51 protein-coding genes and 1 riboswitch (1 of these 52 only partly in view) are annotated in these 57,279 nt (G+C 57.3%); of the genes, 26 read left to right on the forward strand and 25 right to left on the reverse strand.

Annotated elements, in window-relative coordinates; all coding sequences use genetic code 11:
- Positions 1-79: 79 nt before the first annotated feature.
- Positions 80-1,531: a DNA-3-methyladenine glycosylase 2 gene (locus IBT47_RS24105; RefSeq protein ID WP_200563625.1), complete on the reverse strand. Its 1,452-nt coding sequence runs from the start codon at positions 1,529-1,531 to the stop codon at positions 80-82.
- Between the two features lie 167 nt (positions 1,532-1,698).
- On the opposite strand from IBT47_RS24105, the gene IBT47_RS24110 reads away from it, so the two are divergent.
- From IBT47_RS24110 to pnuC, 3 genes are all read left to right on the forward strand, one after another.
- Complete coding sequence (locus IBT47_RS24110) at positions 1,699-2,205, forward strand: methylated-DNA--[protein]-cysteine S-methyltransferase (RefSeq protein ID WP_105591100.1); 507 nt, start codon at positions 1,699-1,701, stop codon at positions 2,203-2,205.
- A gap of 159 nt (positions 2,206-2,364) precedes the next feature.
- A complete protein-coding gene (gene nadA / locus IBT47_RS24115) occupies positions 2,365-3,426 on the forward strand; it encodes a quinolinate synthase NadA (protein WP_105591101.1) in 1,062 nt (353 codons plus the stop codon).
- A 28-nt stretch (positions 3,427-3,454) separates the two neighbouring features.
- Positions 3,455-4,156, forward strand: coding sequence for a nicotinamide riboside transporter PnuC (pnuC, locus tag IBT47_RS24120; RefSeq protein WP_200563558.1), 702 nt, complete (start codon positions 3,455-3,457; stop codon positions 4,154-4,156).
- 61 nt (positions 4,157-4,217) lie between these two features.
- Here pnuC and zitB read toward each other — a convergent pair whose 3' ends face one another.
- Together zitB and IBT47_RS24130 are read right to left on the reverse strand one after the other, a co-directional pair.
- Positions 4,218-5,150: a CDF family zinc transporter ZitB gene (gene zitB, locus IBT47_RS24125; protein ID WP_200563560.1), complete on the reverse strand. Its 933-nt coding sequence runs from the start codon at positions 5,148-5,150 to the stop codon at positions 4,218-4,220.
- A 185-nt stretch (positions 5,151-5,335) separates the two neighbouring features.
- Positions 5,336-5,659, reverse strand: a complete 324-nt coding sequence (locus tag IBT47_RS24130; RefSeq protein WP_200563627.1) for a protein YbgS — start codon at positions 5,657-5,659, stop codon at positions 5,336-5,338.
- Positions 5,660-5,947: 288 nt separating this feature from the next.
- Here IBT47_RS24130 and aroG point away from each other — a divergent pair, with 288 nt between their 5' ends.
- On the forward strand, positions 5,948-7,000 hold the full coding sequence (gene aroG / locus IBT47_RS24135) for a 3-deoxy-7-phosphoheptulonate synthase AroG (protein ID WP_200563562.1): 1,053 nt from the start codon (positions 5,948-5,950) through the stop codon (positions 6,998-7,000).
- Positions 7,001-8,158: 1,158 nt separating this feature from the next.
- Here aroG and gpmA read toward each other — a convergent pair.
- The 6 genes from gpmA to modE form a co-directional block, all read right to left on the reverse strand.
- Positions 8,159-8,911 (reverse strand): 2,3-diphosphoglycerate-dependent phosphoglycerate mutase, encoded by a 753-nt coding sequence (gpmA, locus tag IBT47_RS24140; RefSeq protein ID WP_012441996.1) that lies wholly within the window; start codon positions 8,909-8,911, stop codon positions 8,159-8,161.
- Between the two features lie 156 nt (positions 8,912-9,067).
- Positions 9,068-10,096: a galactose-1-epimerase gene (gene galM, locus IBT47_RS24145; RefSeq protein ID WP_200563564.1), complete on the reverse strand. Its 1,029-nt coding sequence runs from the start codon at positions 10,094-10,096 to the stop codon at positions 9,068-9,070.
- Entirely contained in the window at positions 10,090-11,238 is a 1,149-nt protein-coding gene (gene galK, locus IBT47_RS24150; RefSeq protein WP_200563566.1) for a galactokinase, read from the reverse strand. The genes galM and galK overlap by 7 nt, the downstream gene beginning before the upstream one ends.
- A 2-nt stretch (positions 11,239-11,240) precedes the next feature.
- Positions 11,241-12,287, reverse strand: coding sequence for a galactose-1-phosphate uridylyltransferase (galT, locus tag IBT47_RS24155; protein WP_105591110.1), 1,047 nt, complete (start codon positions 12,285-12,287; stop codon positions 11,241-11,243).
- Between the two features lie 402 nt (positions 12,288-12,689).
- Complete coding sequence (gene modF, locus IBT47_RS24160; RefSeq protein WP_200563568.1) at positions 12,690-14,156, reverse strand: molybdate ABC transporter ATP-binding protein ModF; 1,467 nt, start codon at positions 14,154-14,156, stop codon at positions 12,690-12,692.
- Between the two features lie 74 nt (positions 14,157-14,230).
- A complete protein-coding gene (modE, locus tag IBT47_RS24165; protein ID WP_200563570.1) occupies positions 14,231-15,010 on the reverse strand; it encodes a molybdenum-dependent transcriptional regulator in 780 nt (259 codons plus the stop codon).
- Between the two features lie 154 nt (positions 15,011-15,164).
- On the opposite strand from modE, the gene IBT47_RS24170 reads away from it, so the two are divergent.
- From IBT47_RS24170 to modC, 4 genes are all read left to right on the forward strand, one after another.
- Positions 15,165-15,317 (forward strand): AcrZ family multidrug efflux pump-associated protein, encoded by a 153-nt coding sequence (locus tag IBT47_RS24170; RefSeq protein WP_105591113.1) that lies wholly within the window; start codon positions 15,165-15,167, stop codon positions 15,315-15,317.
- 169 nt (positions 15,318-15,486) lie between these two features.
- Entirely contained in the window at positions 15,487-16,260 is a 774-nt protein-coding gene (modA, locus tag IBT47_RS24175; protein ID WP_105591114.1) for a molybdate ABC transporter substrate-binding protein, read from the forward strand.
- Positions 16,260-16,949 carry a molybdate ABC transporter permease subunit gene (gene modB, locus IBT47_RS24180; RefSeq protein WP_105591173.1) on the forward strand — a complete coding sequence of 230 codons (690 nt, stop codon included), beginning with the start codon at positions 16,260-16,262 and terminating at the stop codon, positions 16,947-16,949. The genes modA and modB overlap by 1 nt, the downstream gene beginning before the upstream one ends.
- Positions 16,949-18,007 (forward strand): molybdenum ABC transporter ATP-binding protein ModC, encoded by a 1,059-nt coding sequence (gene modC, locus IBT47_RS24185; protein ID WP_200563572.1) that lies wholly within the window; start codon positions 16,949-16,951, stop codon positions 18,005-18,007. The genes modB and modC overlap by 1 nt, the downstream gene beginning before the upstream one ends.
- Here the strand turns inward: modC and IBT47_RS24190 are convergent, their stop codons facing one another.
- Positions 18,008-18,826, reverse strand: a complete 819-nt coding sequence (locus IBT47_RS24190) for a pyridoxal phosphatase (protein WP_105591116.1) — start codon at positions 18,824-18,826, stop codon at positions 18,008-18,010. It abuts the gene before it with no gap.
- A 113-nt stretch (positions 18,827-18,939) separates the two neighbouring features.
- Between IBT47_RS24190 and pgl the strand changes: the two genes are divergently transcribed.
- Positions 18,940-19,926, forward strand: a complete 987-nt coding sequence (gene pgl / locus IBT47_RS24195; RefSeq protein WP_200563574.1) for a 6-phosphogluconolactonase — start codon at positions 18,940-18,942, stop codon at positions 19,924-19,926.
- Between the two features lie 149 nt (positions 19,927-20,075).
- Here the strand turns inward: pgl and IBT47_RS24200 are convergent, their stop codons facing one another.
- From IBT47_RS24200 to bioA, 3 genes are all read right to left on the reverse strand, one after another.
- A complete protein-coding gene (locus IBT47_RS24200) occupies positions 20,076-20,552 on the reverse strand; it encodes a kinase inhibitor (protein ID WP_105591118.1) in 477 nt (158 codons plus the stop codon).
- Positions 20,553-20,825: 273 nt separating this feature from the next.
- On the reverse strand, positions 20,826-21,872 hold the full coding sequence (locus IBT47_RS24210) for an NADP-dependent oxidoreductase (protein ID WP_200563578.1): 1,047 nt from the start codon (positions 21,870-21,872) through the stop codon (positions 20,826-20,828).
- Positions 21,873-21,970: 98 nt separating this feature from the next.
- Positions 21,971-23,263 (reverse strand): adenosylmethionine--8-amino-7-oxononanoate transaminase, encoded by a 1,293-nt coding sequence (gene bioA, locus IBT47_RS24215; RefSeq protein ID WP_200563580.1) that lies wholly within the window; start codon positions 23,261-23,263, stop codon positions 21,971-21,973.
- Between the two features lie 88 nt (positions 23,264-23,351).
- On the opposite strand from bioA, the gene bioB reads away from it, so the two are divergent.
- The 4 genes from bioB to bioD are packed head-to-tail and all read left to right on the forward strand — an operon-like array spanning position 23,352 to position 26,940.
- Positions 23,352-24,383: a biotin synthase BioB gene (bioB, locus tag IBT47_RS24220; protein ID WP_200563582.1), complete on the forward strand. Its 1,032-nt coding sequence runs from the start codon at positions 23,352-23,354 to the stop codon at positions 24,381-24,383.
- A complete protein-coding gene (gene bioF / locus IBT47_RS24225) occupies positions 24,383-25,534 on the forward strand; it encodes an 8-amino-7-oxononanoate synthase (protein ID WP_200563584.1) in 1,152 nt (383 codons plus the stop codon). Before bioB ends, bioF begins: the two co-directional genes overlap by 1 nt.
- On the forward strand, positions 25,518-26,276 hold the full coding sequence (bioC, locus tag IBT47_RS24230; RefSeq protein WP_200563586.1) for a malonyl-ACP O-methyltransferase BioC: 759 nt from the start codon (positions 25,518-25,520) through the stop codon (positions 26,274-26,276). Before bioF ends, bioC begins: the two co-directional genes overlap by 17 nt.
- Complete coding sequence (gene bioD / locus IBT47_RS24235; RefSeq protein WP_200563588.1) at positions 26,269-26,940, forward strand: dethiobiotin synthase; 672 nt, start codon at positions 26,269-26,271, stop codon at positions 26,938-26,940. Before bioC ends, bioD begins: the two co-directional genes overlap by 8 nt.
- Before the next feature lie 63 nt (positions 26,941-27,003).
- On the opposite strand, the gene IBT47_RS24240 is transcribed toward bioD, so the two are convergent.
- Complete coding sequence (locus IBT47_RS24240; RefSeq protein ID WP_105591125.1) at positions 27,004-27,720, reverse strand: ABC transporter ATP-binding protein; 717 nt, start codon at positions 27,718-27,720, stop codon at positions 27,004-27,006.
- An 838-nt stretch (positions 27,721-28,558) separates the two neighbouring features.
- On the opposite strand from IBT47_RS24240, the gene uvrB reads away from it, so the two are divergent.
- Entirely contained in the window at positions 28,559-30,583 is a 2,025-nt protein-coding gene (gene uvrB / locus IBT47_RS24245) for an excinuclease ABC subunit UvrB (protein ID WP_105591126.1), read from the forward strand.
- Between the two features lie 175 nt (positions 30,584-30,758).
- On the opposite strand, the gene yvcK is transcribed toward uvrB, so the two are convergent.
- Positions 30,759-31,667: a uridine diphosphate-N-acetylglucosamine-binding protein YvcK gene (yvcK, locus tag IBT47_RS24250; protein WP_200563589.1), complete on the reverse strand. Its 909-nt coding sequence runs from the start codon at positions 31,665-31,667 to the stop codon at positions 30,759-30,761.
- Between the two features lie 164 nt (positions 31,668-31,831).
- A riboswitch (molybdenum cofactor riboswitch) is annotated at positions 31,832-31,967 on the forward strand.
- On the opposite strand from yvcK, the gene moaA reads away from it, so the two are divergent.
- The 7 genes from moaA to IBT47_RS24285 all read left to right on the forward strand — a co-directional run bounded on the left by moaA (position 31,959) and on the right by IBT47_RS24285 (position 36,673).
- Positions 31,959-32,945 carry a GTP 3',8-cyclase MoaA gene (gene moaA, locus IBT47_RS24255; RefSeq protein WP_200563591.1) on the forward strand — a complete coding sequence of 329 codons (987 nt, stop codon included), beginning with the start codon at positions 31,959-31,961 and terminating at the stop codon, positions 32,943-32,945. Its footprint overlaps the riboswitch before it by 9 nt.
- 15 nt (positions 32,946-32,960) lie before the next feature.
- Positions 32,961-33,476 (forward strand): molybdenum cofactor biosynthesis protein B, encoded by a 516-nt coding sequence (moaB, locus tag IBT47_RS24260; RefSeq protein ID WP_200563593.1) that lies wholly within the window; start codon positions 32,961-32,963, stop codon positions 33,474-33,476.
- Between the two features lies 1 nt (position 33,477).
- On the forward strand, positions 33,478-33,963 hold the full coding sequence (gene moaC, locus IBT47_RS24265; RefSeq protein ID WP_200563595.1) for a cyclic pyranopterin monophosphate synthase MoaC: 486 nt from the start codon (positions 33,478-33,480) through the stop codon (positions 33,961-33,963).
- On the forward strand, positions 33,956-34,201 hold the full coding sequence (moaD, locus tag IBT47_RS24270) for a molybdopterin synthase sulfur carrier subunit (RefSeq protein WP_105591131.1): 246 nt from the start codon (positions 33,956-33,958) through the stop codon (positions 34,199-34,201). The genes moaC and moaD overlap by 8 nt, the downstream gene beginning before the upstream one ends.
- 1 nt (position 34,202) lies before the next feature.
- Positions 34,203-34,670 carry a molybdopterin synthase catalytic subunit MoaE gene (moaE, locus tag IBT47_RS24275; protein ID WP_200563597.1) on the forward strand — a complete coding sequence of 156 codons (468 nt, stop codon included), beginning with the start codon at positions 34,203-34,205 and terminating at the stop codon, positions 34,668-34,670.
- Positions 34,671-34,748: 78 nt separating this feature from the next.
- Complete coding sequence (locus tag IBT47_RS24280) at positions 34,749-35,840, forward strand: DUF1615 domain-containing protein (RefSeq protein ID WP_200563599.1); 1,092 nt, start codon at positions 34,749-34,751, stop codon at positions 35,838-35,840.
- A gap of 122 nt (positions 35,841-35,962) precedes the next feature.
- The gene (locus IBT47_RS24285) at positions 35,963-36,673 is read left to right on the forward strand and encodes a Bax inhibitor-1/YccA family protein (RefSeq protein WP_200563601.1); all 711 of its coding nucleotides are present in this window, start codon (positions 35,963-35,965) and stop codon (positions 36,671-36,673) included.
- Positions 36,674-36,716: 43 nt separating this feature from the next.
- On the opposite strand, the gene IBT47_RS24290 is transcribed toward IBT47_RS24285, so the two are convergent.
- Genes IBT47_RS24290 through IBT47_RS24300 form a run of 3 tightly spaced genes read right to left on the reverse strand, consistent with a single transcriptional unit; the run spans position 36,717 to position 39,672 of the window.
- The gene (locus IBT47_RS24290) at positions 36,717-37,670 is read right to left on the reverse strand and encodes a lysylphosphatidylglycerol synthase domain-containing protein (RefSeq protein WP_200563603.1); all 954 of its coding nucleotides are present in this window, start codon (positions 37,668-37,670) and stop codon (positions 36,717-36,719) included.
- Positions 37,670-38,914 carry a cardiolipin synthase ClsB gene (gene clsB, locus IBT47_RS24295; RefSeq protein ID WP_200563605.1) on the reverse strand — a complete coding sequence of 415 codons (1,245 nt, stop codon included), beginning with the start codon at positions 38,912-38,914 and terminating at the stop codon, positions 37,670-37,672. Before clsB ends, IBT47_RS24290 begins: the two co-directional genes overlap by 1 nt.
- On the reverse strand, positions 38,911-39,672 hold the full coding sequence (locus tag IBT47_RS24300) for an endonuclease/exonuclease/phosphatase family protein (protein ID WP_200563607.1): 762 nt from the start codon (positions 39,670-39,672) through the stop codon (positions 38,911-38,913). The genes clsB and IBT47_RS24300 overlap by 4 nt, the downstream gene beginning before the upstream one ends.
- A gap of 182 nt (positions 39,673-39,854) precedes the next feature.
- Here IBT47_RS24300 and IBT47_RS24305 point away from each other — a divergent pair, with 182 nt between their 5' ends.
- The 4 genes from IBT47_RS24305 (at position 39,855) to IBT47_RS24320 (ending at position 44,477) form a co-directional block, all read left to right on the forward strand.
- On the forward strand, positions 39,855-40,244 hold the full coding sequence (locus tag IBT47_RS24305) for a YbhQ family protein (protein ID WP_105591138.1): 390 nt from the start codon (positions 39,855-39,857) through the stop codon (positions 40,242-40,244).
- A 257-nt stretch (positions 40,245-40,501) separates the two neighbouring features.
- The gene (rhlE, locus tag IBT47_RS24310) at positions 40,502-41,986 is read left to right on the forward strand and encodes an ATP-dependent RNA helicase RhlE (protein ID WP_105591139.1); all 1,485 of its coding nucleotides are present in this window, start codon (positions 40,502-40,504) and stop codon (positions 41,984-41,986) included.
- Between the two features lie 51 nt (positions 41,987-42,037).
- On the forward strand, positions 42,038-42,979 hold the full coding sequence (gene dusC, locus IBT47_RS24315) for a tRNA dihydrouridine(16) synthase DusC (RefSeq protein WP_105591140.1): 942 nt from the start codon (positions 42,038-42,040) through the stop codon (positions 42,977-42,979).
- Positions 42,980-43,274: 295 nt separating this feature from the next.
- Entirely contained in the window at positions 43,275-44,477 is a 1,203-nt protein-coding gene (locus IBT47_RS24320) for an MFS transporter (protein ID WP_200563609.1), read from the forward strand.
- Here the strand turns inward: IBT47_RS24320 and ppk2 are convergent.
- On the reverse strand, positions 44,471-45,388 hold the full coding sequence (gene ppk2 / locus IBT47_RS24325) for a polyphosphate kinase 2 (RefSeq protein ID WP_200563611.1): 918 nt from the start codon (positions 45,386-45,388) through the stop codon (positions 44,471-44,473). The genes IBT47_RS24320 and ppk2 overlap by 7 nt on opposite strands.
- 198 nt (positions 45,389-45,586) lie before the next feature.
- Here ppk2 and IBT47_RS24330 point away from each other — a divergent pair, with 198 nt between their 5' ends.
- Positions 45,587-46,618: a transporter gene (locus tag IBT47_RS24330; protein WP_200563613.1), complete on the forward strand. Its 1,032-nt coding sequence runs from the start codon at positions 45,587-45,589 to the stop codon at positions 46,616-46,618.
- A 443-nt stretch (positions 46,619-47,061) separates the two neighbouring features.
- Here the strand turns inward: IBT47_RS24330 and IBT47_RS24335 are convergent, their stop codons facing one another.
- The 6 genes from IBT47_RS24335 to IBT47_RS24360 form a co-directional block, all read right to left on the reverse strand.
- Positions 47,062-48,264 carry a L,D-transpeptidase family protein gene (locus IBT47_RS24335; RefSeq protein ID WP_200563615.1) on the reverse strand — a complete coding sequence of 401 codons (1,203 nt, stop codon included), beginning with the start codon at positions 48,262-48,264 and terminating at the stop codon, positions 47,062-47,064.
- Between the two features lie 508 nt (positions 48,265-48,772).
- Positions 48,773-51,943 carry a glycosyltransferase gene (locus IBT47_RS24340; RefSeq protein WP_200563617.1) on the reverse strand — a complete coding sequence of 1,057 codons (3,171 nt, stop codon included), beginning with the start codon at positions 51,941-51,943 and terminating at the stop codon, positions 48,773-48,775.
- 20 nt (positions 51,944-51,963) lie between these two features.
- Complete coding sequence (locus IBT47_RS24345; RefSeq protein WP_200563619.1) at positions 51,964-53,220, reverse strand: HlyD family type I secretion periplasmic adaptor subunit; 1,257 nt, start codon at positions 53,218-53,220, stop codon at positions 51,964-51,966.
- On the reverse strand, positions 53,201-55,399 hold the full coding sequence (locus tag IBT47_RS24350; protein ID WP_200563621.1) for a type I secretion system permease/ATPase: 2,199 nt from the start codon (positions 55,397-55,399) through the stop codon (positions 53,201-53,203). The genes IBT47_RS24345 and IBT47_RS24350 overlap by 20 nt, the downstream gene beginning before the upstream one ends.
- Positions 55,396-56,829 (reverse strand): TolC family outer membrane protein, encoded by a 1,434-nt coding sequence (locus IBT47_RS24355; RefSeq protein WP_105591148.1) that lies wholly within the window; start codon positions 56,827-56,829, stop codon positions 55,396-55,398. The genes IBT47_RS24350 and IBT47_RS24355 overlap by 4 nt, the downstream gene beginning before the upstream one ends.
- 218 nt (positions 56,830-57,047) lie before the next feature.
- Positions 57,048-57,279, reverse strand: part of the annotated coding region (locus IBT47_RS24360; RefSeq protein ID WP_200563623.1) for an Ig-like domain-containing protein (this coding region is incomplete at its 5' end). Its footprint extends 2,753 nt past the window's final position; 232 of its 2,985 annotated nt are in view.

The following is a 57,279-nucleotide window of genomic DNA, read 5'->3' on the forward strand; positions in this document are numbered from 1 at the left end:
TGCACGACCCACCAGTGTTAAGAAGGCGCCCTAAAGGCGCCTTTTTGCTATCTGCGATTTGGACAGGGTTCGAATCAGATTAGCCCAAACTCTTCCAGATATGCATTACCGCGTAGCTCCGCCACGGGCGCCACGCCTGAGAGCGTTTCTCCGCCTCTTTTGCATCGATCCTCCCCAGGTTATTACGTACAACGATATCGCCCGCAGGAAAGGCATCAGGCCAGCGTAGGGCGCGCATAGACAGATACTGTGCAGTCCAATCACCAATTCCCGGCAGCGCCAGCAGCTGAGTCACGGTTTTGTCAGGCTGGCTTACCGCATCCAGCTTCAGCGTGCCCTGCGAGCAGGCAGCAGCCAGCGCAAGAATGCAGCGGGTGCGGGCACTGACGATTCCGAGGCTGGCGATATCATCAATGCTGCACTCCGCAACCCGTTCAGCCAACGGCGACAGATGCGTCAGCTGCGGCAGTGGGCAGTCAAAGGGATCACCAAAAGCCATCGCAAAACGTCCACCCAGCGTCGCTGCTGCCTTAACGGTGATCTGTTGCCCAAGGATCGCTCGTACTGCCATCTCGAAGCCGTCGAAAGCACCGGGCACACGCAGGCCCGGATAAGCCTGTAGAGAAGGCTGCAGCAGCGGGTCCTGCCCCAGATGCGCGGCAATTAAATCCGGTCGTGCACTCAGGTCAAACAGATTCCTCAGGCGGCGCAGCAGGGCAGGCAGCACGGGGGTGAGTGAATGGCTGAACTCCACCTGTAGCATATTTTTCGCCGTTTTCTGCCGAACCTGAATCCAGCCACAGTGCGGCCCCAACCTGACCGTCCGGCTGTAGCTATCCGTATCGACATATTCCACCCCCTGCAAAGCGCGAATGCGCAGGAAATCCAGCATCGCCTGCCAGTCGTACGGCGGACGATAACCGAGCTGAAGTACCGACGTATCGCTGTTATTCATGTCAGATTCTTTTTCCGTGCCCTCTTTTCTCAGGCGGCTGGGTGGCATGCGGTACTGACTGCTGAAGGCGTCATTAAAGCGCCGCAGGCTGGAGAAACCGCTGGCAAAGGCAATTTCCGTCACCGGAAGCCGCGTTTCGCTAAGCAGCTGCTTTGCCAGCAGCAGGCGGCGCGTTTGGCGCAGTTCCTGTGGCGAAACGCCGAGCTCTTTCTGCACGATGCGCCGCAGTTGCCGCAGGCTGAGATCGAAACGGGCGGCGATCTCCTCAAGGCTCTCAACCTGCTCGATCAGTCCCTCATCAATCTGCTGCATCAGCCGTTCGGCCACCCGCTGGCCGTGATCGACCGGAGCGTTGCCGGGTGCCAGTTCAGGCCGGCAGCGAAGACAGGGGCGAAAGCCCGATTTCTCAGCGGCTTCAGCATTGGCAAAAAAAAGGCAGTTGGCCGCTTGAGGCGCTTTCACCGGGCAGATTGGGCGGCAGTAAATCCCCGTTGACGTAACGCCAACGAAAAATACTCCGTCAAAACGCGCATCGCGAGAAGTGAGGGCAAGGTAAGCTGACTCCCGGTCGATCATCATTGGCTCCTGTTATACAGCGGTCGAATCAGGTTAGCGTCTGAGCAAACACCTGGCTGGCCATATTCGGACATCACACTATTTTATGCCGGTGTCCGAAAACGGCTAGTACCGCCATACAAAAAGCGGATAATCAACCGGAAACCGAGACATGGAGGAAGCAACACATGAGTTATGACTTCAAAATGATGCAGTCGCCGGTCGGCGAGCTGAAACTGGTCGCCTCTGAACGCGGGCTGGTTGCCGTGCTGTGGGAAAATGATGATCCTAAACGCGTACGTTTCCTGCCGCAGGTTGAACAACCTGATAACCCCATTCTGCTCGAGGCGGAACGCCAGCTGTGGGAGTACTTCTCCGGCAAACGGCGGGAGTTTGCCCTGACCCTGGAGTTTGTTGGTACGGAATTTCAGAAACAGGTCTGGGCCGCGCTGGTCACCATTCCCTATGGTGAAACCCGCAGCTATGGTGATATCGCACGCCAGATCGGTAATCCGACGGCGGTACGCGCGGTGGGGGCTGCCAACGGACGTAATCCGCTTTCCATTATTGCGCCCTGCCATCGGGTCATTGGCACCAACGGTAAACTGACCGGTTTTGCCGGCGGTCTGCAAACTAAAGCTTTCCTGTTGCGCATTGAGGGCGGTGGCCAGCTATGGCCGGAAGAGGCACTTTAACGATCGACATCACATCCTGGTGTGAAAATTAAAAACTCAGCGACATTGCTCTATATTTCAGCTATCGTGTTTAGCATATAAAACAAACCAGCCGAAGAGTTGGCGCCGGACCGGGTTCCAGGGCCGTTTCGGTTAAGTTGAAAAAACGAGAGTTGCATTATGAGCCTGATGTTTAATCCCGAAGACGCCATCTATCCGTTCCCGCCGAAACCGGCAAAACTGTCCATCGACGAGAAACAGTTTTACCGCGAAAAGATTAAACGCCTGCTAAAAGAGCGGGATGCGGTGATGGTCGCCCATTACTACACCGATCCGGAAATCCAGTCACTGGCGGAAGAGACCGGCGGGTGTATTTCCGACTCGCTGGAAATGGCCCGATTCGGTAGTCAGCATCCGGCATCAACGCTGCTGGTCGCCGGCGTGCGTTTTATGGGCGAAACCGCCAAGATCCTCAGCCCGGAAAAAACCATTCTGATGCCGACGTTGCAGGCCGAGTGCTCGCTGGATCTCGGCTGCCCGATCGACGAGTTCAGCCGTTTCTGCGATGCGCACCCGGACCGGACGGTCGTGGTTTACGCCAATACTTCCGCTGCCGTTAAGGCCCGTGCTGACTGGGTCGTCACCTCCAGCATTGCCGTTGAACTGATCGAGCATCTCGACAGCCTGGGGGAAAAAATTATCTGGGCACCGGATCGCCATCTGGGCCAGTACGTGACGCGCAAAAGCGGGGCCGATGTGCTGTGCTGGCAGGGGGCCTGCATCGTCCACGACGAATTTAAAACCCAGGCGCTACAGCAAATGAAGGCGCTCTATCCGGAAGCCGCCGTGCTGGTGCATCCTGAGTCACCGCAGGCGATCGTCGATCTGGCCGATGCGGTGGGATCGACCAGCCAGCTGATCCAGGCAGCGCAGACCATGCCGCATAAGAAAATGATCGTCGCCACCGATCGTGGCATTTTTTACAAAATGCAGCAGGCCTGCCCGGATAAAGAACTGCTGGAAGCGCCCACCGCCGGTGAAGGTGCCACCTGCCGCAGCTGTGCGCACTGCCCGTGGATGGCAATGAACGGACTGAAAGCGATTGCCGATGGTCTTGAGCAGGGCGGCAGTGCCCACGAGATACACGTTGATGAAGCGCTGCGCCAGGGCGCATTGATCCCGCTGAACCGTATGCTAACCTTTGCAGCACAACTCAAACTTAAGGTTAAGGGTAACGCCTGACCGACGCTCTTCAGGATAAGGTCTTAATATGGATTTCTTCAGTACCTCAAATATTCTGGTTCATATTCCTCTCGGCAGCGGTGGTTACGATCTTTCATGGATCGAAGCCATCGGTACGCTGGCTGGCCTGCTTTGCATCTGGCTGGCAAGTCTGGAAAAGATCGTCAACTATGCGTTTGGCCTGCTAAACGTCACGCTGTTCGCCGCGATCTTTTTCCAGATCCAGCTCTACGCCAGCCTGTTACTACAGCTATTTTTCTTCGTGGCTAATATATACGGCTGGTACGCCTGGAGTCGCCAGACCAGCGATCATCAACAGGCGTTGAAGATTCGCTGGATGCCGCTGCCAAAAGCGCTTCTTTGTGGCGCTGTTTGCATACTGGCGATTGCGCTGATGACGGTATACATCGACCCGGTGTTCGCCTTTCTGACGCGTACTTCGGTGGCACTGATGCAGGGGATGGGATTAAACGTGGTGATGCCTGAGCTACAGCCGGATGCTTTCCCGTTCTGGGATTCCTGCATGATGGTTCTGTCGATTGCCGCCATGATCCTGATGACGCGCAAATACGTCGAGAACTGGCTACTGTGGGTGGTGATCAACATCATCAGCGTGATGATTTTTGCCCGGCAGGGGGTTTATGCGATGGCGCTGGAATATGCCATTCTGACGGTGATTGCGCTTAACGGTTCCTGGCTGTGGATTAAAAGCGCACGCCAGCGGGTGTGAAACCTCAGCGCGGCAGGCGGCGATGATGACCGCCTGCCGTCGTTAAAACTTTCGTTGCCGATTAGTGGTGATGGCCGTGATGGCTGTGACTCTCGCCCTGAATCCAGTGCAGATCGCAGTCATCGCTGTCGCAGCGCTGATACTCCATCTGCACCGTTGCGTGCTCGATCTGATAATTCTCATGCAGAAAATGATGAATACGCTGCAATAGCGCATCGTGATCGCGTGGCGGTATCACCTGCACATGCAGCGTAATGACCGGCTTTTCTCCCACCTGCCACAGATGAACGTGGTGCACATTACGAACCTCGGGAATATTCAGCGTCAGCGATCGCTGCAGCTTGTCGGCATCAATATGCTGCGGTGCGCCTTCCAGCAGTTCATGCGTGCTCTCTTTAATCAGCATCCAGCCGCTGCGCAGCACCAGCATTGAAACCAGCACCGAGAGAATAGGGTCAATCGGCGTCCACCCGGTAAACATAATAATCAGCGCCGCCGCAATGGCTCCCACTGAACCCAGCAAATCACCCAGCACGTGCAAAGCCGCCGCCCGCACGTTGAGATTCTTTTCACCGCTCCCGCGATGCAGCAGCCAGAATGAAAGGATATTGGCCAGCAGGCCGCCGACGGCAATAACCAGCATCATTCCGCCCGCAACGGGTTGAGGATGGGTAAAACGTTGAATGGCTTCCCAGACAATCAGGACTGTAATCACCAGCAGGGCGAGGGCGTTAACGAATGCGGCGAGCGTGGTTAGGCGCAGCATACCGAAAGTATGCCGTTTGTCCGGTCGACGTTGGGCAAACTGAACCGCCATGAGCGCAACCAGCAGCGCAGCGGCATCGGTGAGCATGTGCCCGGCATCGGCCAGCAGGGCCAGCGAGCCGGATAACAGGCCGCCGACCACTTCAGCGACCATATAGATTGCGGTAACAAGGAAGGCCGCCAACAGGCGGGAGCGGTTTCCATCCGCTGCAGAATGACTGTGTGCCATAGATATCCGATAGAGTTAACAGACGCTTGATCCAGTATACTAATGGATTAGCTGCAACAATTGTATTTTGCTGTCTGTTCTCATCGTTCTGATGACTCAGTCACCAAACGCTTTGCGGGCAGCTGTCGTGCTAGATGAAACACCGGGCCGATGACCTGCCCCGGTGCTACAGCGACAATGCGCCGTTACTGCGTAGTACCATCCGTTTTATGGTTGGCATCGTCACCCACTTTCTTGCTGGTATCCGGGCATTTCCCGTCTTTGCACTGTGAGTTTTTGTGCACTTCTGCGGCATTCAAATCCTGATGCGTTGAGTTGGCATCGCCCGTGTTGATTTTACTGTTATCCACGTTGTTAGGCTGAAGATTCTGTTTTGCATCTGGTGCTTTGGCACCGGCATCTGCCGCTGCATTAGCCGCACCGTTGTTGCTGCTGCTATCTGCGGCCATCGCCGTTGCGCTACCCAGGGTCATTGCTGCAGTGAGGAAGATCATCGCGAACTTATTCATCATTGTGCTCCGTTGAGTTCTGAGTATGGACCAAACCGGCTTAACGATTTGAAGAGGAATATCCCCTTTAGAAATAAAGCTCCATAAAGATAACGTCAGGCAACCATAAATTGTGCCAATTCCATTTTTCAAAAAATTAACACTTAAAATTGTAGTAAAGAGAAGCAGAAAATCAAATTCACCCTGAAAACCGTCGGGGAAAGGCGATTTACAGCGTCGGGGACTCGCGATAGATTGGAGCTGATGCGCCTGGTGTGCAGCTCGGCAATGAAATAACCTGGAACTATTATGAATTATCAGAACGATGACTTAAGAATCAAAGAGATAAAAGAATTACTACCTCCTGTTGCTCTGTTTGAAAAATTCCCTGCCACGGATAAGGCTGCTGACACAGTATTCCGCGCCCGCCAGGCCATTCATCAGATCCTGCGGCAGCAGGACGATCGCCTGCTGGTGGTGATCGGTCCCTGTTCTATTCACGATGTGACGGCGGCGAAAGAGTATGCAGAGCGTCTGCTGAAGCTGCGTGAGGAGCTGAAGGATTCGCTGGAAGTGGTGATGCGCGTTTATTTTGAAAAGCCGCGCACCACGGTTGGCTGGAAAGGGCTGATTAACGATCCACATATGGATGGTAGTTTCCAGATCAACGATGGTCTGCGCATTGCGCGCAAGCTGCTGGTGGATATCAATGACAGCGGCCTGCCTGCTGCCGGTGAGTTCCTTGATATGATCACCCCGCAGTACGTCGGCGATCTGATGAGCTGGGGCGCTATTGGCGCACGTACCACGGAATCTCAGGTTCACCGTGAGCTTTCTTCCGGTCTTTCCTGCCCGGTTGGTTTTAAGAATGGCACTGACGGCACGATTAAAGTTGCCATCGATGCGATTGGTGCAGCCGGTGCGCCGCACTGCTTCCTCTCGGTGACCAAGTACGGTCATTCAGCGATTGTGGAAACCAGCGGTAATCAGGATTGCCATATCATTCTGCGCGGCGGCAAAGAGCCAAACTACAGCGCGCACCATGTTAGCGCGGTGAAGAGTGGTCTGGAAAAGGCCGGTCTGCCGGCGCAGGTGATGGTTGATTTCAGCCACGCTAACAGCAGCAAGCAGTTTAAAAAGCAGCTGGATGTGTCTACCGATGTGGCAGAGCAGATTGCTTCGGGTGAGCGGGCGATCATTGGTGTGATGATTGAGAGCCATCTGGTGGAAGGTAATCAGAGCCTGGAGAGCGGTGAGCCGCTGGTTTACGGTAAAAGCGTGACCGATGGCTGCATTGGCTGGGAAGATACTGAAACCGTGCTGCGCCAGCTGGCTGCGGCGGTGAAGGCGCGTCGCGGGTAATATCCGATTAGCGGTGGGCGGTACCTGAGCAGGTTTGCTACCGCTACAGCGCCTGATCAGACGGCTCGCTGCCCGCTTCGGCGGTCCTCGCGCCGCTTTGCGGTGCCCTCACTCCGTTCGTCAGCCTCCCGGACCAGCACAGACGGGGCGTCCTGCCCCGGCTGTGCTTTTCGGCCGCGTCCATGCGGCCAAATCCTGGCTTCCTCTCTTCGTTCAGCGCTGCGGATTGCCGAAGCGGGCAGCGATCCGTTTGCTCTGTAGCTTCAGCGTTTTTTTGCGATAACCCCCATGACTATTCAGCTGGTTGGCTTTAATCAGATTGCTGATTAACGTCTGTGGTGCGACCCCGGAGCCAGCCTCTGAAATGAACGGCGGGCAATTCGCAGCACTGGGGCGGGCGTTGCTGGTTTGTGTAGTCTGGTGCCGATGTGATTGCGCGGACGGGTTGCTGCCCCGGCTGGCGGTCCTCGCGCCACGCGCTGCGTGGTGCCTTCCCTTCGTTCGTCAGCCGATCGGACCGGCTCAGACGGCACATCCGTGTGCCGACCGAGCCTTTCGCCCGTGTCCTGCGGGCTTATCCTGGCTTCCTTTCTTCGCTCAGCGCTGTGGATTGCCCGTCGGGTCAGCAACCCGTCCGCGCCGTGACTCTTGAGCTGTCTTCAGGTTTGAAAGCCGCTGTTTGCGCCGCATTTACGGCCAATACTCATGTTGAGTGCTATGGGCTGAACTGGTCATTAAGCAGCGACAATAATGACACGAAGGTGCACAGCCTCTGCCGGGGATGCAGGACAATCCGCAGCGCTGAGGTGAAAGCAGCAGGCCAGGAGACGCCAACATGGACGTTGGCGTCAGGCGAAGTCGGGTCAGGGATGACACGTCTTCGCCGGTCCGACCGGCCGGATGCTGTAACCGAAGGCATCACGCAGCGCGTGACGCGAGGACGGCCGGAAGCCCCGGCAGAGGCTGGGAACCCGGCACGGTTTTTCAGCAACACCGGCAGAGGCTGGGAACCCGGCACGGTTTTTCAGCAGCATCGAAAGAGGCTGGGAACCTGGCAACATTCTCGTCGCGACTCTCCCCAAACCGCACACAAAAAAACCGCCATCTCAACGACGGCGGCTTTATCAACTCAGCTCACTCCTGCCTCTCGGCAGAAAATTACTTCGCTTTACCCTGGTTAGCTACGGCCGCGGCTTTCGCTGCGATCTCGTCTGCATCACCCAGATAGTAGTGCTTGATAGGCTTGAAGTTTTCATCGAACTCATACACCAACGGCACGCCGGTTGGAATGTTCAGTTCCAGAATCTCTTCTTCGCTCATGTTGTCCAGGTATTTCACCAGCGCACGCAGGGAGTTACCGTGGGCAGCGATGATCACTTTCTCGCCGCTTTTCATGCGTGGCAGAATAGACTCGTTCCAGTAAGGCAGAACGCGATCGATAGTCAGCGCAAGGCTCTCGGTAGTTGGCAGCTGCTCTGCGGTCAGTGACGCATAGCGCGGGTCGTGGCCAGGGAAACGCTCATCAGCACGATCCAGCTCCGGTGGAGTCACCGCAAAACCGCGACGCCACTGCTTAACCTGCTCGTCACCGTATTTGTTAGCGGTTTCGGCTTTATCCAGACCCTGCAGCGCACCGTAGTGACGCTCGTTCAGACGCCATGATTTCTCAACCGGCAGCCAAACCTGATCAACTTCGTCCAGAATATTCCACAGCGTGTGGATGGCACGTTTCAGCACGGAGGTGTAAGCAAAATCGAAGGTGAAGCCTTCTTTTTTCAGCAGTTGACCCGCTGCTTTAGCTTCGGTGCGGCCTTTATCAGACAGATCAACGTCGTACCAACCGGTAAAGCGGTTTTCGTTGTTCCACTGGCTTTCGCCGTGACGCACCAGAACCAGCTTAGTTACAGCCATAGCTTAACTCCTTAATAACTTTACGTTTCTATGATAATGGGAATCGGTAAACTGCCGGAGCCTGCGCGCGACAATTTTAATGTGCATTACCATAGCTGAAATCTGCGCAGCGCGTAAGCCCGTCGCGCATGCGTTGCGCGTTTTTCATGCGCTTTATCAAACTGCAATCAACTGGTAACGCGTCACCGACTGATACGATTCACCTGGCGCCAGCCAACAGTCCGGCTGCGGCCATTCAGGGTGATTAGGCGAGTCGGGCAGGAACTCGCTCTCCAGCGCAATACCCTGGAAAGCAGTATAGACTCCCTGTTCGCGCGCCGGGGTTCCCGCCAGGTAATTCCCGCTGTAAAGCTGCAAAGCCGGAGCGGTAGTAAACACTTTAAGCTGTAGTTGACCGTCGGCAGACCACAGCTCGGCAGCCGGTTCCGGCGAGTCATTCAACAGGTAGGCGTGATCGTAACCTTTCACCCGCTGCTGATCGGCATCCTTCAGGAAATCCTGCGCCACGCTCTTCGCCTGGCGAAAATCGAAACCGGTTCCCTCTACCGCTTTCAGTGGCGCAGCGGGAATCCCTTCGCTATCCACCGGCAGATAGTAATCGGCATTTAACAGCAGACGATGCTGGCGCGCATCGCCGTGTTCCGCATCCAGATTGAAATAGGCATGATTAGTCAGATTCACCGGGCAGGGTTTATCCACCGTCGCCTGATAGCTAATCGACAGGGTGTTATCTTCATCCAGATGATAGCGCAGCGAGACGATCAGTTCGCCCGGGAAGCCCTGATCGCCGTCGGGTGAATCAAGGCGGTATTCCACTTCGCTTTCGCTCTGGCAGACAATCTGCCAGCGACGATGGCTGAAGCCTTCAGGGCCGCCGTGCAGCTGGTGTTCGCCCTGATTGGCGCTCAGTTTAATGGCCTCACCGTTCAGTACCAGCTGTGAGTGGGCGATACGGTTCGCGTAGCGGCCAACTGTCGCACCAAGATAGGCAGACTGGTGAAGATAGTCGGAAGGTGTCGCGCAGCCCAGCAGCGCTTCACGCACGCTGCCGTCGCGCATCGGCACGCGTGCGGAAAGCCACGTTGCGCCCCAGTCCATAAATGTCGCCACCATGCCGTTGCTGTTGCGCAGGGTGGTAATCCGCCACGGCTGTCCGTCCGGGGCGTGGGAATCAGGTTTTAGCATGGGCCGGCTCCTTCTGAGGCTTTGCAAACGTAAAATGTTTCTTTGATACCGGACTGTGCCTCGTACTGCTCCGCCACGGCCGCCTTCACGCCCGCTACGCGATCCTGCGGCATCAGCGCCACCACACAGCCGCCAAAGCCGCCGCCGGTCATGCGTACGCCACCGCTCTCACCCAGCGCGGCTTTAACGATATCCACCAGCTGATCGATTGCCGGTACGGTGATTTCAAAGTCATCGCGCATTGAGGCGTGGGATTCTGCCATCAGCACCGCCATGCGGGTCAGATCGCCGTTGGCCAGCGCATCAGCCGCTTCCAGCGTGCGGGCATTTTCCGTCAGCACGTGGCGTACGCGTTTCGCCACCAGCGGGTCCAGCTCGTTCTGGCGCTCGTTAAACTGCGCCAGGGTTACGTCACGCAGGGAAGACTGGCCGAAGAAGGCCGCACCTTCTTCGCACTGCTGGCGGCGGGTATTGTATTCACTGCCGACAAGGCTGCGGCGGAAGTTGGAGTTAATGATCACGACCGCGATGTCTTCCGGCATCGGAACCGGTCGGGTGCCGAGCGTACGGCAGTCCAGCAGCATGGCGTGATCCTTCTCGCCCAGCGCCGAAATCAGCTGGTCCATAATGCCGCAGTTGCAGCCGACAAACTGGTTCTCCGCTTCCTGACCGTTGACGGCAATCGCTGCGCCATCCAGCGCCAGTCCGTAAAGGTGATTGAACACGGTGCCTACCGCCACCTCCAGAGAGGCCGAGGAGCTTAAACCCGCACCCTGCGGCACGTTGCCGCTAATCACCAGGTCCGCGCCGCCGAAGTTTGGCTGACGCTGTTGTAAATGCTTCACCACGCCGCGCACATAGTTGGCCCACATATAGTCCGGGTGGGAAACAATCGGCTGGTCGAGGGAGAAAATATCCTGCTGGCTGTCGTAATCAGCTGCAACAACCCGTACCTGACGATCGTCGCGCTTCGCACAGCTGATGACTGTCTGATAATCAATGGCACAGGGCAGCACAAAACCGTCGTTATAGTCGGTGTGCTCGCCAATCAAATTCACCCGTCCGGGTGCCTGAAGCGTATCGGTAGCCGCATAGCCAAAAGCGTTGGTGAAAATCTGCTGGGTAGTGGTCTTTAAAGTCATGGTTATGCTCCGGTTTCGCGGAAATGGATATCGCTGACGGCACGCAGACGTTCGGCTGCCTGTTCCGGCGTTAAATCACGTTGAGTTTCAGCCAGCATTTCGTAGCCGACCATAAATTTACGTACCGTTGCTGAACGCAGCAGCGGTGGATAGAAGTGTGCGTGCAGCTGCCAGTGTTCGTTGTCTTCACCGTTAAACGGCGCGCCGTGCCAGCCCATGGAGTAGGGGAACGAGCACTGGAACAGGTTGTCATAGCGGCTGGTCAGCTTTTTCATCGCCAGCGCCAGATCGTCGCGCTGCGCGTCGCTGAGATCGGTCAGGCGCTTCACGCTGGCTTTCGGCAGCAGCAGGGTTTCAAACGGCCACGCCGCCCACCACGGCACCACGGCCAGCCAGTGCTCGGTTTCTACTACCGTACGGCTGCCGTCCTGCAACTCGCGTGCGCAGTAATCGACCAGCATCGGTGAGCCATTTTTTGCATACCAGGCACGTTGCAGATCGTCCTCGCGCTTCGCTTCATTCGGCAGGAAGCTGTTGGCCCAAATCTGGCCGTGCGGATGCGGGTTGGAGCAGCCCATCGCCGCGCCTTTATTCTCAAAGACCTGCACCCACGGGTAGCTTTGGCCCAGCTCAGCGGTTTGTTCCTGCCAGGTTTTCACCACATCAATCAGGCCGTCCAGCGTCAGTTCCGGCAGGGTTTTACTGTGATCGGGGGAAAAACAGATCACCCGGCTGGTGCCGCGCGCGCTTTCACAGCGCATGAGTAAATCTTCGCTTTCCGGGGCATCCGGCGTATCGGTCATCAGCGCCGCAAAGTCGTTGGTAAAGACATAGGTACTGGTGTAATCGGGATTTTTATCGCCGGTTACGCGGGTATTGCCCGGGCAGAGAAAACAGTCGGGATCGTGCGCAGGCAGCCTATCCTGCGAGGGTGTTTCCTGCGCGCCCTGCCATGGTCGTTTGGCGCGATGCGGGGAAACCAGAATCCACTGATCGGACAGCGGATTGTAGCGACGATGTGGATGATCCACCGGATTGAATTTTTGCATGTTAAGTCCTGATAACCTTCTGTCTGCGTCAGATCTGATAAAAAAATAACACAGTCGCGGTGCGGAAAGCGTGATCGAAATGGAAAAAATGGAATCGTTTACACAAACTTTAAAAACGACAATGTCGCTAAGAGTAAAGGATGGACACAATTTCGCAAGTTTGTGGCAGTGAATTAGTGGTAGCGATTACACTATGTGGTTTGCACCACGTGCCGGTCACTGTAAGCCTGGCTAAAACGCAATGAAGTGAAGAGGTGGAGCCGCGTCCGTGTTTGAGATAAGTCATGCAGAAACGGGAAGGGAAAGTGCTAATGAGCATTAAGAGAATTACGCCGGGTGAGTTCCACCAGAAGTGCGAGGAAAGCAGGGCAGGTCCACGAACGAACCCGCCCGGCGCAGGAATTACAGCGTTTCCTGTAAATATCCGTAGCGATCGCCATCGGCAATAAAACTCAGACGATGGGTAATGCACTGCGGGGCATCTTCCGCGTGGTGGGAAACAAACAGCAGCTGGGTGCGGCCTTCACCGATCAGTACATCAACAAAGCGACGAACCAGCAGGCGGTTAATCGGGTCCAGCCCCTGTAGCGGTTCGTCGAGGATCAGCAGAGCCGGGTGTTTAACCAGCGCACGGGCGATCAGTACCAGCCGCTGCTGGCCCCAGGAGAGATCGTGGAACGGCGTATCACCCTGTTTTTCCATGCCCAGCAGATGCAGCCACTGTTTTGCCAGCGCCTGCTGACGATCCGAGACGGCCTGGTAGATGCCGATGGAATCAAAATAGCCGGAGATAATTACATTGCGCACGCTGCTGCTGACCCGGTAATCAAGATGCAGGCTGCTGCTGACGTAGCCGATATGCTGTTTGATATCCCAGATGGTTTCGCCGCTGCCGCGACGGCGGCCAAACAGCGTCAGATCGTTACTGTAGCCCTGCGGATGATCGCCGGTGATCAGACTGAGCAGCGTCGATTTACCGGCGCCGTTCGGGCCAACGATTTGCCAGTGCTGCTGGCGATCGACCTGCCAGTCGAGATGGTGCAGGATCGTACGATCGTTATAGGAGACAACGCCGTCGCGCAGCACAATTAGCGGTGCATCGGCAGCCAGCTGGGGAATGGCCTCCGCGTCGTCGGGTTCCGGCAGTGTCATGCCGTCCAGCTTTTCACTGTGCGCCAGCTGGGCGACCAGCGCCTCGGCAAGGATAGCTTTACGGGGGCCGGTATGGCTGAGATGGCACTCCGCCAGCACGCCCACCTGCTGAATGAAGTCGGGGATATCATCAAAGCGGTTCAGCACCAGCACCAGGGTGAAATCAGGCCGCTGCAGTTCCCCCAGCACGCTGGCGAGATTAGCGCGCGAAGCCACATCCAGCCCGTCAAACGGTTCATCAAGGATCAGCAGGTCGGGCTGCGCCATCAGCGCCTGGCACAGCAGGGTTTTGCGCGTTTCCCCGGTGGAAAGGTATTTGAAGCGGCGATCGAGCAGGTAGGTAATGCCAAACTTCTCCGCCAGCTGCTGGCAGCGCGCCGGGTCGCGCACCTCATCCTGAATAATCTCAGCCGCCGTGCGGCCGGTATCTTCTTCGCCGGGGCTGAGCAGGTCAGTGTTATTACGCTGCCATTCGTCGGCCACCAGTTTCTGTAGCTGTTCCAGCGACAGGCGCACGGGGTGCCTGAAATCGCCGATCGCCCGGCCTTTAGAGGGGGCCAGCTCACCAGAAAGGGCGCGGGCCAGCGACGACTTACCGCTGCCGTTGGCCCCGACGAACGCCCAGCTTTCACCGGCGCGTAAAGTCAGATCGTTCAGGTTCAGAGTTCGGGTATCGCTCAGGCGAAAGATGCCTTGCGTAATTTGCAACATTAACATTATTCATTCCATTTTATGCATCACACGGTTATTAGGGGCTTCCTGCCGTACAATGTCAAATCCCGCCCGATGATTCAGAGCAGCGTCGCGATGATGACGCGATCGGCATTAAAATATGCTGTCACGGCCGAGCCGGGCTGCAGTTTTTGCTGGGTGATAAGCTGATTTTCGACGGTGGCACAGAGCGTTTCACCGCTGCCGAGCGTCACCAGCACTTCGCTGCGGCTTTCACCCTGTTCTATCTGGCTGATGTGGCCCGTCAGCAGATTATCCGCGCTGACGCTTTCCTGAGTAATGCCAACCCACGGCGCTTTAATCAACACCAGCACCTCTTTGCCCTCAGCCAGCTGCAGGCGATTGGCGCTCTGCTCGGTCAGCGCGACCTTGATTTGGGTGTCACCGTCGGCCAGCTGTACCGTAACATGCTGTTGTACCGGCAGATTGTCGCGGCTGACGACGGTGCCGTACAGCTGGTTTCGCGCGCTGGTTTGCAGTGAAAAGCGCGCGATTGCGCCCAGCAGACTGCCGAGTGGCGCATCGTCCTGTAAAACATCGAATGCCTTCTGCTGGATCTGTTCCAGCAGCGCATAGAGTTGAATCAGGCGCTCGCCGTAGGGCGTAACGATGGCCCCGCCGCCGCCTTTACCGCCGGTGGCGCGCTCAACCAGCGTGCGGTCGGCCAGCTGGTTCATCTCGTTAATCGCATCCCAGGCGCTCTTATAGCTGATCCCCGCCAGCTTCGCGCCCTGGCTGATCGAGCCGCTCTCCTTTATCTGGCGCAGCAGTTCAATACGGCGCGGGTCAGCGAACAGCCGCTGCTGTAACTTCAGAATCAGGGCAATTTCGGCCTGCATTTTGCTCTCCCATTTTCAGCATCTCATTGCCGGATTGTAGCAGCAGGGGATGCGGATGCGTGGGGAATAAATTCAGCACGAAAGCACAAAAGGTCAGTGCAATCCTGTGTTCTGTCGTTACAATAACTTTTTTGTTCAGCGAAATGAGGCTTCCATGCTGGAATTACTGAAAGGCCTGGCTGTAGCGATCCTGATGGTCCCGGTTGTGATGGCGATTATCCTTGGTCTGATTTATGGATTAGGTGAAGTCTTCAACGTCATTTCTAAAATCGGGCACCGTGACCGCCCGGTTAAAAACCAGCAGTAACACGTTTTCCCCTCACGCCCGGTTTACCGGGCGTTTGTTTTCCCCGCTATCCGCTTTTGTGAAATTGACCTCAAATAATGTTCTGTTCCTCTTCATCGATTTTTCTGTGACGTTCGGCCGCGCTATCGCTATATTATTGCCTACATAACGAACCTCTCTGGAGAAGTGCATGTCTGTAAAAATGAATACCTGGCTGACCGCTGCGGTCGTCACCCTGAGCATCAGTGGCCACGCGGTTGCCGCGGATAACATCACCGTTTTTGCTGCGGCCTCGCTGACCAACGCCCTGCAGGATATCGCCAGCCAGTATGAGAAAGGGAAAGATGTCAAAATCGTTTCCTCATTCGCTTCATCCTCTACCCTGGCCCGTCAGATTGAGCAGGGCGCTCCGGCCGATCTGTTTATCTCTGCCGACCAGCAGTGGATGGACTACGCCGCAGAGAAGAAAACCATCGATGAATCCAGCCGTTTTACTCTGCTGGGTAACGATCTGGTGCTGGTGGCTCCGGCCTCTGCCAAAGCGCAGAAAGTGGATATCAGCAAAACCACCGACTGGAAAACGCTGCTGAACGGCCAGCGCCTTGCGGTGGGCGATCCTGACCACGTTCCGGCCGGTATCTATGCCAAAGAAGCGCTGGAAAAACTGGGCGCCTGGGATCAGCTGTCTCCGGTGATGGCGCGCAGCAACAGCGTTCGTGCCGCTCTGGCGCTGGTCGAGCGTGATGAAACCCCGTACGGCATTGTTTACGGTTCTGATGCGGTGGCCAGCAAGAAAGTCGCCGTGGTCGGCACCTTCCCGGCAGACAGCCACAAGCCGGTCGAATATCCGGTAGCTATCGTGAAAGATCATAAAAATGCCAGCGTCAGCGCCTTTTATGACTACCTGAAAGGACCGCAGGCGGCAGCGATTTTCAAACAGTATGGATTTGCGCCTAAGTCATGATGTTCCTCAGCGATCCCGAATGGCAGGCGGTTGCGCTCAGCCTGAAAGTCTCGGTGGTGGCGGTGGCATGCAGCCTGCCGTTCGGTATCCTGATGGCGTGGCTGCTGGTCCGCCGTCAGTTCCCCGGTAAAACTCTGCTCGACAGTATTATCCACCTGCCGCTGGTGCTGCCGCCGGTAGTGGTGGGCTATCTGCTGCTGCTGGGCTTCGGGCGGCGCGGGGTGATTGGCGAATACCTGTATGACTGGTTTGGCTTCAGCTTTGCCTTTAGCTGGCGCGGTGCCGCGCTGGCTTCGGCGGTGATTGCCTTCCCGCTGATGGTTCGTGCCATTCGCCTGGCGTTGGAAGCGGTTGATACCCGGCTGGAGCAGGCAGCCCGCACGCTGGGTGCCGGGCGCTGGCGGGTGTTTCTGACCATCACGCTGCCGCTGACCCTGCCGGGGATTATTGTGGGTACGGTGCTGGCTTTTGCCCGCTCTCTGGGCGAGTTTGGTGCCACCATCACCTTTGTTTCCAATATCCCGGGTGAAACGCGTACGCTGCCGTCGGCAATGTATACGCTGATTGAAACGCCGGGTGCCGAAGGCGCTGCCGCCAGACTGTGCGTGATTGCTATCGTGCTGGCGCTGTTTTCTCTGCTTGTTTCCGAATGGCTGACCCGCTGGGGTCGTAAGCGTTTAGGTCTTTAATGTTAGAACTCGATTTCAGCCAGCAGCTGGGCGACTGCCTGCTTAATGTGCAGACCAGCCTGCCGGGTAAGGGAATTACCGCCGTGTTTGGCGTCTCCGGTGCGGGGAAAACCTCGCTGATTAACGCCATTGGTGGGCTGACGGTGCCGCAGCAGGGGCGCATTGTGCTCAACGACCGGGTGCTCAGCGATACGGCTAAAGGTATCTGGCTGCCGCCGGAAAAGCGCCGCGTTGGCTATGTTTTTCAGGACGCGCGCCTGTTCCCGCATTATCGGGTGCGCGGCAACCTGGAATACGGCATGGCGAAAAGCATGCGCCCGCAGTTCGACAGTCTGGTTCAACTGCTGGGCATCGAACCGCTGCTGTCCCGCTTCCCGTGGTCGCTCTCCGGCGGTGAAAAACAGCGTGTTGCCATTGGGCGTGCATTGCTGACTGCGCCGGAAATCATGCTGATGGATGAGCCGCTGGCCTCGCTCGATCTGCCGCGCAAGCGCGAGCTGCTGCCCTATCTGCAAAAGCTGGCGAAAGAGGTCGACATTCCGATTCTTTACGTCAGCCACAGCCTGGATGAGCTGCTGCATCTGGCCGAAAACGTACTGGTGCTGGATAAAGGATCGGTCATCGCCAATGGTCCGCTGGAAGAAGTGTGGGCCAGTAGCGCCATGCGTCCGTGGCTGCCGCGCGCCGAGCAGAGCAGCGTGCTACGCGTACAGGTGCTGGAGCAGCATCCGCACTACGAGATGACCGCGCTGTCGCTGGGCGAGGAGCGTATCTGGGTCAGTCGCATTACTGCGCCGTTACAAACGCCGATGCGCATCCGTATTAATGCGGCGGACGTGTCGCTGGTGCTGGAACCACCGGTCAACAGCAGCATTCGCAATGTGATACCTGCCGTCGTAGTTGAGCTGCTGGAGATCGATCATCAGGTGGAGGTGAAGCTGCGGGTCGGCCACAGCGAGCTTTGGGCGCGTATTACGCCCTGGGCCCGCGATGAATTGAAGATTAAACCCGATATGCCGCTTTATGCGCAGATCAAAAGCGTGTCAATCACGCCCTGATTACAGAATTTCGCGGTAAATGGTTTCGGCAATGCCCGGCTCAAGGTTGGTGCCGATCACGCGCCCGGCGCGGGCTTTAATCGCCTCGTCGGCGTTGCCCATTGCCACACCCAGACCCACGGTTTCCAGCATGCTCAGGTCGTTGTAGTTGTCGCCAAAGGCCAGCACGTCGCTCATCTGATAGCCTTCTGCGGCTACCCATTCGGCCAGACGTTTGCCTTTGCTGTTACCGGCTTTGGCAATATCGACCTGATCGTGCCACGACCACTCGCAGGCCAGGCCGAGTTCATCCTCAACCTTCTGCGCGAAGCGCTGCAGTTCCGCCGTGTCCTGGTGAGAAACGGCAAATTTCCAGATCGACTGTGCGCTCTGCGCCGCACCGGCCAGGCTGTCGACATGCAGGAACGTCGGGCGCTGGGATTCAGGCAGGGTCAGGCCCCAGTTAATCGTGCGGGTCACGTGACCAGTTTCGGCCTGGTACAGCATGGCATCATCCACATACAGCAGGCCGTGAATCGCGGCGTCGTCGAGCATTTCAATCACGCGCTGCGCCTGATCTTTTGGCAGCGGATCGGAATGTAAGACTTTTTTCGCCTGGTAATCATACAAATAGGTGCCGTTACAGCAGATTGCAGGTGTATCCAGCGCCAGTGCCTGATAAAAAGGATGGATAGCAACATGATGGCGACCGGTAACGATCAACACTTTTACCCCGGCCTGGCGCGCTTTAGCCAGCGCTTCCAGCGACTCGGGAAGAATGGTTTTATTCGGCGTTAAAAGCGTGCCGTCCAGATCAAGGGCGATGATGCGATAGCTCATATGCGTTTCCGTGACTAAATGTGAGTTAAAGAGTGTACACCCTGTGACGCCGGCCACAAAACCGACGAACGCAATCAATGATTACGACCCCGAAGACTTAACAAGGAGCATTCATGAAACACGTTGTTTATACCGCCAGCCCTGAAAGCCAGCAGATCCATGCCTGGCAGCTGAATGAGGATGGCGCGCTGACGCTGTTGCAGGTTGTCGATGCGCCGGGCCAGGTTCAGCCAATGGTGGTCAGCCCGGACAAAACGTTCCTGTACGTGGGTGCCCGTCCGGACTTCCGCGTGCTGGCGTATAAAATCGACAGTGAAGGCAAACTGAAAGAAGCGGGGCACGCATCGCTGCCGGGCAGCCCGACCCACATTTCTACTGACCGCGAAGGTCGCTTTATCTTCGTCGGTTCATATAACGATGCCTGCGTCAGCGTCAGCCCGATTGGCGACAACGGCCTGCCGGGCGAACCTGCCCAGGTGATTAAGGGTCTGGACGGCTGCCACTCGGCGAATATCGACCTCGGTAACCGGACGCTGTTTGTTCCGGCGCTGAAGCAGGACCGCATCGCGCTGTTCGAGCTGGCGCAGAACGGCGAGCTGACTCCGCGCGCTCAGGCCGAGGTGAATACCACCGCCGGTGCCGGTCCACGCCATATGGTGTTCCATCCGAACCAGAAGTTTGCCTACTGCGTCAACGAGCTGGATAGCAGCGTCGACGTCTGGGCGCTGGGTGAAAAAGTCGAGAAGGTGCAGAGCCTGGATATGATGCCGGAAGGCTTCAGCGACACGCGCTGGGCGGCCGACATCCACATCACCCCGGATGGCCGCTTCCTGTACAGCTGCGATCGCACTGCCAGTGTGATCACCGTGTTCAGCATCGGCAACGACGGCGCGACGCTGACTATTGAAGGCTACCAGCAGACGGAAACCCAGCCGCGCGGCTTTAACATCGACAGCACCGGGCAGTATCTGATTGCGGCAGGTCAGAAATCACACCATATCGCGGTGTACAAAATCGCCGCGGATAACGGTCTTCTGCAGGAGCTGGCGCGCTATGCGGTCGGCCAGGGACCGATGTGGGTCACCATCAGCGCGCTCTGATCGCCCGCTGACAGCTAATAAAAAAGGCAATCTGAGGATTGCCTTTTTTATGCGCGACGGCGGCCAGATATAGGCAATTGCCGCGTGGGGTAGAAATCTTACCATCGCGCAGAATTATAGCCTGCGCGATCGCCATTTCTGAGCGCCGATCAGGCGTAAATGGCGGTAATCGCCGCGCTGCCCAGCGTATGGAAATGTACGTTAAAGCCGACCATTGCCGCACTGGCGTTCTCGTCCACGTCCAGCTTTTCCACGTCCAGTGCGTGAACGGTGAAAATATAGCGGTGGTGTTCACCTTTCGGCGGTGCCGCGCCGCCGTAACCGGCGCTACCGAAGTCGGTGCGGGTTTGCAGCGATCCGGTCGGCAGTTCGGCAACGCCGGAACCGGCACCTTCAGGCAGTTCGCGGGTGTCCGCAGGCAGGTTGGCCACCACCCAGTGCCACCAGCCCGAGCCGGTCGGCGCATCGGGATCGTAGCAGGTCACCACAAAGCTTTTGGTTCCGGCCGGAACCTCATCCCACGCCAGATGCGGCGACAAATTCTCACCCTGGTAGCCCATGGCATTTAATACCTGGCGCTCCGGCAGCTTATCGCCATCGTTAAAACTCGTGCTAAACAGTTTCATTCCTTCTCCTGTCAGTGAAGATGTCAGCCATTTTCAGCCGCTCTGCGGCGGCAAAGGTCATCCCGGCTGCCTGCGCAGCCAACGCTGAAAAGGTATCATATCTGGGGCTGCGGCGGCACCAGCGTGCTAAACAATGGTATGCCGCCGCGTTCATCAGCGAAGCATTCGTGGCTCACGGCTTCATCTTTATGAGCAATGAAGCCGCATTGCCTGGATCTCTGTAGCTGGGCTCATTTACTGCAACGCATCCGGGGATGATGCCCTTTGCCGCGTTTATGCTGGCGTATCGCCCGCTACCCGCACCACCACCTTGCCGAAGTTTTTCCCCTCCAGCAGGCCAATCAGCGTTTCCGGTGCGTTATCCAGACCGTCGACCACATCTTCACGGAACACCAGGCGATCCTCCGCCACCCACTGGCTCATCTGGCGGAAGAATTCGTCAAAGCGATGGCCGTAATCCTGATTGATAATGAAGCCCTGCACGCGCAGGCGTTTACGCAGGATGGCGCTTTGCAGCAGCGGCAGGCGGTCCGGCCCGACGGGAAGATTCGTGCTGTTGTAGTCGGCGATCAGACCGCAAACGGGAATGCGCCCTTTGGTATTCATCAGCGGCAGCACGGCGTTAAATACTTTGCCGCCCACGCTTTCAAAATAGACGTCGATCCCCTCCGCGCAGTGGCGGCTGAGCTGCTGTGCCAGATTATCATCGCGATGGTCCAGGCAGCGGTCGAAGCCCAGCACCTGTTCGGCATAGCGGCATTTCTCTGCGCCACCGGCAATACCGACCACATGGCAGCCTTTCAGTTTGGCAATCTGGCCCACCAGTGAGCCCACCGCGCCGGTCGCTGCGGCCACCACCACGGTCTCGCCCGGCTGCGGATTACCGATATCCAGCAGCCCCATATAGGCGGTAAAGCCCGGCATGCCCAGAATCCCTAAGGCGTGGGAGGGATGTTTCAGCACCGGGCCGCTAAGTTTAAATAAGTCGCGGCCGTCGGACAGGGAAAAATCCTGCCAGCCGCTGTTGCTGACCACCCAGTCACCGACGGCGTAGTCGGCATGTTCAGACTGTTCGACAACCGAGACGGTGCCGCCGCACATCACCTCGCCCAGCCCGACGGGCGGCGCGTAGGAAGGCGCATCGCTCATCCGTCCGCGCATATACGGGTCGAGTGACAGCCACACGGTGCGCAGCAGCACCTGGCCGGTTTTTGGGGCAGGGACGTGCCGGGCTTCCAGACGGAAATTGTTTTCCGTCGGTGCGCCGTGCGGGCGCGAAGCCAGCAGGATGCGACGATTGGTTTGCTTGTCTTGTGGCATAAAAGAACCTCCGCTATCTCGTGCCCGGCTTCAGTGCCGCACACACAATGCTAAAAGCGTAGTGCATTCGGTCTGCGGCTGCCTCGCGCTGCGTGCCTTCAGGTCATCGTAAACAGCTGGGGATTGTCCACGGCGGCGGCAACCGTCGCGGTCAGCTTTGCCAGCTCGTCGCTGGAAATAATATAGGGCGGCATCAGGTAAATCAGGCGACCAAACGGACGTATCCACACGCCGCTTTCCACAAAGAAGCGCTGAATGGCGGCCACGTCCACCGGTCGGCGAGTTTCCACTACGCCAATCGCGCCCAGCACTCGCACATCGGCAACTTCCGCTGCGGCCTTTAACGGCATCAGCGCCGCCCGCAGCTGCGCTTCAATTGCCGCGACCTGCTCGGGCCAGTGGTTCTCTTCCAGTATCGCCAGCGACTCGGCCGCCACCGCACAGGCCAGCGGATTGGCCATAAACGTCGGGCCGTGCATAAAGCAGCCCGCTGCCCCGTTGCTGATGGTGTCCGCTACCCGGCGAGTGGTCAGCGTCGCCGAAAGCGTCATCGTGCCGCCGGTCAGGGCTTTGCCGACGCAGAGAATATCCGGGGCGATCCCCGCGTGTTCGCAGGCAAACAGCCTGCCGGTGCGGCCAAAGCCGGTGGCAATCTCATCGGCGATCAGCAGCAGCTGATAGCGGTCGCACAGCTCACGTACCCGCTGTAGATAGCGCGGGTGATAGAAACGCATCCCGCCCGCACCCTGCACAATCGGCTCAAGAATCACCGCACTGAGCTGACGATGATGGGTCACGATCAGCTGTTCCAGCGCGTCGGTATCGCTTTCGCGCCACGGGTCGTCAAACCGGCACGTCGGCGCGGGGGCAAACAGATGCTCGGGCAGATAGCCCTGATACAGGCTGTGCATTGAATTCTGCGGATCGCACACCGACATCGCCGCAAAGGTATCGCCGTGATAGCCGTTACGCAGCGTCAGAAAGCGCTGACGTTTCTCGCCGCGCGCCTGCCAGAACTGCAGGGCCATCTTCATCGCCACCTCAACCGCCACCGAACCGGAATCCGCCAGGAACACGCACTCCAGCGGTGCGGGAGTGATGGCGATCAGTTGGCGGCACAGCGCCACTGCCGACGGGTGCGTAATACCGCCGAACATCACGTGCGACATCTGCGCCATCTGGTTCTGTAACGCCTGATTCAGGCGCGGATGGTTGTAGCCATGAACCGCCGCCCACCATGACGACATGCCGTCAACCAGCTGCCGACCATCGGCCAGCTGTAACCGGCATTCCTGCGCGGCGACCACCGGATAGCAGGGCAGCGGATCGCGCATTGAGGTATAGGGATGCCAGATATGGTCACGGTCAAAAGCAAGATCGGCTGCATTCATAAATCACTTGTAAACCAAAAATAAAAAATTTAGTTTACAAGTATAACCAGGCCGTGAAGACAAATGACAGACTTTTTTGGAGCAAGCAATGGCAAAACGTTGGACCCTTTCACAGACGCAGGCGCTGTTTGATAAGCCGTTTCTCGAACTGATGTTTGAAGCGCAGCAGATCCACCGCCAGCATTTTGACCCGCGTCAGGTACAGGTCAGCACGCTGCTGTCGATCAAAACCGGAGCCTGCCCGGAGGACTGCAAGTACTGCCCGCAAAGCGCGCGTTATAAAACCGGGCTGGAATCGGAGCGGCTGATGGAAGTGGAGGAGGTGCTGAACTCCGCGCGCAAGGCGAAAGCCGCCGGTTCCGGTCGTTTTTGCATGGGGGCGGCGTGGAAAAATCCGCACGAGCGCGATATGCCCTATCTGGAGCAGATGGTGCAGGGAGTGAAGGCGATGGGGATGGAAACCTGTATGACCCTCGGTACGTTGAGCGAGCAGCAGGCACAGCGGCTGGCCTCCGCCGGGCTGGATTTCTATAACCACAACCTCGACACTTCGCCGGAATTCTACGGCAGCATCATCACCACCCGCAGCTATCAGGAGCGTCTGGACACCCTGGGAAAAGTGCGTGATGCCGGGATTAAAGTCTGTTCCGGGGGGATCGTCGGCCTGGGCGAAACGGTCAACGACCGGGCCGGACTGCTGGTGCAACTGGCGAACCTGCCGACGCCGCCGGAAAGCGTACCAATCAATATGCTGGTGAAAGTGAAGGGCACGCCGTTGGCGGATAACGAGGACGTCGATCCGTTCGACTTTATCCGCACCATTGCTGCGGCAAGAATTATGATGCCGCGTTCCCACGTGCGTCTTTCTGCCGGGCGTGAACAGATGAGCGAGCAGACCCAGGCGATGTGCTTTATGGCCGGGGCTAACTCGATTTTCTACGGCTGTAAGCTGCTGACCACGCCAAACCCGGAGGAGGATAAAGATCTGATCCTGTTCCGTAAGCTGGGCCTGAATCCGCAGCACACCGCGACGCACGCCGGGGATAACGAACAGCAGCAGGCGCTTGCCGCCCAGCTGATGAGCGCTGACACCGAACAGTTTTACAACGCGGCCCTGTAATGAGCTGGTCGCAACGTATTCAGCAGGCGCTGGAGCAGCGCCGTCAAAACGGTCAGTACCGCCAGCGCACGCCCTGCCAGCAGGCCGACGCCCGTAGCCTGAGCATCGCAGGGGCGGACTACCTCAACTTTTCTGCCAACGATTACCTCGGGCTGAGCCATCACCCGCGCATTGTGAATGCCTGGCAGCAGGGCGCGGCGCGCTATGGCGTTGGCGCAGGCGGCTCGGCGCATATCACCGGATTTCGCACCCCGCAGGTGGATCTGGAGCAGCAGCTGGCCGACTGGCTGGGCTACCCCCGTGCGCTGCTGTTTATCTCCGGCTTTGCCGCCAATCAGGCGGCGATCGCGGCGCTGGCGGGTAAAGACGATCGCATCCTGGCCGACAAACTCAGCCACGCTTCGCTGTTAGAGGCCGCCAGCCACAGCCCGGCGACGCTGCGCCGCTTTGCCCATAACCAGCCGCAGGCGCTGGCCGCCAGGCTGGCGGGTCCGTGCAGCGGTGAAACGCTGGTGGTCACGGAAGGCGTCTTCAGCATGGACGGCGACGGCGCGCCGCTGGCGGCGCTGCATCAGCTTGCGCAGCAGCATAACGCCTGGCTGCTGGTGGATGATGCGCACGGCATTGGCGTTTGCGGTGAACAGGGGCGGGGCAGTTGCTGGCAGCAGGCAGTTAAGCCCGATCTGCAAATCATTACCTTTGGTAAAGCGTTCGGCGTCAGCGGTGCGGCGCTGCTGTGCGATGACGATACCGCCGAGTTTATGCTGCAGTTTGCCCGCCATCTGATTTACAGCACCGCCATGCCGCCCGCTCAGGTCTGTGCACTGCAGGAGGCGCTGCGCTGCGTGCAGCAGGGTGACGAACTGCGCCAGCGCCTGCGGCAGAATATCGCCCGTTTTCGCGCCGGAGCCGATGGTCTGCGCTGGCAGATGATGAATGCCGACAGCGCGATTCAGCCGCTGTTAGTGGGCGAGGAAGGGGCCGCTGTGGAACTGGCTGCGCGGCTGCGGCAGCAGGGCTGCTGGGTGAGCGCGATTCGACCGCCGACCGTACCGCCCGGCACCGCGCGGCTGCGCATTACGCTGAGCGCGGCGCATTTGCCGGATGATATCGATCGCCTGCTGGAGGTGCTGCATGCTACAGGCGATTGATAAACGGGCGGTTGCCGTGGCCTTTGGCCGCGCTGCATCTGGCTATAACCAGCACGCCGAGCTGCAACGGCTGTGCGGTGAACGGCTGATGGCGCTGGCGAGGCGCGGGAGCACAATGCAGGTGCTGGACGCGGGCTGCGGTACCGGCTGGTTCAGCCAGCGCTGGCAGCAGAACGGCCATCGGGTGACCGCGCTGGATCTCTCGGCAGAAATGCTGCGTCAGGCGGAATCATCGGCGGTCGCATCGGACTACCGGCTGGGGGATATCGAAGCGCTGCCGTTCGCGGATGCCAGCTTCGACCGCTGCTGGAGCAATCTTGCCGTACAGTGGTGCAGCGATCTGCGTCAGGGGCTGAGCGAGCTGTATCGGGTGACCCACCCGGGGGGGCAGGTGCTGTTTTCTACCCTCGAATCCGGATCGCTGCACGAAGTGACGGCCGCGTGGCAGGCGCTGGGAGCCGGGGTTCCTCTCAACCCGCAGCTGACCGCCAACGAGATCGCGCAGGCCGGGATCGGCATGAATTTACAACTGCACCGTTTCACATTGACGCTGGCCTACCCGGACGCCATTAGCGCGATACGTTCGCTAAAAGGGACCGGGGTGACCCATTTACATCGCGGTCGGGAAAGCCATTTTCTTAACCGGGAACGGCTACAGCAGCTTGAGCACGTCTGGAGCCGCGATGAGCGCGGCTGCCTGCTGAGCTGGAAACTGATTTTAGGAGTGATTGAACGTGAGTAAACGCTGGTTTGTGACCGGAACCGATACGGAAATAGGCAAAACAACCGCCAGCTGCGCGTTGCTGCAGGCCGCCAGCGCGGCGGGTTATCGCTGTGCGGGCTATAAACCGGTGGCCTCCGGCTGTGAAGTCACACCCGAAGGGTTACGCAATGAGGATGCCCTGCTGCTACAGCGGTTTTCCAGCGTCGATTTACCCTACGAGATGGTCAATCCGCTGGCGTTTATGGAACCCACCTCACCGCATATCGTCAGTGTGGAAGAGCAGCGTCCCATCGCCTTCAGCCAGCTATCCGCCGGGCTGTCGTCGGTAGCGCAGCACGCTGACTGGGTACTGACCGAGGGGGCCGGAGGCTGGTTTACCCCGCTGTCAGTGGATCAAACGTTTGCCGACTGGGTGGTGCAGGAGCAGCTGCCGGTGATTCTGGTGGTGGGGGTTAAGCTGGGCTGCATCAATCACGCGCTGCTGACCGCGCAGGCGATTCAGGCCAGCGGATTACCGCTGGTAGGCTGGATTGCCAACTGCGTACAGCCCGCCGGCAAGCGTCACGCGGAGTATATGGCGACGCTACGACGGCTGCTGCCTTCGCCGCTGTTGGGGGAGATCCCTTATCTGCCCGATGAAACGCAGAGGGCGCAGCTGGGGCAGTATCTGTCGCTGCCATAGCGGCAGACGCCCCGATGCGAAGACGCTGGAATAACGCCGGGATGCCACCCCGGGCAGCACTGTTCAGGCCGTCAGCCAGGTATTCACCACGCCTTCATCCAGCAGCGCCATTTTGCCGTGGGCGACGTTTCGCCCGCGGTGCAGCAGCAGGAAGTAATCGGCCACCCGGCGGATAAACGACAGGCGCTGTTCCAGCAGCAAAATGGTCATGCCGAAATCATGATTCAGCCGGTGGATCAGATTGCCCATTTCCTCTTCCAGCCACGGCGACATACCTTCGGTCGGATCGTCCAGAATCAGCAGCTTGGGTTCCAGAACCAGCGCACGGGCCAACGCCAGATGCTGCTGCTGGTCGAGGGGCAGTTCGCCACTGCGCTGCTGGCGTAGCGAATAAAGTGCCGGAAACAGGTCATAAACCATCTGCGGGATAGCCCGGTGGCGCTCCTGTCCTGCACCGGCCAGCAGGGCGATTTGCAGGTTCTCTTCCACGCTAAGCTGAGAAAAAATTTGCCTGCCCTGCGGAACATAGCCAATGCCGAGAGCAGCACGCCGCTCTACCGGCTGCAGCAGCAAATCCTGCGGCGGCAGATCGCCTTCTTGCCAAATCATCGAACCGCTGTTGATCGGCAGGTGGCCCATGATGCAGTTAACCAGCGTAGTCTTCCCCATCCCGGGGCGGCCAATGATGCCGGTACAGGTGCCGGGGGGAAGATCGAGGTCCACATCCCACAGAATATGGTTTTGCCCATAAAATTGATTGATTGAACGTAAACTCAGCATCTTGCACTCTCCTCCAGACAGTATCCGATTGCACCCGCATTACAGGGCGATTTAGCTGGCGTACTATTTAACAAGCAATTAACGGGCCATCTCTACATAACGGTGAAAAACTCGATGAACTATCAGTTCTGCGGCTCTATTTGTCAGAAACGTTAAACAATTTCTAACGGTAATCAGCGGGCTGCACCCCGATAGTGCTCCGGGCTAATCAATTGTGGTGCAGCTGCTGCGTGAAATGGCAGGAGTGCGCTGAAGTCTGAAAGACGGGGATGCTTAAAATTCCTACTGTCTATGCAGAATTCCACCTTTTCATATCCAAAAAGGTGCGTTGAAGTGTGAAAAAAAAAACAAAAAAAAATATTTAGCAGTGGTTATGAGCGATGGGGACGATTTATACACATCAGACGTTTCAAGCGCTGTAATCAGTTATCCACTGTTACTGTGGATAACCTTGTGTATTAGATTGTGAAAACTTGCGTAAAGCGAGAGCGGGCGCGGCTTTGGCTCTGATTGATGCGAAACTCGGCTTGTTATTTAATTCTATTAAAATCAGCATTTTAACTAAAATCAAGCGCCGGGGATTCTTGAACCAAAGTCGGCCGCGCTTTTAACTGCCGACGCTTGACAAATGTTAATATAACAAAAGTTCTGGGGATAACCCGGTAACAGTTTATGCGCAGTCGTTTGCGTACTGTCCGACAAAAGTGCGGCTCTGCCCTCTGGATTCGCATTATGCAAATCAACTGTTAATTTATCCAGTATTTTTAACTGGCAAATTGGCGATGGCGGAGTAGAATTAGAACCCGGTTCGTGCATATTTCCATCAGGTAGCCTGCTAATGAGCAAAGTCTTTAAACTCAACTCCGATTTTAAACCCTCTGGCGATCAGCCTGAGGCGATCCGCCGTCTGGAAGAGGGTCTGGAAGACGGGCTGGCTCACCAGACGCTGCTTGGGGTAACGGGTTCAGGAAAAACGTTTACCGTCGCCAACGTGATTGCCGATCTCAATCGGCCAACCATGGTGCTGGCACCCAATAAAACCCTGGCCGCGCAGCTGTACGGTGAGATGAAGGAGTTTTTCCCCGACAATGCGGTGGAATACTTTGTCTCCTATTACGATTATTACCAGCCTGAAGCCTACGTCCCCAGCTCGGATACCTTTATCGAGAAAGATGCTTCAGTAAACGAACACATTGAACAGATGCGCCTGTCGGCGACGAAGGCGCTGCTGGAGCGCCGTGATGTGATCGTGGTAGCGTCGGTCTCGGCGATTTACGGCCTGGGCGACCCCGACCTCTATCTGAAGATGATGCTGCACCTGACGCGCGGCATGGTGATTGACCAGCGCGCGATCCTGCGGCGTCTGGCAGAGCTACAGTACACCCGCAACGATCAGGCCTTCCAGCGCGGCACGTTCCGCGTACGCGGTGAGGTTATCGATATTTTCCCGGCGGAGTCCGACGATTACGCGCTGCGGGTTGAACTGTTTGACGAAGAAGTGGAACGGCTGTCGATTTTCGATCCGCTGACCGGGCAAATCACCTCGGTGATCCCACGCTACACCATCTATCCGAAAACCCACTATGTGACCCCGCGCGAGCGTATTTTGCAGGCGATGGAAGAGATCAAAGTGGAGCTGGCCGATCGCCGTCAGGTGCTGCTGGCCAACAATAAACTGCTGGAAGAGCAGCGTATCAGCCAGCGTACCCAGTTTGACCTGGAAATGATGAATGAGCTGGGCTACTGCTCGGGCATTGAAAACTACTCGCGCTATCTTTCCGGGCGCGGCCCGGGTGAAGCGCCGCCGACGCTGTTTGACTATCTGCCTCCCGATGGCCTGCTGGTGATTGATGAATCACACGTCACCATTCCACAGATCGGCGGCATGTATCGCGGCGACCGGGCACGAAAAGAGACGCTGGTGGAATACGGTTTCCGCCTGCCATCGGCGCTGGATAACCGCCCGATGAAGTTTGAAGAGTTTGAGGCGCTGGCCCCGCAGACCATTTATGTTTCCGCTACGCCGGGCAATTACGAGCTGGAAAAATCCGGCGGCGAGGTGATTGACCAGGTGGTTCGCCCAACCGGTCTGCTTGATCCGATCGTCGAAGTGCGCCCGGTTGGCACCCAGGTTGACGATCTGCTGTCGGAGATTCGCCAGCGGGTGGCGATTAACGAACGCGTGCTGGTGACGGTGCTGACCAAGCGGATGGCGGAAGATTTAACCGAGTATCTGGAAGAGCACGGCGAGCGGGTACGCTATCTGCACTCCGACATCGACACCGTTGAGCGTGTTGAAATCATCCGCGACCTGCGCCTCGGCAAGTTTGATGTGCTGGTGGGTATCAACCTCCTGCGAGAGGGGCTGGATATGCCGGAAGTCTCGCTGGTGGCGATCCTTGACGCGGATAAAGAGGGCTTCCTGCGTTCTGAACGTTCGTTGATCCAGACCATCGGCCGCGCGGCGCGTAACCTTAACGGTAAAGCGATTCTGTACGGTGATAAGATCACCCCGTCGATGGAGCGCGCCATTGGTGAAACGGAGCGCCGCCGTGAGAAACAGGACGCCTTTAACAAAGAAAACGGTATCGTGCCGCAGGCGCTGAACAAGAAAATTGCCGACATTCTGGAGCTGGGGCAGGGGCTGGCGAAAAACAAAGCCAAACCGCGCAGCATGAAGGGCCGCAGCATTGTGGAAGACGATCCGGGTTATGTGGATCTGTCGCCGCAGGGGCTGCAGAAACGCATCCACGAACTGGAGGCGCTAATGCAGCAGCATGCGCAGAACCTTGAGTTTGAGGAAGCCGCCGAGGTGCGCGATAAGCTGCATCAGGTGCGGGAGCTGTTTATCGCCGCGTCGTAAGCAACGACGCGCTGATTGGCAGATGGCCCTTCACAGATGGGAACGTCGCGGCAGTGAGGCGATGGGTAATGATGGCTAACTATCCTGAATCCGGCCCCGTAGCGCACAGTCTTACGGGGCAGGCTGACTCAGAGCCAGGCGACCAGGGAGCGTAGCGGTGCTGTTTGCCGCTTAGCTAGTTCATCGCCTGGATGGCGTGCTCCAGCGCATTGCGCAGCAGCTGGCGATCGTGGCGATAGCGAATATCGTTAGCCTCCAGCGGTTCCTGTACAACCACCCGGTCGCTCAGCAGGCTGGTATCGCTGACCGGGCCGACCACCAGTGCATCAATCACCCGTTTGCCAATCGCTTTTTCCATAATCTCCAGTTTATCGGCGACGGTCAGTTGTGCCGCCGCCGGGCTGAGTTCCTTGCCCAGATTGCCGATAAACACCATGGTGGCCGGGCTGCGACGCAGCGCCTGTGCCAGTTCAGGCACCAGCAGTACCGGCATCAGGCTGGTGTAAAAGCTGCCGGGACCAATCAGAATCAGATCGGCTTCGGCAATCGCTTCTACGGCTTCGCGGGTGGCGCTGACCACCGGCGACAGCCTCAGCTCCTGCGGCCGTTGGTTCATCTGATCGATCTCGGTTTCGCCATACACCAGATGTCCTTCTGCATCGACGGCAACCAGATCCACCGGCTGCTCGGACATCGGGATCAGAAATGCATCGACCTTCAGCAAATTGCGGATAAGATTGATTGCTTCAAGCGGGCGTACGCTGAGGTGGTCGAGGGATTTCAGCATCAGATTGCCGAGATTATGCCCGGCCAGCTCGCCGTTTCCGGCAAAGCGGTACTCAAACATGGCGGAAGCCACACTCGGTTCGGCGATCAGCTGATTAAGGCAGTTGCGCATATCGCCCCACGCAATGCCGCCTTCCGAGCGGCGAATTCGCCCGGTGGAACCCCCATTATCGGTGGTGGTGACAATGCCGGTCAGGCGAGAACCTAAAGGAGAAAGAGCGGACATCACACGGCCCAGTCCGTGCCCGCCACCCAGAGCCACCACGCGATCGAGGTCGGCTAACGTGCGATTACGCATAGAATTTTTTCATCACGATGCAAGAATAATTATGTTTAGCATTTTACGCTAACCAGCGGCGAAAATGCGGAAAAATCGTTATATATCATAATATATACCGAAACTTTGTACTGGAATCCAGCCTGCTTTAGCGTTAAAGTTTTAACCAACTTGGTTTACCGATGAGCGGTAAATCACACTTAGCCCTGATACCTAAGTCTTTAAGCGGATACGGTGTCCTGGCCGCAACCTCGAGTTGCCAGGGTGCAGAAAGAAATGCCTGCATCTCCCGACATTGGAAAGGTGTAGCTGGTGCTAAATTTCACGGATAATTACGCCCGTAGTTTTTACTACCTGCGTTTATCGATCACTGACGTGTGCAACTTTCGTTGCACCTACTGTCTCCCCGACGGCTATCGGCCGCAGGGCGCAAATAATAAAAGCTTCCTTTCGCTGGATGAAATCCGCCGTGTGACCCGGGCGTTTGCCGCCGCGGGCACTGAAAAAGTGCGGCTCACCGGCGGGGAGCCCTCAATGCGCCGTGACTTCACCGATATTATAGCCGCCGTTCGCGAAAACAAAGGTATCCGCCAACTGGCAGTCACCACCAACGGCTATCGACTGAAGCGTGACGTTGCCCAATGGCGAGATGCCGGACTGACCGGGATCAACGTCAGCGTCGACAGCCTCGATCCCCGCCAGTTTCACGCCATCACCGGCCAGGATAAATTTGAAGAAGTGATGCACGGTATTGATGCCGCCTTTGACGCCGGTTTCAGCAAGGTGAAGGTGAACAGCGTACTGATGCGAGACGTTAACTACCGCCAGCTCGATTCCTTCCTCGGCTGGATCCGCACGCGTCCCATTCAGCTGCGTTTTATTGAACTGATGGAAACCGGTGAAGGCGGCGATCTGTTTCGCCGGCAGCACGTCTCCGGTGAATCTATTCGTCAGTATCTGCTTGAGCACGGCTGGGTCCTGCAGGCGCGCGCGCGCAGCGACGGCCCGGCACAGGTGTTTCACCACCCCGACTATCTGGGGGAAATCGGTCTGATCATGCCCTATGAGAAGGATTTCTGCGCCAGCTGTAACCGGCTACGCGTCTCGGCCGTCGGTAAGCTGCATCTTTGCCTGTTCGGTGACGGCGGCGTGCCGCTGCGCGATCTGCTGGAGAATGACGATCAGCAGGACGCCCTGCAGGCGCGTATAGCCAGCAGCCTCAGCCATAAAAAGCAGACGCATTTCCTGCACCAGGGCAATACCGGCATCACACAAAACCTCTCGTTTATCGGCGGTTAATCTAAGGATTTGATTATGGGTAAAGGTACAGCGGAGTTCATCGCACTCAACGTGGCGATTCTTACCGTGTCGGACAAGCATACGCTGGCCAGCGACACGTCCGGTGACTGGCTGAAAGAGGCGGTGAGCGAGGCCGGGCACCAGGTGCTCGATCGCGCCATCGTGCCGGATAACCGTTACCGCATTCGTGCAGTGGTATCCAGCTGGATCGCCAGTACGGATATGCAGGTGGTGCTGATCAACGGCGGCACCGGTTTCAACAGTAAAAACAGCACCCCGGAAGCCTTAGTGCCGCTGTTTGACCGCGAAATTGAAGGCTTCGGCGAGCTGTTTCGCATGGTTTCGTTTGAGGATATTGGCACCTCAACGCTGCAATCACGCGCGGTAGGTGGCATCGCCAACCAGACGCTGATCCTTGCCGTGCCGGGGTCAACGTCCGCCTGCCAGCTGGCCTGGGAGCGCATCATTCAGGATCAGCTGGATGCCAGAACGCGCCCGTGCAATTTCGTTTCACACGTAAAGAAGCTTTGATATGTCTCAGTTAACCCACATTAATGCCGCCGGTGAGGCGTATATGGTGGATGTCTCCACCAAACAGGAAACCGTGCGCGAAGCCCGCGCTGAAGCTTTTGTGGTGATGCACCCGGAAACGCTGCAAATGATCATCGACGGCAGTCATCATAAAGGTGACGTGTTTGCCACCGCGCGCATCGCCGGTATCCAGGCGGCAAAGCGCACCTGGGAGCTGATCCCGCTTTGCCATCCGCTGATGCTGAGCAAGGTAGAGGTAAAACTGGAAGCCCAGCCCGAGCAGCATCGCGTGCGTATCGAAACGCTCTGCCGCCTGACCGGCAAAACCGGCGTGGAGATGGAAGCACTGACCGCCGCGTCGGTAGCCGCACTGACCATCTACGATATGTGCAAAGCGGTGCAGAAGGATATCAGCATCGAACAGTGCCGCCTGCTGAGTAAAAGCGGCGGTAAATCCGGTGATTTCCAGGCGGTGCCTCATGCTTAATATTCTTTTCTTCGCTCAGGTGCGGGAACTGGTTGGCACCGATCGTATTGAGCTGCCTGCCGAGTATGCCGACGTGGAATCGCTGCGCGCGGCGCTTGCCGAACGCAGCGATCGCTGGGCGCTGGCGCTGGAGTCCGGCAAGCTGCTGGCGGCGGTCAATCAGACCCTGGTTTCGCATCAGCATCCACTTCGCGCCGGGGATGAAGTCGCCTTCTTCCCGCCGGTTACCGGGGGCTGAGATGGAAACACGTATTCGGGTCAGTGCCGATCCCTTCGATATGGCCGCAGAATATTCCTGGCTTTCCGCCTGCGACAGCGACGGGGCGGTGGTGACCTTTACTGGCAAAGTCCGTAATCACAACCTCGGCGATAACGTCAGCGCGCTGACCCTGGAGCACTATCCGGGGATGACCGAAAAAGCGCTGGCCGATATTGTAGCCGAGGCCCGTCAGCGCTGGCCGATGCAGCGGGTGACGGTGATCCACCGCATCGGGGAACTGTTTCCCGGTGACGAAATTGTGCTGGTGGGCGTCAGCGGTGCGCACCGCGGAGCCGCCTTTGACGGTGCGGAGTTCATTATGGACTACCTGAAAACTCGCGCGCCGTTCTGGAAACGGGAAGCCACCGCCGAAGGCGATCGCTGGGTTGAATCCCGCGACAGCGACAAGCAGGCCGCCGGGCGCTGGCAGCAGCAAAAGGCGGAGTAAAACCGCTTTATCTGATGGATCTACGGTGAATCAGCCGCTAGTCTGAGCGCATAAATCGGGTTAATCGTAAGGATATCCATGCTTTATCGCGCTCTGAGTCGCCTCTCTTTGCTGTCCCTGCTGATCCTCGCAGGCTGTAGCAGCCCGACCTCTAAAAAAGCCGACGCGCCGCGTCCCGCCGATGTGAAAACGCAAATCACCCGCCTGCTGCCTGCGGGCGTTAGCGATCGCCAGGGCTGGGCCGGGGATATCTTCGTGGCGCTTAACGGTCTGAATATCCCGCCGACCACCAGCAATATCTGCTCGGTGATCGCCGTCGCCGGGCAGGAGTCTAATTTTAACGCCGATGCGCCCGTCGCGGGGCTGCCGAAAATTGCCTGGGCTGAAATTGACCGCCGCGCGGGCCAGCTGCATATCCCGTCATTCCTGGTGCGTACCGCGCTGATGATCGACTCCCCGAACGGTAAAAGCTACGCCGACCGGCTCGATCGTGTGAAGAGTGAAAAAGAGCTGAGCGCAATATTTGATGACTTTATCAATATGGTGCCGATGGGGCAGAAGCTGTTCGGCAATCTGAACCCCATCCATACCGGCGGGCCGATGCAGGTCAGTATCGCCTTTGCTGAAGCGCATGCCCGCGGCTATCCCTACACGCCGGACGGATCTATCCGCCGCGAGGTATTCACGCGGCGCGGAGGCGTGTGGTTTGGCACCCAGCACCTGTTGGGCTATCCGGCCGATTATCCGGCTCCGCTGTACCGCTTTGCCGACTATAACGCGGGCTGGTATGCCAGCCGCAACGCCGCTTTCCAGGCGGCCGTATCGCGACTGAGCGGTATCAAACTGGCACTGGACGGTGACCTGATTAACTACGGCTCCGACAGCGCAGGATCAACGGAGAAAGCGCTGCGCACGCTGGGCAAACGGCTGGATTACAGCGACCGGGCCATTCGCCGGGCGCTGGAAAAAGGAGATGAAGCGGACTTCGACAACAGCGATCTGTGGCAGGCAGTCTTCGCGCTGGCGGATAAAGACGCCGGGAAGACGCTGCCGCGTGCCGTGCTGCCGGGTATCAAGCTGGAAAGCCCGAAAATCACCCGTAATCTGACCACCGCCTGGTTCGCCCAGCGGGTGAACAGCCGCTATCAGAGCTGCCTGGCGCGCCAGTAGCAGATTCAACCCTTGCTCAACGGGGTGAGTTTGTTTCACGACGAACTGGCACAGACGGGAATCTATGTGCCAGACTGAGAACAGATTAACGGGTTTATTCACTTATCTTTGAGAGGAGCATCATGGACAGATATCCACGTTCCAGTGATTCAATCGTTCAACGTGCCAGTACGGGCCTGTCCATTTACATGGCGCAGGTATACGGCTGGATGACCTGCGGCCTGCTGCTGACGGCGTTTGTTTCCTGGTATGCGGCGAACACCCCGGAGGTCATGCAGCTGGTCTTTGCCAATCGCATTACCTTCTTCGGACTGATTATCGTGCAGCTTGGGCTGGTGGTACTGCTGTCGATGATGGTGCAGAAGCTCAGTGGGGCCGTCGCTACCGGCATCTTTATGCTTTACTCGGCGCTGACCGGCCTGACCATGGCCAGTATCTTCCTCGTTTACACCTACTCATCCATTGCCAGCACTTTTGTGGTGACAGCGGGGATGTTCGGTGCGATGAGCCTGTGGGGCTACACCACCAAACGTGACCTCAGCGGTATGGGCAGCATGCTGTTTATGGCGCTGATCGGCATTCTTCTCGCCTCGCTGGTGAATCTGTGGCTGAAAAGCACCGCGCTGATGTGGGCAGTGACCTATATCGGTGTGGTGGTGTTTGTCGGGCTGACCGCTTATGACACCCAGAAGCTGAAAAATATCGGTGAGAGTATCAACGTAGAAGATAAAGAGAATCTGCGTCGCTACTCGATTATGGGCGCACTGACGCTGTATCTCGACTTTATTAACCTGTTCCTGATGCTGCTGCGGATCTTCGGCAACCGCCGCTGATTCAACCTTATCACGGTCCGGGCTTATCCCCGGACCGTCTGCCTCATGCCGCCAGATTCTTTGCTTTCAACGATTTAGCCCGGCTCTCCAGCCACAGATACAGCACCAGCGCCAGCAGCAGCGGGGCGATAAAATAGAGCAGGCGGTAAGCCAGCAGCGCGGCAATAATCGTGCCGTGGCCCACCGGTTCACCGCGCAGCAGCGCCAGAAACACCGCTTCCAGCACGCCAATTCCGGCAGGAATATGAATAATCACTCCGGCAATACTGCTAATCAGCAGCACGCCCAGCACCTGAGGGAAATCCACCTTCTGCATCAGCAGCAGCCAGATAATTGCCCCCATCACCAGCCAGTTCGCGCTGGAAACCGTAAACTGCACCAGCGCCATGCGCAGCGACGGCAGCGCCAGCTTATGGCCTTTAATGCTCCAGCGGCGGCGGCGGGAAAAGGCACACAGCAACAGATAGACAAACACAAACAGCAGCAGCCCGATGCCAATAGTGCGTAAGGTTGCCGACCCGACAAACCATCCTTCGGGAATTTTCACCATGCCCGTGCTAAATACAATGCCGGACACCAGCACATAGCCCAGCCAGTTAGTGGCGATGCTCAGGGTAAAAATGCGGGTAATAGTGCTGCTGCTTAAGCCCAGCCTTGAGTAGAGACGATAGCGCATCGCCACGCCGCCAACCCAGGTGCTGAGCGTCAGATTAAAGGCGTAACAGATAAACGACACCAGCATCACCTGGCGTTTTTCCAGCTTGTGGCCGCAGCTGGCGCGGCCGATCAGGTCGTACACGCCGTAAGTCAGATAGCTGACGATCACCAGCACCACCGAAGCCAGAACCGCCGTGCGGTTGTAGTTGACGATGGTGTCCAGCACCTCACTCCAGTCAACTTTGCGAGCGTAAATAACCAGCAGAACGATAACGGCGATAAAAAACAGCCAGGTCATCGCCTTTTTCACCGGTTTCCATAAGCGTCGGGATGTCGACATCAGAATTTGGCTCCTTCGTTTTCCGTTCCCATGCGGTCCTGAGTTTCCATTTCCGGCTGTACCGGGGCAGGGACTTCGGCCAGTTTAGGCGTATGGGCAGGCAGCCAGCCGGCAATCGCGGGAAAATGGCGCAGGAAGTGGAACACCACCACGTTTTTACTTAACTGCCACCAGCTCTGCGGCGGCAGCTCGCTCTCTTCCACCCGGCGACAGTCCTCCTGCAGCAGGCGCTCAAGGTTATCCCGCACCTGCTGATTAAAGTCGCGGTCGTGGATCATCAGATTGGCTTCCAGATTCAGCGACAGGCTGAGCGGATCGAGGTTGCTGGAACCGACGGTGGCCCACTGCCGGTCTTTTACCGCAATTTTGGCGTGCAGCGGGCGGCGGCAATATTCATAAACCTCCACGCCGCCTTTCACCAGAAAGCTGTAGAGCAGCTCTGCACCGACTTTAACGATGGGCATATCCGGTTCACCCTGAACAATCAGCCGCACGTGAACGCCGCGCCGTGCCGCATTGCGCATCTCGCGCAGCAGGCGATATCCGGGAAAGAAGTAGGCGTTGGCGATAATCACATCTTCTTTGGCCGTACGCAGCATCTCGAGGTAATGCTGCTCGATGTCATCGCGGTGATCGCCGTTATCGCGCCAGACCAGCAGCGCCTGTGCGTCACCGGGTGTGGCATTCTGCGCCGGGCGATGGCGTCGGGCACCCCACCAGCGGTGACCCGAACGCTTGCTGCCGATCTCCTGCTGCACGTAGGCGGCAATATCGGCGACGATTGGCCCTTTCACCTCAACGGCATAGTCCTGCTTGGCCTGGGGGCCAAAGCTGGCGTTGTGCTCCGCCGAATAATTAATGCCGCCTACGAAGGCAATATCGCCATCGGCGACCACGATTTTCCGGTGCAGGCGGCGGAACAGGTTGGTCCGCATCCCCAGCACCAGCGGGCGCGGATCGTAATACACGAAGCGTATCCCCTCTGCGGTCAGGCTGTTAACGAAAGTGTCAGGCAGATCGGGTGAGCCATAGCCATCCACCATCATTTCGATATGAACCCCGCGACGCGCCGCAGCCAGAAGTTCAGCGTGCAGCGCCTGGCCGACGTCGTCATCAAACAAAATAAACGTTTCCAGCAGCAGGTTGTGCTGTGCGCGTTGAATCGCGCCGAAAACGCGAGGGAAAAATTCCTCGCCGTTCTCCAGCAGCCTGATGGAGTTACCTTCTCGCCAGCCTGGTTTCATAGATGGATTTCCACCGCCAGCGGCGCATGATCGGAAAGATGTGACCACGGGCGCAGCGGAATAGTTTGTGGGCGGCCGATTCCGGCATTCCGCACGTAGATGCGGTCCAGCCGAAGGAGTGGGAAACGTGCCGGGAAGGTGCGCGCAGGTCTGCCATGCCGCTGGCTGAACACTTCTTCCAGCCCGGCCTGGCGTTTCAGGATAGCGTTGGCCCGCTGCCGCCAGTCGTTGAAGTCCCCGGCAATCACCACTGGTTCATCGGGAGGCAGGGCGTTGACCAGCTGGCAAATCATCAGCAGCTGATTGCGGCGATCGGCTTCGCGCAGGCCCAGATGGACGCACATCACGTGCAGCGTTCCCGCTCTGCCGGGCAGGGCAATCTGGCAGTGCAGGACGCCGCGCTTTTCAGTCCCGGCAATCGAGATGTCGCGATTCTCGAAATGGGTAATGGGCAGGCGTGACAGCACGGCATTCCCGTGATCCCCATCTGGATAGACGGCGTTGCGGCCGTAGGCGAAATCCTGCCAGATCGAATCCGCCAGAAATTCGTAATGTGGTACGCCGGGCCAGTTTTCCACCTTTAGTGCATGCAGACGGTGGCTGCCCATCACTTCCTGCAGGAGAACGATATCGGCCCCGGTAGCACGTACTGCATCTCGTAGTTCTGGCAGGATAAAACGTCGGTTAAAGGGGGTAAAACCCATATGTGTATTAATGGTCAGGATTTTAAATGAAAATCCTTGCGCATTTTGTGACATAATTAGCGCGCTCTCCCTTTCAACTTGTGAAGAGTAAAGTGTAGTCCTTGTCACAAAAGAGTGCTTAATTGCGCTTTTTTTTGCGGATTTGTCCGAAAGTTGAGTTAGTCTGGAGAACTGCGTTACTGGCCTGTGTCAGTAACATGCTTGGGTGGCCAGTCATGGACCACCGGGAGAAACAAATGAAATGGTCTAATCGTATTCAGATTGTCACTGGGCAAAACTGTTTACACATCGCGCTACACCTGCTGCTGATTGCCGCACTGGTGTGGGGATGGAAGCACCATGCGCTGCTGCAGGTCAGCCTGCTGCTGCTGGCGATGTATGCCAGTGTGTTTGCCGCCATGCTGTTGACGCAGCGTGTGCCGGGTTTGCGGCGCATTGGCGATTTCCTTGAAGATGTTACAACCACTTACTATTTCGGTGCAGCGATGTTAGTGCTGCTGGTACTGTCGCGGGTGATCCACAATAACCTGCTGCTCGGTGCCGTAGGGGTTGTCATGCTGGCTGGTCCGGCGGTTGTTTCGCTGCTGGCGAAAGAGCCGGCGCGTTCGCGCCACCGCCAGCGTTAATCCCAGACGGGCTACTTCGGTGGCCCGTTATTTTATCTGCCGTATACCCCGCAAAGCCTTCCCCGATACCCGTATCTTTTTTAGGATTTCAGTACCAAGAATAACTCCCTGTAGAGCGTAGGGATCTGCTATAATCTGCCGCTTACGCACCGTGGTTTGTGCTCTCATTCAAGCGTCAGGACAATCCTGGCGTCATATTCTCCCCCTGGAAACTACACCGCTTTGCGGTCAGGGCGGATCCGGAGTCAGTCAACTTTATGTCATTTGATTCTCTCGGCCTTAATGCCGATATTCTTCGCGCTGTTGCTGAACAGGGCTATAACGAGCCAACGCCGATTCAGCGTCAGGCAATCCCGGTAGTGCTTTCCGGTCGCGACCTGATGGCCAGCGCCCAAACCGGTACCGGTAAAACTGCCGGTTTTACCCTGCCGTTGCTGCAACTGCTGAGCAGCAGTAACCCGCACGCTAAGGGCCGTCGCCCGGTTCGTGCGTTGATTTTAACGCCAACCCGCGAGCTGGCAGCGCAGGTCGGTGAGAACGTTGCTGAGTACAGCAAATATCTGAACATTCGTTCGCTGGTGGTATTTGGCGGCGTAAGTATTAACCCACAGATGATGAAGCTGCGCGGCGGTGTTGACGTACTGGTCGCCACGCCGGGCCGTCTGTTGGATCTTGAACATCAGAACGCGCTTGACCTGTCTAAGGTTGAGATTCTGGTGCTGGATGAAGCCGACCGCATGCTGGATATGGGCTTTATTCACGATATCCGCCGTGTGCTGGCCAAGCTGCCGGCAAAACGTCAGAACCTGCTGTTCTCCGCCACCTTCTCTGATGAGATCAAATCTCTGGCGGAAAAACTGCTGCACAACCCGGAGCAGGTGGAAGTGGCTCGCCGCAACACCGCATCTGAGCAGGTTACTCAGCACGTTCATTTCGTTGATAAAAAGCGCAAGCGGGAACTGCTGTCGCAGCTGATTGGTAGCGGCAACTGGCAGCAGGTGCTGGTCTTCACCCGTACCAAGCACGGCGCTAACCACCTGGCCGAGCAGCTGAACAAAGACGGTATTACTGCCGCTGCGATCCACGGCAATAAAAGCCAGGGTGCGCGTACTCGTGCGCTGAGCGATTTTAAAGACGGTAAAATTCGCGTGCTGGTGGCAACCGATATCGCCGCGCGCGGTATCGACATTGAAGAGCTGCCGCACGTGGTGAACTACGAGCTGCCAAACGTGCCGGAAGACTATGTACACCGTATTGGTCGTACCGGTCGTGCAGCGGCGGTGGGTGAAGCGCTGTCGCTGGTCTGCGTGGACGAGCATAAGCTGCTGCGTGACATTGAGCGCGTGCTGAAGCGTGAAATTCCACGAATGGCTATCGATGGCTACGAGCCGGACCCAACGATCAAGGCTGAGCCGATCGTTAACGGTCGTCAGCAGCGCGGTGGCGCAGGTGGCGGCGGTGGTCGCGGTCGCGGCGGTGCGCCGGGCCAGCGTAGTGGTGGCGGCGGACGCAGCGCCGGTGGCAACCGCAGCGGCAACGGCAGCAGCAACAGTAGCGGTAACAACGGTGGCGAGCAGCGTCGTCAGGGCAACGGTGGTGAACAGCGCCGTCAGGGTAACGGCGGCGGTGCGGCTAACGGTTCCGGTGCGGCACGCGGTGCGCGCCCGGAAGGCGGCAACGGTGCAGCACCACGCGTAAACCGTACCCGTCAGCGTCGTGCTAATCCTGGCAACAACGGCTAATTCATTCGGGGGAACCGTCCGGTTCCCCCTTTTACAACCCACAGGTTTATCATGCGCGTGCTACTGGCCCCGATGGAAGGCGTTCTCGATTCGCTGGTGCGTGAACTGCTGACCGACGTCAACGATTACGATCTCTGTATTACCGAATTTTTGCGGGTGGTAGATGCACTGCTGCCGGTGAAGTGTTTTTCTCGTCTCTGCCCTGAACTGGATCACGCCAGCCGGACGCCCTCCGGTACGCTGGTGCGCATTCAGCTGCTGGGCCAGTACCCGGAATGGCTGGCGGAAAATGCCGCGCGAGCGGTGGAGCTGGGCTCATGGGGTGTGGATCTCAACTGCGGCTGTCCGTCGAAAACGGTCAACGGCAGCGGCGGTGGTGCCACGCTGTTAAAAGATCCCGAGCTGATTTACCAGGGCGCGAAGGCGATGCGTGCCGCTGTGCCTGCACATTTGCCGGTGACGGTAAAAATTCGTCTCGGCTGGGATTCCGGCGATCGTCAGTTTGAAATTGCCGATGCGGTACAGCAGGCCGGTGCTACCGAGCTTGCCGTACACGGCCGTACCAAAGAAGACGGCTACAAAGCCGAGCGCATTAACTGGGCGGCGATTGGTGAAATCCGCAAACGCTTAACGATTCCGGTGATCGCCAACGGCGAAATCTGGGACTGGCAGAGCGCGCAGGACTGCCTGGCGGCGACAGGATGCGATGCGGTCATGATCGGACGTGGCGCGCTGAACGTTCCCAACCTCAGCCGGGTGATCAAGTACAACGAGCCGCGTATGCCGTGGAACGACGTCGTGATGCTGCTGAAGAAATACGTACTGTTGGAAAAACAGGGCGATACCGGCCTGTACCACGTCGCGCGCATCAAGCAGTGGCTGGGCTATCTGCGTAAGGAATACGAAGAAGCCAGCGGGCTGTTTGCCGAAATTCGTGCGCTGGGCACCTCAAAGGATATCGCGCAGGCGATTGGCAATATTACCCTGAAGTAAACGTCCATCAGGACTATCGCCGCCTTTTGTAACCGGGGAACTCTCCTTTTGCCAACAGAATGACTCCGGCCAGCGCCCGATGCCAGTAATCATCACCACTTTGCCCTGAAATTGCAGGGCAAAGTGGTGGGTGGATTAACGTATTCTGCCGGAGCCTCCGCGAAAAGTGCGTTCAACATTCGCTGCTGGCAACAAAAATCCTCTTTTTGACATAACTTATCGTGATTCTTCGCGGGATCTGTTAGCAAGCTAAGGGTATGATATAGCGACTATTACAACCTGTTTTGGCTCTGCTATGTCTGCAATTCCGGCATTAACCAATGCCCAGCTTAATAAACGCATTATCTCCGTCGTGGTTTTTACCTTTTTCTGTTACCTCTCTATCGGCCTGCCGCTGGCGGTGCTGCCGGGCTATGTGCATAACCAGCTGGGATACAGCTCGTTTGTTGCCGGGCTCATTATCAGCCTGCAATATTTCGCTACGCTGATTAGCCGTCCGCAGGCCGGTCGCTATGCCGATCTGCTCGGACCGAAAAAAGTGGTACTGGCCGGGCTGGTGCTGTGCGGTGCCAGCGGTGCGCTGAGCATTCTGGCGGTGATATTTAATAGCTCTCCACTGGTCAGCCTGCTGCTGCTGGCCATGGGAAGGGTGGTGCTGGGCTTCGGTGAAAGCCTGACGGCTACCGGATCGATCCTGTGGGGGATTAATGTCGTCGGCACGGTGCAGAGTGCACGCGTGATCTCCTGGAACGGCGTGGCGACCTATCTGGCCATGGCAATGGGCGCACCGCTCGGCGTGATGCTGAATTCGCTGTTTGGTATTCCTGGCTTTGCCGGACTGATCGTGGTGATGGCGATTCTCGGCTTCTGGATGGCAACGCGCCGGCCGGCGGTCAAAGTGCAGGTGGGCGAACGCACGTCGTTCAGCCAGGTGTTTGGCAAAATCTGGATCTACGGCCTGTGTCTGGGGCTGGGCACGGTGGGCTTCGGTACGATTGCCACCTTTATCACCCTCTATTTCAGCCATCACGGCTGGAGCGGCGCGGCCTTCTCGCTGACGCTGTTCAGCTGCGGATTTATTCTGATGCGCCTGCTGTTCAACAACAGCATCAGCCGCTTTGGTGCGATGCGCGTATCGCTGGTGTCGTTCACGATCGAGTGCGTCGGCCTGTTGATTATCTGGCAGGCGAGCAGCGTATGGATGGTGGATCTGGGGGCGTTTCTCACCGGTTCCGGCTTCTCATTGATTTTCCCGGCGCTGGGCGTGGAAGCGATTCGGCGCGTTAAGCCGCAGAATCAGGGATCGGCACTGGGGCTTTATTCTGCCTTCCTCGACTGCGGTCTGGGGATCACCGGGCCGCTGGCTGGCTTACTGATTGGGCACTGGGGAATTGATGCTATCTATCTGGCTGCGGCGGGCGTGGTGCTGATTGCGCTGGCGCTGATCGTGAGAATGCTGATGCGGGGGGACGGTCGATCCCCCCGGCCGGATCAGTAAATTTCCGGTACGATCATCTCTTCCGGCACCGGGTTGCGGCGATACTCATCGTGACGCTCCCGGTGCGGCAGGGTGATAGTTTTCTGCTCCGTGTCCTCATACGGGATCTGGCGCAGCAGATGGCTGATGCAGTTCAGGCGCGCTTTCTTTTTGTCCACGCCCTGCACGATCCACCACGGGGCTTCATCAATATTGGTGCGCTCCAGCATCTCTTCTTTCGCCTCGGTGTACTCTTCCCAGCGGCGGCGGCTTTCCAGGTCCATCGGGCTGAGCTTCCACTGTTTTAACGGATCGTGGATGCGGCTGAGGAAGCGCAGTTCCTGTTCTTCATCGGTAATGGAGAACCAGTATTTAACGATCTGAATTCCACTGCGCGTCAGCATCTTTTCAAACTCCGGCACGCTGCGGAAAAACTCTTCCACTTCCTGTTCGTTGCAGAAACCCATCACCCGCTCAACGCCCGCACGGTTGTACCAGCTGCGGTCAAACAGCACCATTTCCCCTGCGGCCGGAAGGTGAGCAATATAGCGCTGGAAATACCACTGGGTGCGTTCCCGATCGTTAGGTGCGGGCAGGGCAGCAACGCGGCAGGTGCGCGGGTTAAGGCGCTGGGTAATGCGTTTAATCACCCCGCCTTTGCCGGCGGCATCGCGGCCTTCAAAAATAATCACCAGGCGGTGGCCGGTGCGGGTGACCCACTCCTGCAGCTTGACCAGTTCACCCTGCAGGCGCAGCAGTTCGCGGAAATAGTGCTTACGCCAGGCTTTTTCACCCGGTTCAGGCTCGCGGCCGTCGCCAAAACGCAGATCGTCAAGTTCCATCTCCAGCTCTTCGTCGTAGCTGTCGTAGAACTCCTGCAGCAGGCGCTGGTTAATATTCTCAATGGAGAAATCATTACCTTGCATCGCCATTCTCGCTTACCCCCGGTAAGGTTAAAAAGTAGTCATTGTGCTGTTAAACAGAATTACTCTCCGGTAATACGCAGTTTTTATGACAAAGAAATGACGAAGCGGGCGAATAAATGCGCACCCGGCGACAACGGTAACAAAACTGTCATCTGCATAGGTCAGGATAGGGTTATTGCGGCCCTGTTTTAGCCTGGTAAAACTATGACTCAACGCCTGCCGCTGGTGCGGCAAAAACCCGACTTTAGTGATGATGTTTCCGGCCTGATTTATGGCTATCAGTTTTTCAACGGCCGCGAGCCGCAAAGTTTAACCGTACAGCAGTCGTGTGAAGCATGGAACAGCCAGAACAGCGCGGAAGATAGCTTTCTGTGGCTTCACGTTAATCTGAATCACGCCGCTGCCGCGCGCTGGCTGCAAACGCATTTTGCCGTAGATGAAGAGTTCTTCGACGAAATCCAGCACGGTTCACACAGTACCCGCATTGAGCGGCAGAACGATGCGCTGATGGCGGTGCTGAACGACGTGATTTTTGATGCGCGTGAAAGCGGTGAGGAGACTGCCACGCTGTGGATCTGGTGCCGGGCGGGGCTGGTGGTCAGCGCCCGCTTTAAGCCGGTCAGGCTGGTGGAGCGGTTACAGCAGAAGCTGATTGCCATGGACCTGCGATCGCCAACCGAGCTGCTGGCCCAGCTGCTGGCGGAACAGGAAGATGTACTCGGTTTGATCGTGCGCCAGTCGAATCAGTATGTCGATCAGATTGAAGAGAGACTGTTAGGTCAGCATATCAAAAGCAATCGCGCAGAGCTGGGCAGACTGCGGCGCACCCTGCTGCGTTTTCAGCGCCTGCTTGCCCCGGAGCCGGCAGCGCTTTTTCGGCTGATAAACCGGCCTCCCGGCTGGCTGAACCCCAGCGTGGTGCAGGATCTGCGGCAGTTTACCGAAGAGTTTACTGTGGTACTGAACGACCTTAATGGTTTGACCGAACGTATCCGTCTGCTGCAGGAAGAAGTGGCCGCGCAGCAGTTGGAGCAGAGCAACCGCACGCTGTTTACCCTGACGCTGATTACCGTGCTGGCGCTGCCCATTAATCTGGTCGCCGGTTTTTTCGGCATGAACGTAGGAGGGATACCGCTTTCAGGTAACCCGCATGGTTTCGTGCTGTTAGTGATGCTGGTGATGGTGTTTAGCTGTGCGGCGGCCTGGCTGGTGCTTCGGCGGCGGGAGCCGAGATAAAAAAAAGGGAAAGGGTGGCATCCTTTCCCGGTGGAAATGCTGGCCGAGACACAAACGCCAGCGGTGAGAACAACACGGGTTCTCCAAAGCCTATTGTTGTCGAGGGCATCAGCAAATTAACGCTAACGCAGCATTAAGCTAATGCGATTAGCCTGGTCAGTACGAGTCATTCCGTGCGCTTGTGCGTATTTTCGTTAATTAAATCAGACAGTAAGATATGGCCTAATTCAAAGTGATTATATAAGTTGCGGGCGATCAAAAAGGAGCAGGGCGCGATTCGAAGATGTGCAGCTGAAGGTGTCCGCAGCCATCCGGGAGAGGGCGTTCATAATTCTGCAAGTGAAGATTTATGGCATAAAAAAACTGCACCTTAATCAGCGGCTGTAGCCGCCTTTCAGGTGCAGTTTTTAATCACCGGGCCAGTGAGCGGCCCCTGATGCGAATCAGGATTTCGGCGTGCTGTAGATTGGGCCTGGCTGGCTCAGACCAGGAATGGTTTGCGCGTTGCTTTCAGCGGGTGCATCGGTCGCTGCCGGTGCAGACTGCTCGGTGGCTGGCTGCTCCGCCGCGGCCTGTTCAGCGGGTTGCTGTGCTGCGGCAGTGGCATCACCGGTAGCTGAATCAATCACGTTGGCACCCTGCGGGGTGACCGGCGTCATCGGCTCTTCTTTCGGCAGTGCACCTTCCTGCTCTGGGACAGCAACCGGAGCGGTGGCATCGGTTTCACCGTTTACTTTTACCGGCATACCGGAACGGGTTTTCAGCGCGTCTTCCATGCTGGTGGTGTTAACGCTGGCATCGCTAACCACTTTCGTTACCGCAGCGGTAAGCGTCAGTGGAACCGGCTCGCGTGACTGGAACTGCTCTTCAGTCTGCGACAGCGGGTTGTGGATCTCGACATAGCGTGAACCGTCCGGCTCGACCGTTGCCTTAACAGGCTGATCGATAAACTGCACACGTGTACCAACCGGCACGTTGTCGAACAGCCATTTAATATCGTCAGCGCGCAGACGTACGCAGCCGTGGCTTACGCGCAGGCCGATACCAAAGTTGGCGTTGGTGCCGTGGATGGCGTACAGGCGGCCAATATACAGCGCATAAAGACCCATTGGGTTATCCGGGCCAGCCGGGAAAACGGCAGGCAGAGATTCACCGCGCGCGGCGTACTCTTCGTGCATTTTCTTGGTCGGGGTCCAGGTCGGGCCGTCTTTTTTACGCTGAACGGACGTGGTCCAGTTAACCGGCGTATCTTTACCTAATTCACCGATGCCGATTGGCAGCACGACAACGGTTTTCGTGCCTTTCGGATAGTAGTAAAGGCGCATTTCGGCGCTGTTGATCACAATGCCTTCACGCGGAGCATCTGGCAGGATCAGCTGCTGAGGAATGATCAGTTTAGTGCCCGCTTTCGGCAGATAAACGTCAACCCCTGGGTTCGCTTCCAGAAGGTTGCTCAGCCCCATCTGATACTGGGCAGCAAAGGCTTCTAGCGGAAGCTTGCTGTCTTCAGGAATAGTGATTTCCAGATTCTGTCCGGTCAGGCGGCTGTTGGCGGCCGGAAGCGGATAAACCACGGCTAAGGCTGAGTGGCTGAACGCCGCTGCGGCCAGAAACAGGGTGACAAATGCACGGATGCTTTTTTTCATATTATTTCAGGTGTAGCGCCATGTAGACTGTTGATAAACGACCCAATACTGGTCAACTGTGACCGGCTGCACATTATATGTTCATAATGGCCTCGGATGAAACCAGGATTTATCTTTGTTGAACTTTCTTTACGAAGAATTGTCTGCAATGCCACCAAATCGTGGTGAATTTTCACCCGAGCCAGCGTCAACAACGACCTCAGCGATATTTCCTCTCAGTTAATTCTGAAGAAAACACCACATCATTCAGTCAAGGTAGCAGAACCCGCACGATGTTAAAGCCCCTGAAGCGGTAAGGGCACGTCGATAAGCACAATAAAGATCGTGTTCTTTATTAACTAACCAGAACGGGGATGTGCGCTTTGGTGTGAGTGTGACCAGAAACATTGCGGATGGTGACGATATCGGGGCGGAAAGTCCGCCCCGTCAACGATTGAATAAATGTTGTCATGCCTCAGACCATGATGCTCCTAATGCCGGTCGTAACGTCTACCGGCACGGCAAAGCATTACTGGCCGATTGCAGCACGTTCCAGGCTGGCTGGTAGCGCCTGCTGTTCGCGATCGGCCGCAAGCTGGCGCATATCATCCCACCACTGTTGCCATTTCTCCGCCACTACCGGGCTAAAGAAGCGTGCCGCGCTGCGTGCAGCGGCTCCGCGCATGGTGCGCAGTTTGCCCGGATGCTCAAGCAGATCGATCAGCGTATCCGCCAGCGCCTGCTCGTTGCCGTCTTCAACCAGCACGCCTGCCTTGAAGTTGCTCAGCAGATCGCGCGGGCCGTAATCGACGTTAAAGCTGACCAGCGGTGTACTGTAGGCCAGCGCTTCCAGGCCAAACAGCGAGAAACCTTCCTGGTCGGAACACAGTACCGCGCAGCAGGCCTGGCGGTGGATGTCTTCAACATCGGCGGAGAATCCATTGATATGGATATTTTTCGTCAGGCCTTTGTCCTGCACCTGCTTAATCAGGCCAGCACGCAGTGGGCCAACGCCCCAGGTATGCAGCTGCGCATCCGGCACCGCCTTCAGCACTTTTTCAAATACTCGCAGTAGTAGCCCGTGACGTTTCTCCTCGGAGTAGCGGGCCATGTACACCACATTTTTACTGGCCTTCTTGCTGATTTTCTTCGCTGCCTGCGGGTTATCAATATGGTTTGAAATGGTGCGCAGGCGCTGAGCCGGGAAACCGCCGTTAAGCAGCGCCTGGTGCTGCCCGTCGGTCAGCACCACCAGCTGGTCAATGTTTTTCTCGTTGTCGAGGACGCGCGCATAGCCCGCTTTCAGCTTGCCATCGGCCAGCAGGTGAGTGGAGTGGAACAGCGAGGTCAGCGTGCCGTTGCAGTGCAGGTGTGGCGCAAGGCGGATAAATTCACTCCATGGACGGTTTTTATCCACCAGGAAGTGCCATTCGGTACGCGGATCGAGGCACATGATCGCCATCGCTGCGACAAACGCCGCGTCGCTGCGCCAGCTCAGTTTCTCGCCGTTTGGCTGGCCGACTTCAATGCTGGACAACAGGCTGCTCTGCTGGCGCTGGGTATAGTGCTTGCGCAGAACGATACGCTGACGGCTGTCGACATAATCTTCAAAGCTCAGCTCGCCTTCACGTCCCGGCAGCGCATACTGCAACACGCGCAGCGGCGCGTCTTTAGCCCCCGTTGAACGTAACAGCACGCCCTGCGGGATCGCCGCCAGCGACGCGAGTTTTTTGCTATCGCAGAGCGGCGACAGCCACTGATAAATGCTCATCACCTGAGTCTCTGCCGGCAGCTTACCGGCCGCCTTAAAGGCTTCCGTGGTTTCTTCCAGCACCGGGTTAAACGATGAAATCAGGATGGTCGGCACCACGCCAAGATACTCTTTAAACAGCCTGACGCGGCGCATCGTCGCCACTTCAATGCCGTTACCGACGTTGCGCAGGTTTTCGCACAGGAACAGCACGCGTGGATCGCCTGATTTGCGCGGGCCACCGCGCGCGGCCAGGGCCTTAGCCGCTACCGAGGCCTTCACAGCGGCCGCCTGTTCATGGGATGGCTGACGGAGGTAGTTATGGTAGGCGACATAGCCAGACAGATAGTGTTCAACATCATCGATCCTCACTCGGAAGCTGTGGTGGCGGATAAAGAAGCTGCCAACAATACGCTCGGGGTTTTTAAAGAACATCGCCAGTTCCGGCCAGAAGAAGCCGTTCAGCAGGTAGCGGGCGCGGAACTCCAGCGCCTCGTAGAATTTGTTCAGGTCGAAGTCAAACAGCAGATGGGCGTGGCGCTCATCGGCGGCCATCCGCACGATCATTTTCTGCGCCGCCATCATCAGCTCAAGCAGCGTCGGGAAAGTGGTGATGCGCGTCAGCACAAAATTCAGATAGTCGCGTACGTTATCCAGTCCGAACTTGAAATAGCGCTCTTCCGGGCGGTACAGCGTCAGTTCATTAACGCAGTAGCTCAACCAGTGGTCGTGTGCCTGCCAGTGTTTATTCTCAATAAAGTAGTCAAACGCGCGCTCGACGATCTCCAGCCAGCGCGGATTGCGTGTAATGCCGTACAGCCGCATCAGCGCAAACGCCGCTTCACCGTCGTAATAGATGATGCGCTGTTCCGCCTTCACCGACAGGCTGGGGAAGTTCAGCACGTGGACAAACGACTTCTTATCGGTCTGCATAAAGCCGATGCCGTTTGCCAGCCGTTCCATCTGTGCCAGATAGCGTTCATCGCCGGTCAGTTCGGTGTATTTTGCCATCGCCAGAATACAGACGGCGTTACCGCCCAGCTTGATCTCATTTCCCGTATCCACGAGGAAATCGGCATCGCTGCCGTCCGGCAGTTTGCGCGTGTGGATCAGCTTGCCGGTCAGGTAGCGCAGCGAGCGCTCAACGGCTTCCATCTGCTGCGGCTGCTGGCTTTTCTCCCAGCCTTCCAGCAGGGCATAGGTGGAACTGGCGTGGCGCAGCGCGTTGTAGGAGTCGATAGGGCGGTCAAAGCAGGGGAACCAGCCGTAATAAAATTCACCGGATGATTTTACCTGTTCGGCCAGGAAGCTGGTGGCGCTGTTAATCACTTCAGGCAGCGTTTCACCCGGCCAGTTATCGATGCGGCGATAGCCCGCGTTGAGCCCGCGATTTTCCAGCGGCAGGGTCTGAGTACCGTCGGTAAATACGCCGCTGGTGGTAAAGCACCAGATGGTTTCATCATCACGCTGCGGCCACTTGAGCGGCTGGCCAAAACGCTGGCGGCCATAGCTGGCCAGATTAATCACGTTCGGCGTTGCCAGGTTTTTATTGCCTTCATACAGTACGGCGTTGGCGCACAGTTCCTGAGGCAGCATGGCGAGGGTGAACTGGCTGTCCAGCGACAGCCCGCAGCCGAAGTAATTACGCTTGGTTTTGCCGAATTCACGCTGCAAATCTTCCCAGCTCACCGCGCGCACCTGATCTACCACGTCAACCCGTAGCCAGAGTGGTGCGCGGCTCTGTTTTTTATTCCATTTTTGCAGCGCTCCCGCGCCTTCACTCCAGGCCTGTTCAAAACTGTTGCCGCTGGCGATATGGACATGCGCACGTTTATTACCGTGACAGAGACTGAAAAAGAGTACCCAGCCGGGATGACCTTCCGGCAGTGCTGTGGTCGTCATGCTTTCGGCAGAAACACGGGCTGCCTGCAATAGTTTGCTTAATGACATCTCATCTCCTCCAGAGACTATTAACGCTCTCTGAGCGCTTCTTTTACGCGGTTAAACGGTTTAAACAGGTAATCCATCACGGTTTTCTCGCCGGTTTTAATATCCACCGACGCGATCATTCCGGGTGAAATGGAGAATCGTTTGCCATTTTTATTCTGCAAATAGTCGACGTCCGTGCGGATAAATACGCGGTAGTAGTAAATTTCCGGCTTCACTTCGTCCTGGATGGTATCCGGAGAAATGGTCTCAACCACGCCGTGCAGCCCGCCGTAGATGGCGTAATCGTAGGCGCTGATCTTAACCAGGGCGTCCTGGCCGGGGTGGATAAAGGCAATGTCGCGCGGTGACAGGCGGGTTTCAATCAGCAGGCGATCGTCCAGCGGGACAATCTCCATCAGATCGCCATTAGGGGGGATTACGCCGCCGATGGTGTTCACTTTGATATTTTTAACGATGCCGCGTACCGGCGAGCGCACGGTCAGGCGATCGACTGAATCGGAACGTCCTTTTATCACTTCCGCCAGCGAGTCGGCTTCCGCATTGGCCTTCGCCATCTCTTCCCGCGCCTGCACGTAGTATTGCGAACGTAGATCGGTCAACTTCAGGTCAAGGTCCGCTTTCTGACGGCGCAGGCGCAGCACTTCCACGTTACTGGCAGCACCCGTGGTGGCCAGTCGCTCGGTGATTTGCAGCTCGCGTTTTACCAGGTCCAGCGCTTCATTGATTTGTGTTTCCGACCCTTTCAGCTGTGCGCGTCGGGTGTTATACAACCGGGTTTCGGTCGCTTTCAACGATTCATATTTATCCAGCTCGGCCGGGAAGGTCAGCGGCAGGTCGTTAACTTCCGCCGTCAGACGAGAGGCTGAAGCCAGTGCCGCTCTGTAGCGCGCCGCGCTTTCACCAACGTTGGACTGCGAGCGCGTCGGGTCCATCCAGGCGACAATTTCTCCCGCTTCAACCCGGGAACCTTCACGCACGTTCAGGCCGCCGAGGATCCCGCCGTCCAGCGACTGTAGCACCTGCTCTCGGGTGCTGGGGATCACCTTACCGGTACCGTTTGAGACTTCGTCCAGCGTGCCAAACCATGCCCAGACGCCGATCACCGCCAGCATCAGTCCGCAAAGCCAGACAATCCGCGTTGCGCCGGAGAGTTTGACTTCATCGCTGTGAATGCCATCAACATCATCCGCCAGCGAGATGGCCGCGGCATTGTAGGTTGGAGCAGGTAGGCGCGCCGCGTCGAGCGTGGCGGGCAAATCAGGCAAATTTGCTTTCATCACCGATCTCCTGAGTACGTTTTTTCTCTTCGGCGCGATTCATCGCTTTATCCTTCGGTGCATCCATAACCAACTGACCGTCTTTCAGAACCAGTACCCGTTCAGCCAGCTCCAGTACGGCGGCACGGTGGGTGGCAATAATCAGCGTGCGGCCGGCCAGCCAGCCGCTCAGGCGCTGCAGGAAGTCACGTTCGGTGTGTTCATCCAGAGAGGCGGTAGGTTCATCAAGCAGGACAATATTGGGATCGCGCAGCAGCATACGCGCCAGCAGAATGGACTGACGCTGCCCGCCGGACAGGCCCAGCCCGCCCTCCATAATTTTATGTTCCAGTCCCAGCGGCAGGCGCTTGATAAAGTCTGCGGCACCGCAGACTTCCAGTACCGCAAAGATATCCTCGTCGCGGGCATGAGGGGCACCCATCGTCAGGTTATCGCGCAGCGTACCGTGGAACATGCGGGCGTTCTGCGTCAGCAGGCCGACATTGCGGCGCAGGTCGGCCACGTCGATATGCGGCAGGCTAAGGTTATCTAACCGCAGCTCACCTTCAGCCAGCTCAACGCCACCGGCCAGCGCCTGTAGGAAGGTGGATTTACCGGCCCCGTTACGGCCGAGTACCGCAATACGCTCGCCGCGGCGAATCTCCAGCTTGGCTACACGCAGCGGTATCTGATTGGAATCCAGGTCGTAGCGGAACACAGCGGATTTGAACTGGTAGTCGCCATACAGCGTGGCGCAGTGGACGCGGGCTTCATCGCCGCCGTTTTCCACCGGTAGCTGCATGATGTTATCCAGACCGTCCTTCGCCGATTTGACCTGCTGCCAGCGTGCCAGCACGCCGCACAGGCTGGTCATCGGCGCAATCATGCGTGAGGAAAGCATCGAGGCCGCAACGATCGCACCGGTGGTAATTTCACCCTCAATCACCATCGGGGCACCGATCATCACTACCGTGGCATAGACAAGATTCTGTACCGTCATCCCCCAGCTGATCAGTCCCTGGGTCAGGCGGCGGGTTTTTAAACCGGACTGCGCGGTGATCTGAATATAGCTGTTCCACTGCTGCTGGAAGCGCTGCTCGGCCTGCATCAGCTTGATATCTTCCAACCCCTGCAGGCTTTCTACCAGAATGGCGTTACGCAATGTGGTTTCCAGCGAGGACTGACGCGCCAGCCGGGCCAGTTTCTTTTGCAACAGCAGGCCGGGAACCAGCATCAGGATGGTGGCGACCGGCGCGATCCACGCCAGATGTGGAGAAATCACCACCAGAACGCCCATAAATAGCAGGAAGAACGGCATATCGACGATGGCGGAAACGGTACTGGAGGTGACCATTTCTCGCACCTGCTCCAGCTCGCGAACCTGTGAAATAAAGCTGCCGGTAGAGCGGGGGACCGCACTGTTACGCAGGCGCAGCGCGTGGCCAAATACCCGGTCAGAAACGCGCAAATCGGCGCGTTTTCCCAACAGATCGGTAATATGCCCGCGGGCAATACGCATAACAAAGGAGAACAGAATCGCAATCATCACGCCGCCAAACAGCACATACAGCGTTGGGTACGATTGCGCCGGGATCACCCGGTCATAAACCTGCATCGAGAAAACGATGCCGGACAGCGCCATAATATTGATGATCAGCGAGGCCAGCATGACATACCAGTAGGGGCGGATATCGCGCAGGACCAGGTTGCGCAGCCAGTTCGGCGTGTATTCAGCCAGATAGCGATCGGCACGGATATCTTTTGCCACAGCGACCGGGCGGAAGGCGGCAATATGGCGGATTTCCGGCAGCAGTTCGGAAAACGGCAGTTGGGTCACCAGCTGGGCGTCGCTGATAAAGCTGACGCCGACGGTGTCCAGGCCGTCATAGCTTTCGATAATTCCCACCTGGCCGTCTTTCAGCTGGATCACCAGTGGCAGCCGCCAGTTAGAGATCTCACTGTCTTTTTCATTCAGCAAACGCCCTGACAGCCCGGCCTGGCGACCGAGGTTCTGGATCACGGAAGCCAGTGGTTTATCCATCTGCCAGCTGGCCGCAGCCTGCAGGCCGCCGGGGGAGTATTCCAGACGGTAGTGTCTGGCGATGTGTCCAATGGCAGTCACCCAGTCGTGAAGATGGCTTTTCTCATTATTATTCTCGCCGTTATCGGGTTCGAGAGGTTCCTGGTGCAGCTGACTCATGGTTGGATCTCCACCTGCTGGATCTTCTGGTTATCCAGTGCAAAGGCACTTCGGATATGCCCCGTGCTGTACAGACAGTCCAGCTGCAGCGTGCGCAGCTGGGCGATGGTCTGCTGCTCGGTAAAACGGGACTGATAAATTTCCTGCTCGGCGTTCAGCACGTCGAGCAGCTGACGGGTGCCAAGCTGCAGATACTGCTGTTGATACAGCTCGCGGGTTTTTTCACCGAGTGCCTGCTGGCGGGCCTGAATGGCCAGCGTCGTGCTGAGGCTCATCGACTCATTCTGCGAAGCGCTGAGCTGCTGACGTGCATCCAGGCGGGCAGAGCGAACCATTGCATTAGCGGCTTCCAGCGTGTGTGCTGCCGCTGCGCGCTGCGCGTCCAGACCGCCGCCCTGATACAGCGGCATCTGCACCCGCACATAGGCAGAGTACTGAGTACGATCCAGCGACTGATTATTTGGATAGCGATCGTTGAGGTAGTGAGTGACTTCCGGCTCCAGGGAGATGGTCGGCATCCGCTGGGCATTGGCATAATCCAGCTGGGCCTGTGCCTGATTGGCTTGTGCCCAGGCCGCCAGCACGGAAGGTATTAAGCGATCGTCAACCTGGGTAACTTCACAGGCTTTCCCCAGCTTTGTGGGGAAATCATTATTGACGCGGTTTACAGCTTTCCAGCCAAGATAGGTGGCCAGCGTTGCGCGCCAGCGGTCAAGGTTAGCGCGATACTGCATCAGCGTAGCGCGTGCGCCTTCAATACGTGTGTTGGTCTGTACCACATCGGAGAGGGAACTGGCCCCCTGATCGTTACGTTCACGTGCCAGGCCGCCGATGGTGTTGAGCGAGTCCAGCTGCGCCTGCGCGATAGCAACCAGTTCCTGATAGCCCTGAACCTGAACGAGTGCGGCGGCCGTATCATGAGCGACCTGATCGATGCTCACCAATACTTTAGCCTGCTGTTGTGCCACGCCGGCATTCGCTGAACGCACCGAACTGTCGACTTTACCGAAGTCATACAGCATCTGCGATAGCGAAAGCACCAGCGACGGGCTGTAACCGTGTCCACTGTACGTGTTGGTAATGCCGTTGTTCATTCCACCGCTGATTTGCGGGTAGTACTTGGAGCGGGCGTAATTGACCTGCTCGTTCTGCTCAAACAGCTTGCCCACCTGTTCACTAATCGCGGGGTGCCACTGTACCGCGCGCTGTACCGCTTTGGTGATATCAAGGGGTTGCGAGCTATTTTCGATAATGGGTTCGGTGATTTCACCGTTAAGACTGGGTAATTCCTGTTGTGAAACTAGATATTGTGCGCTGATGCGCGAGGAGGAATCTTCATCCAGCTCTTCGGCCTGGGCCGGAGCCAGTGGAAATAAAGCACCGGTCAGCATTAATAAGCCTGCCGTACTGCGTTTTACGCGACGAATCATAGAAATTCTTTTTCCTGTTCGCTGTTGCTGATCTCTTACATGCTTCACCCGTCTGCGGGGTTTTACTGTTGTAACATTTAACAATCCGCGTACTCCTTCAGGCAAACCGTAACAGGAAACGGGGGTGCGGCAGCCCTTGGCTACACTACCCCCGTTAGTAAATAACGTTACATTTTTTGGCACATCCCTGTGCCACTGAAATATCCCTCAAACATTAGTTACACGGAAGTATTGTGCTGTTGCAGCAATTCGTCCAGGGTAACGGTCACATTTTCGAGAGTAATCAGTTCGGTTGAGTCGTACTGCGTTCCTGCACCGTCACGGTCAATCGACACCACGGTATTGCCGTCGTCGGTATGTTCTACCGAGACATAGTTACCGATGGTGGCGGCCGAACCGTCCCAGCCCTGCAGCAGTTCACTGACATCGATGTGATCTTCACCGACGGTG

The sequence above is a fragment of the Erwinia sp. S43 genome, assembly GCF_016624745.1.
GTDB classification, from domain to species: Bacteria; Pseudomonadota; Gammaproteobacteria; order Enterobacterales; family Enterobacteriaceae; genus Erwinia; species Erwinia coffeiphila.

Excerpts from the sequence above, each read along its gene's own strand:
- modC (WP_200563572.1), top strand. The coding sequence starts at position 16,949 with ATGTTAGAACTCGATTTCAGCCAGCAGCTGGGCGACTGCCTGCTTAAT.
- IBT47_RS24335 (WP_200563615.1), bottom strand. The coding sequence starts at position 48,264 with ATGAAAAAAAGCATCCGTGCATTTGTCACCCTGTTTCTGGCCGCAGCG.
- ppk2 (WP_200563611.1), bottom strand. The coding sequence starts at position 45,388 with ATGGCGATGCAAGGTAATGATTTCTCCATTGAGAATATTAACCAGCGC.
- IBT47_RS24340 (WP_200563617.1), bottom strand. The coding sequence starts at position 51,943 with ATGTCATTAAGCAAACTATTGCAGGCAGCCCGTGTTTCTGCCGAAAGC.
- galM (WP_200563564.1), bottom strand. The coding sequence starts at position 10,096 with ATGCTAAAACCTGATTCCCACGCCCCGGACGGACAGCCGTGGCGGATT.
- moaC (WP_200563595.1), top strand. The coding sequence starts at position 33,478 with ATGTCTCAGTTAACCCACATTAATGCCGCCGGTGAGGCGTATATGGTG.
- moaB (WP_200563593.1), top strand. The coding sequence starts at position 32,961 with ATGGGTAAAGGTACAGCGGAGTTCATCGCACTCAACGTGGCGATTCTT.
- IBT47_RS24305 (WP_105591138.1), top strand. The coding sequence starts at position 39,855 with ATGAAATGGTCTAATCGTATTCAGATTGTCACTGGGCAAAACTGTTTA.
- yvcK (WP_200563589.1), bottom strand. The coding sequence starts at position 31,667 with ATGCGTAATCGCACGTTAGCCGACCTCGATCGCGTGGTGGCTCTGGGT.
- IBT47_RS24210 (WP_200563578.1), bottom strand. The coding sequence starts at position 21,872 with ATGCCACAAGACAAGCAAACCAATCGTCGCATCCTGCTGGCTTCGCGC.
- IBT47_RS24110 (WP_105591100.1), top strand. The coding sequence starts at position 1,699 with ATGAGTTATGACTTCAAAATGATGCAGTCGCCGGTCGGCGAGCTGAAA.
- modF (WP_200563568.1), bottom strand. The coding sequence starts at position 14,156 with ATGTTAATGTTGCAAATTACGCAAGGCATCTTTCGCCTGAGCGATACC.
- moaE (WP_200563597.1), top strand. The coding sequence starts at position 34,203 with ATGGAAACACGTATTCGGGTCAGTGCCGATCCCTTCGATATGGCCGCA.
- gpmA (WP_012441996.1), bottom strand. The coding sequence starts at position 8,911 with ATGGCTGTAACTAAGCTGGTTCTGGTGCGTCACGGCGAAAGCCAGTGG.
- IBT47_RS24240 (WP_105591125.1), bottom strand. The coding sequence starts at position 27,720 with ATGCTGAGTTTACGTTCAATCAATCAATTTTATGGGCAAAACCATATT.
- pnuC (WP_200563558.1), top strand. The coding sequence starts at position 3,455 with ATGGATTTCTTCAGTACCTCAAATATTCTGGTTCATATTCCTCTCGGC.
- IBT47_RS24350 (WP_200563621.1), bottom strand. The coding sequence starts at position 55,399 with ATGAGTCAGCTGCACCAGGAACCTCTCGAACCCGATAACGGCGAGAAT.
- IBT47_RS24170 (WP_105591113.1), top strand. The coding sequence starts at position 15,165 with ATGCTGGAATTACTGAAAGGCCTGGCTGTAGCGATCCTGATGGTCCCG.
- nadA (WP_105591101.1), top strand. The coding sequence starts at position 2,365 with ATGAGCCTGATGTTTAATCCCGAAGACGCCATCTATCCGTTCCCGCCG.
- IBT47_RS24355 (WP_105591148.1), bottom strand. The coding sequence starts at position 56,829 with ATGATTCGTCGCGTAAAACGCAGTACGGCAGGCTTATTAATGCTGACC.
- IBT47_RS24330 (WP_200563613.1), top strand. The coding sequence starts at position 45,587 with ATGACTCAACGCCTGCCGCTGGTGCGGCAAAAACCCGACTTTAGTGAT.
- IBT47_RS24300 (WP_200563607.1), bottom strand. The coding sequence starts at position 39,672 with ATGTCACAAAATGCGCAAGGATTTTCATTTAAAATCCTGACCATTAAT.
- IBT47_RS24345 (WP_200563619.1), bottom strand. The coding sequence starts at position 53,220 with ATGAAAGCAAATTTGCCTGATTTGCCCGCCACGCTCGACGCGGCGCGC.
- pgl (WP_200563574.1), top strand. The coding sequence starts at position 18,940 with ATGAAACACGTTGTTTATACCGCCAGCCCTGAAAGCCAGCAGATCCAT.
- clsB (WP_200563605.1), bottom strand. The coding sequence starts at position 38,914 with ATGAAACCAGGCTGGCGAGAAGGTAACTCCATCAGGCTGCTGGAGAAC.
- IBT47_RS24105 (WP_200563625.1), bottom strand. The coding sequence starts at position 1,531 with ATGATCGACCGGGAGTCAGCTTACCTTGCCCTCACTTCTCGCGATGCG.
- uvrB (WP_105591126.1), top strand. The coding sequence starts at position 28,559 with ATGAGCAAAGTCTTTAAACTCAACTCCGATTTTAAACCCTCTGGCGAT.
- IBT47_RS24285 (WP_200563601.1), top strand. The coding sequence starts at position 35,963 with ATGGACAGATATCCACGTTCCAGTGATTCAATCGTTCAACGTGCCAGT.
- IBT47_RS24130 (WP_200563627.1), bottom strand. The coding sequence starts at position 5,659 with ATGAATAAGTTCGCGATGATCTTCCTCACTGCAGCAATGACCCTGGGT.
- bioA (WP_200563580.1), bottom strand. The coding sequence starts at position 23,263 with ATGAATGCAGCCGATCTTGCTTTTGACCGTGACCATATCTGGCATCCC.
- bioC (WP_200563586.1), top strand. The coding sequence starts at position 25,518 with ATGCTACAGGCGATTGATAAACGGGCGGTTGCCGTGGCCTTTGGCCGC.
- aroG (WP_200563562.1), top strand. The coding sequence starts at position 5,948 with ATGAATTATCAGAACGATGACTTAAGAATCAAAGAGATAAAAGAATTA.
- galK (WP_200563566.1), bottom strand. The coding sequence starts at position 11,238 with ATGACTTTAAAGACCACTACCCAGCAGATTTTCACCAACGCTTTTGGC.
- IBT47_RS24290 (WP_200563603.1), bottom strand. The coding sequence starts at position 37,670 with ATGTCGACATCCCGACGCTTATGGAAACCGGTGAAAAAGGCGATGACC.
- modB (WP_105591173.1), top strand. The coding sequence starts at position 16,260 with ATGTTCCTCAGCGATCCCGAATGGCAGGCGGTTGCGCTCAGCCTGAAA.
- dusC (WP_105591140.1), top strand. The coding sequence starts at position 42,038 with ATGCGCGTGCTACTGGCCCCGATGGAAGGCGTTCTCGATTCGCTGGTG.
- IBT47_RS24280 (WP_200563599.1), top strand. The coding sequence starts at position 34,749 with ATGCTTTATCGCGCTCTGAGTCGCCTCTCTTTGCTGTCCCTGCTGATC.
- modA (WP_105591114.1), top strand. The coding sequence starts at position 15,487 with ATGTCTGTAAAAATGAATACCTGGCTGACCGCTGCGGTCGTCACCCTG.
- bioF (WP_200563584.1), top strand. The coding sequence starts at position 24,383 with ATGAGCTGGTCGCAACGTATTCAGCAGGCGCTGGAGCAGCGCCGTCAA.
- IBT47_RS24190 (WP_105591116.1), bottom strand. The coding sequence starts at position 18,826 with ATGAGCTATCGCATCATCGCCCTTGATCTGGACGGCACGCTTTTAACG.
- IBT47_RS24320 (WP_200563609.1), top strand. The coding sequence starts at position 43,275 with ATGTCTGCAATTCCGGCATTAACCAATGCCCAGCTTAATAAACGCATT.
- bioB (WP_200563582.1), top strand. The coding sequence starts at position 23,352 with ATGGCAAAACGTTGGACCCTTTCACAGACGCAGGCGCTGTTTGATAAG.
- galT (WP_105591110.1), bottom strand. The coding sequence starts at position 12,287 with ATGCAAAAATTCAATCCGGTGGATCATCCACATCGTCGCTACAATCCG.
- rhlE (WP_105591139.1), top strand. The coding sequence starts at position 40,502 with ATGTCATTTGATTCTCTCGGCCTTAATGCCGATATTCTTCGCGCTGTT.
- IBT47_RS24200 (WP_105591118.1), bottom strand. The coding sequence starts at position 20,552 with ATGAAACTGTTTAGCACGAGTTTTAACGATGGCGATAAGCTGCCGGAG.
- zitB (WP_200563560.1), bottom strand. The coding sequence starts at position 5,150 with ATGGCACACAGTCATTCTGCAGCGGATGGAAACCGCTCCCGCCTGTTG.
- modE (WP_200563570.1), bottom strand. The coding sequence starts at position 15,010 with ATGCAGGCCGAAATTGCCCTGATTCTGAAGTTACAGCAGCGGCTGTTC.
- moaD (WP_105591131.1), top strand. The coding sequence starts at position 33,956 with ATGCTTAATATTCTTTTCTTCGCTCAGGTGCGGGAACTGGTTGGCACC.